Raw genomic sequence first — 57,671 nt, forward strand, 5'->3', positions numbered from 1 at the left:
AGTCAACAGATGAAACGATTAAAACTTCAATTCGAAAATTTGCCTCTGATCAGAAGAAAGTTATACAAGAGGTAAGTGTATTTGATTCGCACAGAAAGTTACTGGCTATTTCAGATGAATCAAAGCAGAATAAGGTGAATCGAACATCAACTGATATAGCTGTTCAGCGAGTGTTAGTACAAAAAAAGCCGGAAGTGAAAATTGAGAAGGATGGTAGTACAGGTCATCGTGTTCAAGTTATGCTTACTCCGATTCTAGATGATAACGGTAAGGATGCGCTTGGTGTTATTTACATTGTGGCATCTATGGAAGATGTATATAAACAAATGAAGGATATAAATCAAATTTTTGCTACGGGAACAGTAATTGCTTTATTAGTAACGGCCGTACTTGGGATTTTATTGGCTCAAACAATTACAAGACCAATTTCAGATATGCGGAGACAAGCAATCGAAATGGCAAAAGGAAATTATTCGAGAAAAGTAAAAGTGCATAGCCATGATGAAATTGGACAACTGGCATTATCCTTCAATAATTTATCAAAAAAATTACAACAAGCTCGTTCTTCTACAGAAAGTGAAAGGCGTAAATTATCATCTGTTTTATCACATATGACAGATGGAGTAATTGCTACTGACCGAAAAGGGGATATTATTTTACTAAATGATCCTGCGGAAAAGATGTTAAATGTTTCTCGTGAAACAGCACTCGATCAATCTGTTTTAGAGGTATTAGGGATACAGGAAGAATTTACGCTCGATCATTTATATGAAGAGCCAGATTCTGTTTTATTAGATTTTAGTACGAGAAACGAACCATATATTTTACGTGCTAGTTTCTCTGTTATTCAAAAAGAAACAGGGAAGGCAAACGGCTTAATTGCTGTACTATATGATGTAACAGAGCAGGAGCGTATAGAACGAGAACGCCGTGAGTTTGTGGCGAATGTCTCTCATGAATTAAGGACGCCATTAACGACGATGCGCAGCTATTTAGAGGCACTTACAGATGGAGCATGGCAGGATCCAAATATTGCACCACAATTTTTAACGGTTACACAAGAAGAAACAGAAAGAATGATTAGACTTGTAAATGCGTTGTTACAGCTATCTAAACTTGATAGTACAGAGCATCGTTTAATGAAAGAATGGGTCGACTTTACTGATTTCTTTAATAATATTATTGATCGCTTTGAAATGTCTAAAGAGCAAAATGTAAGTTTCAAACGATCTTTCTCTAAGAAATCTAGATTTATTGATATGGATACTGACAAAATTACTCAAGTGCTGTATAACATTATTTCTAACGCATTAAAGTATTCACCAGAAGGTGGAACAGTAACATATCGTTTACGTGATCGCGGTGATTTATTAGAAATTAGTGTAAGTGACCAAGGAATGGGTATTCCAAAAGAAAACGTTGATAAAATCTTTGAACGTTTTTATCGCGTAGATAAAGCTCGTTCAAGACAAATGGGTGGTACTGGGCTTGGATTAGCAATTGCAAAAGAAATGATTGAGGCACATGGTGGCTCTATTTGGGCGAAGAGTGAAGAAGGAAAAGGGACAACTATTTATTTCACGTTACCAATGGCAGCAGATGAAGAGGACGATTGGGAATGAGTATGGAAAACTTTAAAACAATAGTTTTAATTAACCTAGTTGTAATTAGCCTATTTCTTACTTTTAACCTATGGACGTATGTGCCAGATTCTACATCCATGCAAAACGCGAAATTTGTGCAGGGAAATGAAGGAATGAACCAAACTAAAATTTCCGATGTTGTCCGTCCTACTTCTATCATCGTGCATAAAGATAAAAATCATTATGGGAGCAGAAGAGAGGCAGATATAGAATCAATCTATAAGCCTCTGGAAGTAGGGGAACTACATGATTTTAAAGAGATATCAATCACTAAGGGTGATTTCCTTTCATATGTGCATGGTGAAGGGAAAGTTGAACTTGTTTTCCCTACCGATATCCCATTTGATGCAGTAAAATCCATGTTTAACATGAAAGAGAAGAGTACAGATAAGCCTAAACATTTTAATCGTATTCTCCTCGATCCTTCTCGAAGTAAGGATCAAGAAATTAAAATTAACTTTGTTTCTGATGGTGATAACTTTAAAATATACGAGGCAAAATTAAGTGGCGTGTATTTAAAAGATATTGTAAATGCCCAAAATCAATTTATAGTATCAGCAAAGCCTTATTTTGATTATCAACTTAATGATATGAAAAAGTTATTTTTACCAGATGGAACGACAGAGTTAAACAATATAACATATATTTCATCTAATTTAGCAGTTGATACGTTTAAGAATGCTCTGTTTAGTGATCCTCGTTATTTAAGTCCGATTACTGAGATGTCGAAAGAAACATTTACAGATGGTATTAGATCCATGGAAATTGAAAACGATCGTCACATGCTAAAGTATAAAAACTCTTCTGTCTTAACTGAGAAAACGATAGATAATTTAATGCTTTTACAAAAAAGCTTTGAATTCGTAAGTGGTCACAGTGGAAGTTTGGATTCATATCGTTTGGACTATATGAATAAAGGAGAGACAGTATTTCGTTTAAATGAAGATGGATATTCAGTATTCAATGAAGATGGATTAGCTGAATTGAGACAAATATGGGGATCAGAAGAAGTAATGGAATATGAAAGACCGTTGCTGTCTTTAAATACTAAAGGTATAGAACAGAAGGTTACTCTTCCGTCAGGGCATGTTGTAATAGCATCCCTAGAAAATAATCCAGAGATAAAGAAACAAGTAATTAAGGATATTGGTATTGGATACAAGTTATCACTAGATGGACAAGTAGTTCGATTACAACCAATTTGGTATGTAAAGCTTGTTGAAGATGAAACAGGTAAACAGAAAATCTATGAGTGGAGTGAGGGAGGACTAAATGGATTGGGATCGGATTAAAACCATATTTATTGTGACCTTTTTTGTTTTGGACCTCTTTCTCATTTTCCAATTCATTCAAAAGCAAGATAGTAATCAATTGGAGCTTATTGCAGAAACAAAGATAGATCAAGAATTAAAAGCAAACAAAATTACGATGGGAAATATCCCTAAAGAACCGAAAAAAGAGTCATTTATTAGAGCAGAAAATAAAGCTTTTAAAGAAGAAGATATACAGTCTTTGAAAAATCAAACGGTGCATATACAAAATATGTACAAGATAGAAAGTAAGCTAAAAGAGCCTTTTTTAAATACGAAATCATTATCAAAAGATAAGTATAATGAATTTTTGAAGAACTATGTATTGGATGGACAAAAGTATGAATTTGGAGCGGTGAAAGACTCTAAAATTTATTTCTTCCAAAAATATAAAGATAAGCCTATTTTCTATAATAATCAGGCGATGATTGTTGTGGAATTAAATGAAAAAAATGAACTTGTTTCATATACGCAGACAATGCTAACTGATTTAAAAGAAATGGGCGAAGGTGAAAAAACGAAAGAGCAAGAAATTATTACGGCTCAAACAGCTTTAGAAAATTTGTATTTAAAAAATAAAATTCATGGAAATACGCATGTTAAAGAAGCGCAAATTGGTTATGCCACTCTTACCGCATCTACTTCTAATAACCAAGTACTGGCTCCAACGTGGAATTTGAAAACGGAGCAGAAGCAGGACTTCTTTGTGAATGCAATTGAAGGACAAGTTATGGAATTAGGAGAAAAGGAAAATCAAGTGGTTGATGAACATACTGGAGTGAGAAAGAATGGGGTTGCATTTTAGCGTACTTGCAAGTGGAAGTACAGGAAATATGCTATACGTAGGAACCGATGAAAAAAAATTACTAGTCGACGCAGGTTTAAGTGGTAAAGCAACAGAGGCTTTATTTAAACAAGCAGAACTGAATATAAATGATGTATCAGGTATTCTTGTAACGCATGAGCATAGTGATCATATTAAAGGTTTAGGTGTACTGGCACGTAAATATGATTTACCTGTTTATGCGAATGAGAAAACATGGAATGCAATGGAACATTTAATAGGAAATATCCCAACTGAACAAAAGTTTATTTTCTCAGTTGGTGATGTGAAAACCTTTGGTGATATTGAAGTCGAGTCATTTGGAGTTTCTCATGATGCGGCAGAACCGATGTTTTATGCTTTCCATAACAATAATAGGAAGTTAGCGCTTATTACAGATACGGGATACGTAAGTGACCGTATGAAAGGCGTTATTAAGGGAGCTAATGCTTTCGTATTTGAAAGTAATCATGATGTAGAAATGCTTCGTATGGGACGTTATCCATGGAGCATTAAACGACGTATTTTAAGTGACGTTGGGCATGTTTGTAATGAGGATGCTGCATTAGCGATGGCAGATGTAATTACAGATGAGACAAAGCATATTTATTTAGCCCATTTAAGCTTAGATAATAACATGAAAGAACTAGCGCGTATGTCAGTATCACAAGTACTAGAGGAAAAAGGATTTGGAGTGGGTGAATCCTTTGAAATTCACGATACAGATCCAAAAATGCCTACAAAAATTCAATACGTATAATTCTTCATTTTAGTAAACAATAAAGGTGAATATAGTTGTTTTCAGGAAGATAGGTGAACAAATATGTCCTTTATTGATGAAGAAAATTATCGTATGAAACGTGCAGGAAAAAAGAAGCACAAAGGTATAGTTCTTTCTAGTATAGCGGGAACAATTGTAGGAGCTTCTTTATTCGCGTTTGGAGCGCCTTTATTTTCAAATTCTGCTGATACGCTTCCGCAAGCTGAAGCAAGCGGAAGTAATATGGCCGAAACTCAAGGGATTAAACAGATTAGCTTTGTAGATGCTGTTGATCGTGCATCTGAAGCTGTTGTGGGTGTTATTAACATTCAACGAGATAACTTTTCAGAGGCAGATTCAGAGGCCGGTACAGGATCAGGAGTAATTTATAAAAAGACAGATGGTCAAGCTTATATTGTAACGAATAATCATGTTGTAGCTGGAGCGAATCGTATTGAAGTAAGTCTAAGTGACGGTAAGAAGGTTCCTGGAAAAGTATTAGGAACCGATGTAGTCACAGACTTAGCTGTATTAGAAATAGATGCAAAGCATGTGAAAAAAATAATTGAAATTGGCGATTCTAATACTGTTCGCAGAGGAGAGCCAGTTATTGCGATTGGAAACCCGCTTGGACTGCAATTTTCTGGAACAGTTACACAAGGCATTATTTCAGCTAATGAACGTATTGTCCCTGTAGATTTAGATCAAGATGGACATTATGATTGGCAAGTAGAAGTGTTACAAACAGATGCAGCGATTAATCCGGGGAATAGTGGCGGTGCGCTTGTAAATGCAGCAGGACAATTAATTGGTATTAATTCAATGAAAATTGCTGCAAAAGAAGTAGAAGGAATCGGCCTTGCTATTCCGGTGACTAGAGCTGTTCCGATTATGAATGAACTTGAGAAGTATGGAAAAGTAAGAAGACCATATGTTGGGATTGAACTTAGGTCATTAAATGAAATTCCAAACTATTATTGGTCAAAAACATTACATTTACCAGGTACTGTAACAGAGGGAGTTTGTATTTTGGATGTGAAAAGTCCTTCGCCAGGTGCGGATGCTGGTTTAAGAGAACATGATGTTATTGTGGCGGTAGATGGAAAACCGATTCGCGATATTATTGGATTCCGTACGGCCTTATATGATAAGGAAATTAATGATAAAATGACTCTTACGTTTTATCGTGGCACAAAAAGAGTAACAACAACAGTGAAATTAGGCATTCAAAAGTATTAAAAACAGGAGGGCCTACCTCCTGTTTTCTATTGTAGAAAAGTGAGGTGAAGAAAATGAATTTACCTTGTTGTTTAGAGCATGTTGAATTAGCGTTAGATATTATTGTGGATGAGTGTGAAGTTGCGCCAGTTATCAACAATGTGGATAACTCGGAAAAAGAGAAAAAAACATGTGAATTTTGTCAAAATGAGGCGACATATGTTGTATCGAACACAGATTCTCACACAATATGTGGGTAGTATTTGTGGATATGTGGATAAGTTTTGTGGATAACATGTTTGTAAGGTGGAGGATACGTGTGAATATCTCGATTATTTCAATTGGGAAATTAAAAGAAAAATATTTGAAACAAGGTATAGCAGAATACTTAAAACGATTATCTGCATACGCAAAAGTAGAAGTAATTGAATTGCCTGATGAAAAGGCGCCAGAAAATTTAAGTGAAGCAGAAATGTTAATTGTAAAGGAAAAAGAAGGTATACGTATACTGGATAAAATTTCTGATGACACACATGTGATTGCATTAGCTATAGAAGGAAAGCAAAAGTCATCAGAAGAATTCGCGATAAGTCTAGATCGCCTTGCTACATACGGAAAGAGTAAAGTCGCATTTGTAATTGGTGGATCACTTGGACTAAGCTCAGAAGTGATGAAGCGTTCAAATGAATCACTTTCTTTTTCAAAGATGACATTACCACACCAATTAATGCGATTAGTGTTGCTTGAGCAAGTGTATAGAGCGTTTCGGATTAATCGTGGGGAACCGTATCATAAGTAATGTATTCTATATAAAACACTGATATTATCATATTTATTTTATTATGCCTATAACTGGAGGCTATGTGAATGGTAAGTGATCAGACGAGATATTCTAGGCTCGCGAATATAACAAAAATAATAAATACGAAATTAGAACTACGTGACGTATTGCAGCGTGTGACAATGGCGATATCAGAGGAGATTGTTAGGTGCGACGCTGTTGGAATTTATTTACCCCAGGAAGATGGAACATTTAGAGGGTTTGCAGGAAAACCAGAGACTATAAATGGTGTAACGCTCGATACTCAAGTAATTGATCCTGAAATAGACTTACTGGCAAAAGAAGTTATTGAAACGAAAAGAACCATCTATATTCCTGATACCTCAAAGGATCATCGACCAGATCCGAGACCGGTTAATGCATTCAAAATTAAGTCCTTATTAGCTCTGCCTATCTCATTTGGGCAAGAGTTATTTGGTCTGGTTTTTTTATTTGATTATGGAATTCCGATGAACTTAACAGATTCAGAAATTCAAAGTGTTGAAGCTTATGTAAATATGGCTGCGGTTGCAATTCAAAACGCAAATAATTTAAAACAAAAGGAAAACCTTATTGCTGAGAAACAACTGTTACTAAATGTTACACGTGATTTATCGATGTGTTCCTCGATACAGGAGAGTTTTGATAAATGCTTTTTTTACCTAGAACAGATTTTAGAGAGTAAAAATATGACTGCTCATCTTCTAGATCCGCTAGACAAAACAACAATTAAAACAACGAAATTAAGTAAGGACTGTCATTGGACAGAAGCGGATTGGACAGAGAAAAGCTATGAAGCCAAGATCCAAGAGGTTATTCAAACAAAAAATATAGATAGTAAGGGTCTATTGATGATTCCATTGGTTTCAATGGGAGAAGTATTAGGGGTAATCATCGTTGGCAAAGAAGGAAAAGCTCACAATTATGATGATTCCCAACTTCAACTAGCAAAATCTATCGTTGATGCCACAGCCCCTACGTTTTCGAATTTGTTGTATATGGATCAACTAGAGAGCATAGTGGAAGAGCGAACGAGAGAGCTAGCTGCTGCTAATGAAAAAGTTACAAGTGTGATTGAATGTATTACGGATGGATTTTTTATTTTAAATAATAAATGGGAATTTACGTACGTAAATAAGCACCAATATTTTCCGAAAAGAAAAACAGCAAAAGATGTATTAGGAAAGAATATATGGAATGTTTTCCCGAGTGAAATTGAAACAGTTATGTATAAGGAATTTCATCGTGCGATGTCAGAGCGAACTACAGTTCATTTCGAATTTCTTTCTACTGCAGATGAATATTGGCACGAAGTTATTGCATACCCATATGATGATGGTATTTGTTGTATTTTTAAAAACATAACGGAAAAAAAGAAATATGAACAGGAATTGAAAAGATTATCTAATATAGATTTAATAGGGCAAATGGCAGCAGGTATCAGCCATGAAATTAGAAATCCAATGACAACAGTACTGGGATTTTTACAGTTATTAAAAGAAGAGAATACCTATGAGAAACATAATAAGTACTTTCATTTAATGATTGAAGAACTTAACCGTGCCAATTCTATTATTACTGAATTTCTCTCAATGGGTAATACAAGGAAATTGGATTTGCAGATGTTAGATTTAAATTCAATTATCCGCGATATTATTCCTTTAATAAAGATTGATACGTACAATCAAAATAAATATATTCAAGTCGATACAAATGACATTCCAGAATTACTTTTAAATCGTAATGAGATACGGCAATTATTAATGAATCTATATCGTAATGGCTTAGAAGCGATGAATACAGGGAAAGTTCTAACCATTAGCACTTACAAGGAAGGTCAAAATTGTGTGGTGCTTGCAGTGCGGGATCAAGGAAAAGGTATCAGGCCTGAAGTATTAGAGAAACTGGGTACGCCGTTTTACACGACCAAAGATAATGGAACTGGATTGGGGTTAGGTGTATGTTATGCCATTGCTGCCCGCCATAATGCAAAAATAGAAATTCAAACAGGATCGGAAGGCACTACCTTTTTTGTTAAATTTAATTATGAAAATAATAAAAAATAACCTTATTTAGAATAGTTACGATGAGCCGTATCATAAATAAATTTATTCTTTGTATATAAAAGGATAAAAAGACCATTGGACAAAAATTACCGATGGTCTTTTAAATATTATTAGATGGTGTGTAGATTTCCTAAAATAAGTATGTTTCTATTTCCATAAAAATATGCTGTAATATGAAGAGGAAAAAGTATAAGTAGTTAGAGAAGTGAGGAATTAAAGGTGAAGAAGTTTAAGAAGTTTTACTTGGAGATTACGAGTGTATGTAATCTTGCGTGTAGCTTTTGTCCGCCGACGGAAAGGCAGAAGCAATTCATTTCTGTGGAGGATTTTGCTAAAAGATTAGACCAAATTAAACCTCACACAGACTACATTTATTTGCACGTGAAGGGTGAGCCGTTGCTCCATCCGAAAATAGATCAACTATTAGACTTAAGTCATGAAAAAGGATTTAAAGTTAATATTACAACGAACGGAACGTTAATTAATAAGAGAAGACATAGGCTGTTAAATAAGCCTGCGTTAAGACAAATGAATTTTTCACTGCATAGTTTTGATGGACATCCAGGTTCGCAAGATAAAGAGGGCTATGTAAGGAGTATACTTTCCTTCATTAGGGAAGCGACAAGTCAATCAGATTTAATTGTATCGTTAAGGTTATGGAATTTAACTCAGGATAATAAAACAAATGCTGAAATCCAGAAAAATAGAGAGTTATTATCTATAATTGAAAATGAATTTGATCTAGCTTATCAAATTGAAGAGAAGCTTACACCAGGAAAAGGTATAAAAATTGCAGAACGTGTCTTTATTAATCAAGACTATGAATTCCAGTGGCCAGCATTACATGAGGAAGAGGATGATGGGAAAGGATTCTGTCATGGACTTCGTAATCAAGCGGGTATTTTAGCGAATGGAACAGTTATTCCTTGTTGTTTAGATGGTGAAGGGATTATTAACCTTGGGAATATTAATAATGATTCATTTTCTAACATTATTGAAGGTGAAAGGGCAACAAACATTGTCGATGGATTTTCGAAAAGAGTTGCGGTTGAAGAACTTTGCAGGAAATGTGGATATCGCAAACGTTTTGGGAAGTAAATATGAAATAAGCCCTCATTAAAGCGAGGGCTTATTTTTTTATTCTTGATAAGAATGCTCTAATTCATCAATTAATGAACCAACGTAAGAAACAGCTTTACGGATTGCATCTGGTTTTGACATATCTACTCCGGCATGTTTCATTGTACCACCAGCGATCAATAGCAGGTTGTACTTCCTCTTTAATCATTTGAGCTACTGCAGTGGATGCAGTGTGTGCTGCCTTTTTTGTAGTATTTCTAGTAACGATTTACGGAAAGGTTCAAGTTTTGCTTCTTCAGTTAAATATTTTTCAATTGTTCCTTCGCCGAATATGAGGATTTCATTATGAATAAAGGATAGTGCAGTATGTACTTTCGTCCATAAAGCAGAAATTTTGGAAGAGTTCGCTTGAATACTTGGATTTGTACGATCAGTAGATTCTTTTAAATTTGCATATGAGTATAGTTTTGTTAACGTCATTAAAAGCTCTTCTTCTAAAAGTAGGCAATTTAATAAAGTGTGGGAGCTAGTATGTAAATGCCCTTTAAATGAATCAAGTTTCTGTATATCATTTTCCAATGCGTTTAATGCAGCATGCCATTCGGCATCAGAATTATACAAATCGGATAAATCCCATGTTAGTTCAGCAGGTACCTCTGCGCGATTAAGGCGATTTTCCATTACATTTTTCAAGTCGTATCTCCTCCTTATTAAGACTATCTAAACACATAATACTAGAAAATTTATTTAATTAAAATATTTTACATTTTTATATACAAAAAAGAAGGACAAGCATGAAAATGCTTGTCCTTCGAGTTAATTTAAGAATTAATATACTTTGTCACCATTGAAAATCGAGTTTTTCACGACAACATAATCTACAGTACGAATAGCGTCTAATTTTGTTCCGCCAGCGTAAGAGATAGAAGATTGAAGATCTTGTTCCATTTCGATTAACGTATCTTCTAAAGAACCTTTATGCTCAACGAACATTTTCTTACCTTCAACGTTTTTCTTCTCACCCTTTTGGAATTCAGAAGCAGAACCGAAGTATTCTTTATAAAGTTTGCCATCTCTTTCAATTGTTTCCCCTGGAGACTCTTCGTGACCAGCGAATAGAGAACCGATCATGACCATAGTTGCCCCAAATCGAATAGATTTAGCTACGTCGCCGTGTGTACGAATACCACCATCAGCGATAATTGGCTTACTTGCAGCTTTTGCACACCAGCGAAGTGCAGCTAGCTGCCAACCACCAGTTCCGAAGCCTGTTTTAATTTTAGTAATACAAACTTTACCAGGTCCAATACCAACTTTTGTTGCATCGGCACCAGCATTTTCTAATTCTCTTACCGCTTCTGGAGTTCCAACGTTTCCAGCGATAACGAAGCTCTCTGGTAAATGTTTTTTAATATGTTGAATCATGTTGATCACAGCATTAGAATGACCGTGTGCGATATCAATCGTGATATATTCAGGTGTAAGTTGCTCAGCAGCTAATTGTTGTACGAATTCATATTCGTCCTCTTTTACACCAACGCTGATAGAAGCGATTAATCCACGTGATTGCATATCTCTAATGAATGAGATTCGTTTCTCTGGTTGGAAACGATGCATGATATAAAAGTAGTTGTTCTCAGCTAAATAAGTTGCAATTCTTTCATCAATAATCGTTTGCATATTTGCAGGCACGACAGGTAATTTAAATTTATGTTTTCCTAAAGTGACAGTTGTATCACATTCAGAGCGGCTATTTACAATACATTTTGCAGGAATTAATTGAATATCTTCATAGTCGAATACGTTTTCCATCATTTACACCCCTAAAATACGAATATTTTATTTTTATTAATTAAAAATGTTCGTCCATAGGATAATTTACATTATTTTTATTAAGAAGTCAAAGGTTTAATTATTAATTTGGAATTTAAATTTTATTTAATGTTTTTTGTATTTAAATGTCTATAATGTATTTTAATGTTTATTGGTTTACTGTAGAATTATATTTGGAAAATAGTAGATAGATATATTAATTATGGGAGAGGTTTTATGGGACGTTTAGTTTATATGGATTGGCTACGCGTATTAGCAACAATTGCGGTCGTTACAATTCACGTTTCTGCTGGTTATGTTTCTATGTTAGATGCAAGTAACGTATCGCGTTGGATGGCTGGTAATTTTTATGATTCATTTTCACGTGCTAGTGTTCCGATATTTGTAATGATTAGCGGAGCTTTATTGTTAAGGGGAGCAAAAGATAGTTCTATTGGGGAATTTTTAAAGAAACGTGCAAGTAAAGTAATCATACCTTTTATAGGTTGGAGTGCTATATTTTACATCTATGGAGCTTGCGTAGGATATTTTCCGGCTTCTTTAAAACAGGGGGTAAAGTATTTTTTAACAAATAGTATTGGTTTACATCTATGGTTCTTATACATGATTGTAGGAATATACCTAATCGCCCCTTTACTGAAAGTATTCGTGAAAAATGCTAAAAAGAGAGAGATAGAATATTTTTAATTTTATGGTTATATGCATCTGTTATAGTCAAACTAGTAAATTATTATTATCCTATCAACTTTAATATCGAACTATTTTATGTGACAAACTATGTAGGATATTTTCTACTAGGTTATTACTTATCTAATTATGATATTGCAAAAAAATGGAGAAACCTATCTTATATTGGGGGAATTTTAGGGTTTATTGGTACGTTCTTTATTACATACTATTATACAGTCAAAGCTAATGGGCAATTGGACCAATATTGGTATGAATATTTTGCGCCAGGTGTTGTACTTATGGCAATTGGATTATTTGTCTTTTTTAAATACACTTTCCAAAATTCGGAAAGACAATTACCATTTTTATTACGTGGTATAAACCAAGCAAGTCTTGGAATTTATATTCTTCACTTTTTCTTATTAAATAACTATCTATACATAGTTATTCCAAAGGTAGATGCCCATGTACATGCAATACTGGCAATACCTATAAATGTAATGATTACACTTTTTCTGAGTATGATAATAACTTTAGTATTGCAACGAATACCATTTGTAAAAGGTTAGTTCCGTAAATATATTTTATCTAAAAAATATATTTTTCATTATGTAGGTAGGCAGGCTTATTATTAAGACTGCCCTTTTCTATGTTGTTTTAAAAATAATATAAAAAGAGTTATATTTAGGTTAAGATGATATTTCAACGAATTGCAAATATTAGTTTGATATATCATCTTAGTATAATTAAGTGTAGGAGAATAAAAAATATAATTATTAAATAAAGAATAAAATGAGGTTAGTACATGAGTAAAAGAAGCTTTGCTGAGTATACATTAAGTAAAGAAATTATAAGAGCACTTAATGGTTTAGGTTATAATCATCCAACAGAAGTACAAGGTGAGGTTATTCCAGTCGCATTACAAAAGAAGGATCTTGTTGTGAAGTCCCAGACTGGAAGTGGAAAAACAGCTTCATTTGGTATTCCACTTTGTGAAATGGTGGAGTGGGAAGAGAATAAACCACAAGCATTAGTTTTAACACCAACGAGAGAGCTTGCGGTACAGGTAAAAGAAGATATTACAAATATAGGTCGATTCAAAAGGATTAAGGCTGCGGCAGTTTATGGGAAATCTCCATTTGCACGTCAAAAATTAGAATTAAAGCAAAAGACACATATTGTAGTTGGGACTCCTGGTCGTGTGTTGGATCATATTGAGAAGGGTACCCTTTCTTTAGAGTGTTTGAAGTATTTAGTTATTGATGAAGCAGATGAGATGCTAAATATGGGCTTTATCGATCAAGTAGAGGCAATTATTGATGAATTACCTACAAAAAGAATGACGATGTTATTTTCAGCAACACTTCCAGAAGATGTTGAGAAATTGTCTCGTACATATATGAATTCACCAATTCATATTGAAATTAAAGCAGCTGGGATTACGACGGATAAAATTGAACATACTCTTTTTGAGGTGATAGAAGACGAGAAGCTTTCACTACTTAAAGATGTAACAACGATTGAGAATCCTGATAGCTGTATTATTTTCTGCCGTACACAAGAAAATGTAGATCATGTATATAGACAATTAAAACGAGCTAACTATCCTTGTGACAAAATACATGGTGGTATGGTACAAGAAGATCGTTTTGAAGTCATGGATGATTTTAGAAAAGGAAAATTCCGTTATTTAGTAGCAACAGATGTAGCTGCGAGAGGAATTGATATTGATAATATTACACATGTTATTAATTATGATATTCCACTTGAAAAAGAAAGCTACGTACATCGTACTGGAAGAACAGGACGAGCTGGAAATAGTGGAAAAGCTATTACATTTATAACACCATATGAAAATAGATTTTTAGAAGAGATTGAGGAGTATATTGGATTTGAAATTCCAAAGGCAATTGGACCTTCAAAAGAAGAAGTTATGAAAGAGAAAGCTGCATTTGAAGAAAAGATACATGCTAAACCAATTATAAAGAAAGATAAAAATGCAGACATCAACAAAGGCATTATGAAGCTGTACTTTAATGGCGGGAAGAAAAAGAAAATTAGGGCGGTAGATTTCGTCGGTACAATTGCTAAAATTAAAGGTGTTACAGCAGAAGATATAGGTATTATTACGATACAAGATAATGTTTCTTATGTTGAAATATTAAATGGAAAAGGCCCACTCGTCTTGAAAGTCATGAAGACTACAACGATTAAAGGGAAACAACTAAAAGTTCATGAAGCAATTAAGTAAATAAAAAACTATCCACTTTAATAGGTGGATAGTTTTTTATTTATGATTCTTTTAAATCATCCACTAGTTGCTCCGCTAAACGTCTATACATATTACTCATAGTCACGAAGGATGTTAGTAGTAGAAATTTTTCTAGCTTTGTATCTTCTAAGGAAGAAATCTCATTTACTTCTGTAACACGGTTATTTACGTCTTGTTTAAAGCTTTCGACATTGCTTTCAGTAAGAGCAAGATAATTTTTGTATAACGTATTTAATTCGAATGAATCATCATTTAATAAGGAGTCATTTATAGTTTCTAATGAACTTTTTATATCGTTAATGGAGAGAGCTCCTTTAATTGATAAATTAGGCTAATTAAAATCATATGCTCTTTTGAATACTTTTTATTTTTGATGGGGATAAATAGTTTTCCTTTGCGTAATTATTAATCATGGTTTTAGTTAATACTTTTTCATCATCAGTTCTCGTTGTATCTGCATAAGTATTCTCAAATAGTTGAACAACTTGATCTACATATAAGTCAACATTTGGAATATCCTCAAGTTTAATGTTTTTCTAAATGCAATGTCTCAAGTAATTCATTTATATTTTCCACGTAGAATCCTCACTTTTATAACTTAGTGGAACTTAATGTTTAATATATCTTTAAATATGGTATTACGAAACAAATGAATTGTAAATGTTGACCTTAAAAAGAAATGTGTATATAATTACATGTAGTTATCAAAACTACATGTAATTATGTGAGGGGTGTTATTATGAATACTTATGTAAGGGAACCGGTTAATGCATTTACTCACTTAGGTGGAGCAATATTATCATTTATTGCCTTATTAGCTATGCTTGTGAAAGTTTCTATCAAGATGCCATCATTTGCTGCAATTACAGCTGTTATTTTGTTTGGTATTGGAATGATGGTCCTTTATACGGCGTCAGCTGTGTATCATAGTGTTGTGGCCAATGAACGTGTTATTTACTTCTTTAGGAAGCTAGATCATTCTATGATTTTTATATTAATTGCAGGTACATATGCACCCTTTTGCTTAATTACATTAAATTCAGCAAGTGGTTTACTATTATTTTGTTTAGTCTATGCAACTGCGATTTGTGGCATTGTATTTAAAATGTTTTGGTTTAATTGTCCAAGATGGTTATCGACAGCAATTTATATTACGATGGGTTGGTTAATTGTGTTATTCTTTGCACCGTTAGCTGAGAATTTAAGTACAGGAGGCATTATTTTCTTAGTACTTGGGGGCATTTTTTATACAATTGGTGGATTTATTTATGGAACAAAGCCAAAATGGTTAGAGTTTAAATATATGGGGCATCATGAAATTTTTCATGTTTTTGTATTATTAGGTAGTCTTGCGCATTTTCTAAGTGTATATTGTTATGTAATTTAATAAAAACGCCACATAATAAAAATTATGTGGCGTTTTTTATTACCTGATTAGAATCGTATATGTTATAAATTTATTATGGGATAAAATGTAAGTTTCTGTGTTCGCATGTTAAACATAGGATAAGAAATATGTGATATACTTTGAGAAGTTTATAATGAATGAAATATGGAGGACTATAATTATGGCAATACTTGTAACAGGTGGAGCAGGATATATTGGTAGTCATACATGTGTAGAATTACTAAATAGCGGTTACGAAGTTATAGTAGTGGATAATCTTTCGAATAGCTCGGTAGAATCTATAAATCGAGTGAAAGAAATAACAGGAAAACAATTTAAGTTTTATAAAGAAGATGTTTTAAATCGCGAAGCGCTTGACGCAATTTTTGAAGAAAATGCAATTGAAGCAGTTATTCACTTTGCAGGATTTAAAGCTGTAGGGGAGTCAGTAGCGATTCCATTAACATATTATCATAACAACATTACAAGCACGTTAGTGCTATGTGAAGTAATGCAGAAACATAATGTAAAGAAGATAATCTTTAGTTCATCTGCAACTGTATATGGTATCCCGGAAACGTCACCGATTACGGAGGAGTTTCCATTAAGTGCAACAAATCCATATGGTCAAACGAAATTAATGATTGAGCAAATTATGCGTGATGTAGCATTTGCAGATGCAGAATGGAGTATCGCATTACTTCGCTATTTCAATCCATTTGGTGCACACGAGAGTGGGCGTATCGGAGAAGATCCAAATGGAATCCCAAATAACTTAATGCCATATGTAACGCAAGTAGCGGTAGGTAAGTTAAAAGAATTAAGCGTATTCGGAAATGACTATCCAACGAAAGATGGAACAGGAGTCCGTGATTACATCCATGTTGTGGACTTAGCAAATGGTCATGTAAAGGCGCTTGAGAAAGTATTGAGTACAACGGGAGTAGATGCTTATAACCTGGGCACAGGTATGGGCTATAGTGTACTAGAGATGGTTGAAGCGTTTGAAAAAGTTTCGGGCAAGAAAGTTCCTTATAAAATTACAGAGCGTCGCCCAGGTGATGTAGCAGTATGTTTTGCTGATGCATCGAAAGCAAAGCGTGAATTAGGCTGGGAGGCAACACGCGGATTAGAAGAAATGTGTGCAGATTCTTGGAAATGGCAATCAAATAATAAAAATGGCTATTTAGAAGTTTAATGATGTATATAAAAAAATGACCTTTGCATAAAAGCAAGAGGTCATTTTTTATTAATTTTATTAGCGAACCTAGAAAAGAACGTTCGCTGTTTTAAATGATGTGATTTTACAATATCTTATGCTAGAAGGTAGTAGAATGAGATAGAGGAATGTATTATTTTATTAATTTTTTATAGAAATTGAAAGCGTATTATTGAAAAGTATTCCAACACTTGTATCATTGATAGAGTCCGTTTATAATCAAGGAATCCTAGTTCATGTTTTGATAGGATTATTTATTATTGAAAGCGTTTTAAGTTCGCTCCTTTTTGAGGTAGGAGGTCTGACTTATTTGAATGAAAAATTATGTATGTAGTTTTAAATGGGAAGAAAAATAATATAAGTATCACTTTATAGTGTGGGGAGGTTAAAAGTGTGAAAGGTAAAGATTTTCACACGAATATATATGGGTTATGTAGGATTATTACTTTCAGGGGCAGCTTTATTTTTAAATAGTCTTGTTATATTAGGGAAAGCAGAGATGAAAAGTGCGGGTGTTTTTAATTTATTTGTGGGTGCACTACAAATTATTATTCCGTTTTATTTGATCATGATTTCTGACCAAAGCAATTGGACAGTGTATTCATATGCGGCTACTTTCTTATTTGGATTAACTTATTTATATGTAGGTGTTACTTTTATAAAAGGAATGGATAGTAGTGGTCTAGGATGGTTTTGTATTTGGGTAGCAATTATAGCCTTATTCTATATGGTTGTTTCATTTGTTCAATTCCATGATGTTGTTAATGCGTTAACGTGGTTTATGTGGGCATTACTTTGGTATTTATTCTTTGTATTAAATACACAAAAGAAGAACATTAATCAATATCTTGGAAGGATTGCCTTCGTACAATCATGGGTAACATTGACTTTACCTTCACTCTTTTATTTTATGGGAGTGTGGGGAGAGGGATTTGTATATGAACTATGGGTTTATGTATCAGTAATTTCTATTTTGTACTTCTGTTATTGTATTTATAAATATCGAGTACGTTAATATATTTTCTGTAGAAAAGCATGGAATCGTTAAACGAATTCCATGCTTTTTATATATTGGCACTTATAATAGAGAGGTAGTATTTTACAATTTGCTAAAATGGGGATGATGAAGTTGAAAAAAGTATTGGTGCTAGGGGGAACAAGATTTTTTGGTAAACATTTAGTAGAAGCACTTTTGCAAGAGGGGCACGATGTAACGATTGCGACGAGGGGAGTTACTGAAGATTCTTTTGGTAGCGCAGTAAAAAGAATAATTATTGATAGAGAAGATGGAAAGCTACTAGAAAAGTGTCTAGAAGGAAAAAGTTATGATATTGTATACGATAATTTATGCTATAGCTCGAATGCAGCGAAGATAACATGTGAAGTGTTACGAGGGAAAACGAAGAAATATGTTATGACATCTTCAATGGCCGTCTATGAACCTGCCCTAAGCTTATCAGAAGAAGACTTTAATCCGTACGATTATGCAATCGCGTATGGAGATAGGAATGACTTCAATTATGGTGAAGGAAAGAGATTAGCTGAAGCCGTTGTATTTCAACAAGCAACATTCCCAGTTGTTGCAGTTCGTTTTCCAGTTGTTATTGGAGAAAACGATTATACGAAAAGGTTACAATTTTACGTTGAATGTATTGTGAACCAAAAACCTATCGTTGTGGATCATGTAGATGGAACTTTGTCATTTATACATGAAAAAGAGGCAGGAGAGTTTCTAGCTTGGTGCGGAATGGAAAATGTGAAAGGGCCAATTAACGCCTGTAGTAACGGGGTAGTTTCTACGGAAGAAATTATTCATTTCATAGAAGAGAAGACAGGAATAAAAGCACTCATTCAGAAAGCTGGGGAAAATATAGCTCCTTATAATGAGGTAACTAACTGTACATTACATAATGGAAAGGCTCGTGAATTCGGATTTTTGTTCCGAGAGCTGAAACTAGAAATGAAAAATGTTTTAAAACATTATATAAATACAATGAAGTAATCATAAATCCCCCGGTGGCAATCCGGGGGATTCTGGAGGATTTCGACAATACTGATTTTACATTACCAAATTTACCTTATACGTACGACTAATGTTTTTGTGATTGAATTGCTTGTAAATACTTCTCGTTTACTTGGTCCCAGTTTACTGTATGCCACCAGTTGGTAACAAACTCTGGGCGCCTATTTTGATACTTTAAATAATAAGCATGTTCCCATACATCAATTACGAGTAAGGGGATTTTCCCTTCTTGCAAAGGCGTATCTTGATTTGGTGTACTCATAACAGAGAGTTCCTCACCGTCAAGAACAAGCCATCCATAGCCACTTCCAAAACGACTAATAGCTGCTTTGGAAAGTTGATCTTTTAAGTTGTCAAAGGTATTGAAATAATAATCAATTACTTTTGCAACGTCTCCATTAGGCTCACCGCCACCTCGTGGGCTCATCACTTCCCAAAAAAGACTATGACAATAGTGACCGCCACCGTTATTTCGTACAGCTGTAACAATTTCCTTCGGTAAAGTATCTAAATTACATAGCAATTCTTCTAAAGATTTATTATGTAATTCAGTATAATTTTCTAAAGTAGCATTTAAATTGTTTACGTATGTCGCATGGTGCTTTCCATGATGAATGGAAAGTGTATTGCTATCAATATGTGGCTCTAGTTCATCATAGTCATATGAAAGCTTTGGCAATTGAAATGAAGACATAACATTACCTCCTTTCTATTTAAAAAGTTGGTTTAGGTAAAAATACTTTACCTGAGTCAAAAATACACCCATTTTCCATATAAGTCAATAGTAAGTCCATTAATTTTCTGAAAAATATTACAATAAAAGTAACACTCTCACTTTCATTTGTGACTCCTATCCTTTTTGCTTATACTGTAAAGTAGCAGGGTTTTGTTGAAATAGAAGGAGATTGTTTATGAGTAAAACGAAACAATTAATAGAAGAAGCAAGTAATTTTATTACGATTTGTTATAAGGAGCTTCATAAAGAACAATTGATAGAAGAACGTATAAAAGAAATTCAAATTGAGATAGAGAAGACAGGGACATATGAGCATACATTTGAAGAACTTGTTCATGGTTCACGAATGGCATGGCGTAACAGTAATAGATGTATTGGAAGACTATTTTGGAGTAAGATGCACATATTAGATGCGCGCGAAGTAAATGATGAAGAGGGTGTATATAATGCATTAATTCATCATATTAAATATGCAACGAACGACGGGAAAGTTAAACCAACCATTACGATTTTTAAGCAATATCAAGGTGAAGAAAATAATATAAGAATTTATAATCACCAATTGATTCGATATGCAGGATATAAAACAGAAACGGGAGTGATTGGTGATTCTCATTCCGCTACATTTACGGACTTTTGTCAGGGGCTTGGTTGGCAAGGAGAAGGTACGAATTTCGATGTATTGCCACTTGTGTTCTCTATAAACGGGAAGGCACCTACATATAAAGAAATTCCGAGAGAAGAAGTAAAAGAAGTGCCAATTGAACACCCAGAATACCCTATTTCATCACTTGGAGTGAAATGGTATGGTGTTCCAATGATTTCAGATATGCGTTTAGAAATTGGCGGTATTTCTTATACAGCCGCTCCGTTCAATGGATGGTATATGGGAACAGAAATTGGGGCGCGCAACTTAGCAGATCATGATCGTTATAATTTACTTCCGGCTGTTGCGGAGATGATGGATTTAGATACATCGAGAAACGGTACCTTATGGAAAGATAAGGCGCTAATTGAGTTGAATATTGCCGTACTACACTCCTTTAAAAAACAAGGAGTTAGTATTGTTGATCACCATACTGCTGCACAACAATTTCAGCAATTTGAGAAGCAAGAAGCTGCTTGTGGTCGTGTTGTAACAGGTAATTGGGTATGGCTTATTCCGCCATTATCTCCAGCTACCACTCACATTTATCATAAACCGTATCCGAATGAAATTTTGAAGCCAAATTTCTTTCATAAATAATATTTAGTGCAGTTTTTTTCTGCAAAATATATTTTTTTTAATTACTGTTATGTAGCAAATGGAAGCCTTTACTCTCGGTTATTTTTGGAAGAGGCTTTTTGAACCAAGGAGTACCTTATGTTATAATCAAATTTCTGTTTCGAAGACCTTATAGAAATATAAGGTCTTTTGTTTTGCTTTTTTATGTAAGAGGAAGAGAATTTTTCTTTTTAATAAGGGATTTGGCATATTTTTAGGGACAACATAAGTATGTGGGAAGTCGATAAAATGTTATGCATATATAATTATTATGTTTTAGGTTTAAACAATAAAACATAATAAAGTTGTTTTTTTAGATTGCTGAGGAAGGAGGAAGTATAAATGAGGATGAAGAGTCGAAAAACTGATTGGCCTGTATTTATTATTAGTGGTGGTTCACTTTTATTATTTGTAATTGCAGTTTTTTTGAACAAGGATTATGTAGAGAGTGCGATTAATAAAAGTTTCGCTTTTTCAATTAAATATTTCGGTGCCTTCTGGCAAGTTTTATTATTAGGTACATTTATTGTTGCGATGTGTATGGCTTTCTCCAAATATGGGAGAGTTAAGCTTGGGGGATTAGAAAAACCTGAGATTAGTACGGCAAAATGGCTTGCTATTATTATGTCTACATTACTTGCTGGAGGTGGCGTTTTTTGGGCAGCAGCAGAGCCAATGTATCATTTGATGACGGTGCCACCAATACATGATGGTATATCTGCTGGAACGAAAGAAGCAGTCATGCCTGCTTTAGCACAAAGTTATATGCATTGGGGATTTTTAGCATGGACGATTTTAGGTACAATTAGTGCGGTAGTTATGATGTATGGACATTATCATAAAGATATGCCGCTAAAACCTCGAACACTTTTATATCCTATTTTTGGGGAAAAATTAAGAAAGAGCCTGCTTGGAACGATAATTGATGCAGCTGCAATTATTGCAGTAGCTGCAGGTACAATTGGCCCAATTGGATTTTTAGGTTTACAAGCAAGTTATGGATTACAAGAATTATTTGGAATTTCTGATGTGTTTACTACTCAATTAGCAATTATTGTTTGTGTGGTGGCCGTGTCTACCATATCGGCAGTAACAGGTATTGATAAAGGGATTCAAATTATAAGTAATTTAAATGTTAGATTAGCAATTGTGTTAATGGCATTCATATTACTATTTGGGCCAGGTGGATTTATTATTGATTCGTTTGTTTCTTCGTTTGGATTTTATGTAAATGAGTTTATACCGATGAGCACATACCGTGGTGATACAAGTTGGTTAGGATCTTGGACAATCTTTTTCTGGGGATGGTTTATTGGATACGGACCAATGATGGCAATTTTAGTGAGTCGAATTTCAAGAGGGAGAACGATTCGAGAAATCATCGTTGCAATTGGAATTATCGCACCTATTATTACAACATTTTGGTTTACTATATTAGGTGGATCAGGCGTGTTTTATGAGTTGATGAATCCTGGGTCTATCTCGGACGCATTAAGTGAATCTGGTATGCCGGCAGCTATGATTGCAATTACAGGGCAATTGCCACTTTCTAATATTATTGGACCAGCATTTCTTTTATTAACAATTTTATTTGTAGTGACAACAGGAGATTCAATGGCGTATTCCATTTCAATGGCAGTGACTGGAGACGGAGATCCTAGAATTAGTTTGCGAATTTTTTGGTCGCTTATTATGGGCGCAGTTGCAGCAATTCTTTTATATATGGGTGAAGGAAGTATTAATGCGCTACAATCGTTTATCGTGGTGACGGCAGTTCCGGTATCAATTTTGTTATTCCCAATGCTATGGTTAGCGCCTAAAGTTGCGGGAGAATTAGCATTAAAACAAGGTATTGTAAAAGAAGAAGATAAAACTGCATTCTTATTTCAGAAGGCTAGTAAATCAAAATAAATAAAAACGTAAAAGAGGAAGCATCTTAAATGAGATGCTTTCTCTTTTACGTTTAATCTAATACTTTTCCCTTTGTTTCTGGTACACATAGTAGCATTGTAATTAACCCGATTGGGTAGATGATAAAAATCAAGGACAATGCTCCAAGTAGGTTGCCACCTGTAGCAAGTAAGCCAATAATAACAGGCCCAAATCCAGCCAGTCCACGTCCTGTACCGAAAATAAAGTTTTCGGCGGTAGAGCGAGCTTCAGCAGGATAGTTTTCAGCTAAAATTGCTCCAAATCCTCCCATCATTCCATTTGCAAAGAATCCAAGCAATGCACTTCCCCATAATAATAATGTTGAATCTGTGAATAAGAAGAAGTAAATGAGACAGTATACTGTACCGCCAATATAATAGATTGCAAAAGTTTTACGTCGACCAATTTTATCAGCTAGAATACCAAAGATTGCAATTCCAATTAGCATACCGATGGTAGAAATGAACATCCAGCCACTTGCTTTTGCTAATGTATAGTTATATTTATTTGCTAAAATAGTGGGCATCCATGTGAAGATTCCGTAATATCCGAAGTTTTGGATGAACGACATAATAATAAGACCAATTGTTGTAATTGTTACTTTTTTATTGGCAAATAACTTTCGAAGTGGAAATTTTTTTATATGTTTTAGTTGTTCTGCTTCAGTAGTTGTTAATTTACCTGCAGCTTCTTTTTGCAATAGCTCCTTTTTGTAGCGTTGTTTTTGCTCCCATATTTTCGGTTCACTTAAACTTTTACGGACATAGACAGCTAGTAAAGCTGGAATTAATCCAAATAAGAAAACGGCTCTCCATCCAAAGTGTGGGACAATAAATGCTGGAAGGAGTGAAGCAATCAGTACACCAAATTGCCATCCAAGTGCAACAACAGATGTCGCTTTAGCGCGCATTTCTTTAGACCATGTTTCTGTTACGATGGCCATTCCGATTCCGAATTCACCACCAACTCCCATTCCAACTAAAAAGCGCAGAATTAATAATTGCCAGTAGTCTGTTGCGAAATAAATGAGTGCGGTTGCTAGTGAAAACAGTAAGATTGTGAAGGCCATTGTACGAATACGGCCAAATAAATCAGCAATAAATCCAAATAAATAAGAACCAATTAACATTCCTATTGTGGTAGCTAAAGTTAAGTTTCCGCCTTCAACAGGACTTAAGTGAAACTCTTTTAAAATATAGATAAGTACGAACGATAATAGCAACATATCTAAACCTTCTGCTGCATATCCTAGCGCAGAACCAAATAATGTTTTATATCTTTTCGCTTTTGTCTCCTCTGTTGTTTGTTGTACATCAGTAGTGACGTTCATTATTACTCCTCCTTATTTTCTACAGTCGCTATGGAAGAATAACAAAAGGCCTTCTCACCTGATATGATGAGAAGGCCAAAAAAGCATACGTATCCCCAAGAAAAGAACATACGTATATTGTATTCCGACTTCCTTCTCAACCTCACGGGGTTGGGTTAAAGGACTGTATTATATTACTTTATTTTTAGCACTCTTCTATATGTATTGTCAAATAAAGAGGAAGTTATTATGTGTAAAATATTTCAAAAAACATTTCGTTCTTCTTGACGCCGACTTCATTATTTTCCCATAATAAAACTAACTAAATAAAAAGGAATGAATCAAAGATGCTAAATTTAGTACTCATGATGATTGAACGAGTCGGACTTATAGTTATTTTAGGATTTTTACTCTCTCATATTAAAACTTTCAGACGCCTCCTTCATAAACAGGATGGCTATGTAGATAAGCTTAAGCTTATTTGTATTTTTTCGGTATTTACAATTGTAAGCAATTACACTGGGATTGAAATAGCAGGAAATACGATTATGAATGAAAATTGGTTACAAGGTGTTTCATCATCGAGTACCATTGCGAATACACGTATTATGGGTGTTGGAATTAGTGGATTGCTTGGTGGTCCTATCGTCGGAATTGGGGTAGGATCAATTGCTGGTATTCACCGTTATATGCTTGGAGGGACGACAGCTCTAAGTTGTGCAATCTCGTCAATTTTAGCAGGTGTTATAACGGGGTATATTGGATACATTTTCAAAAAGTATAATCGTACAATTACTCCTAAGTTTTCAGCGATTTTAAGTGTTTTTATCGTTTCTTTAGAAATGATTATGATCCTATTAATTGTAGAGGATGGAATGAGCATTGTGAAAACAATTGCGATACCAATGATCCTTGTAAATAGTTTTGGAAGTTTTATTTTACTTTCTATGATACAAGCTATTTTGCGTCAGGAAGAGAACGCAAAGGCACTTCAGACTCATAAGGTATTACGTATTGCAGATAAAACGTTACCATATTTTCGCCAAGGCTTAACAGAAGAATCATGTAAGCATGTGGCACAAATTATTCACCGTTTTACAGGAACAGATGCGGTATCCTTAACAGATACAGAGAAAATATTAGCTCATGTTGGATTAGCATCAGATCACCATATTCCTTCACATAGTTTAATAACTGGTTTGTCGAAAGAAGTTTTACATACAGGGCAAATAATGAAAGCAAAATCACGTGAGGTCATTAATTGTCAACATGAAGGATGCCCTTTGCAAGCGGCGATTGTTATTCCACTAACTTCGCATGGAAATACGATAGGGACATTAAAACTGTATTTTAAAAATCCTAACCAGTTAAGTCGCGTTGAAGAAGAATTAGCAGAAGGGTTAGCAAAAATATTCTCCACGCAGTTAGAGTTAGGAGAAGCTGAGTTGCAAAGTAAATTACTTCAAGATGCAGAGATAAAAGCATTACAAGCGCAAATTAACCCGCACTTTTTATTTAATGCGATTAATACAGTATCAGCTTTATGCCGAACAGATGTAGAAAAAGCAAGGAAGTTATTATTACAGCTTAGCGTATATTTCCGATGTAATTTGCAAGGGGCACGTCAGTTATTGATTCCACTAGAACAAGAATTAAACCATGTACAGGCATATCTATCCTTAGAACAAGCAAGGTTCCCAAATAAGTATGAGGTAAAGATGTATATTGAGGACGAGCTAAAGACAACTTTAGTACCACCATTTGTTCTTCAACTATTGGTTGAAAATGCATTGCGACACGCTTTTCCGAAGAAGCAACCAGTATGTGAAGTAGAAGTGCATGTTTTTGAAAAAGAGGGTATGGTTCATTTTGAAGTAAAAGATAATGGACAGGGAATTGAGGAAGAACGTTTAGAACAATTAGGAAAGATGGTAGTTTCGTCAAAGAAAGGGACTGGAACAGCTTTATATAATATTAATGAACGTCTTATTGGATTATTTGGAAAAGAAACGATGCTTCATATCGAAAGTGAATTAAATGAGGGGACAGAGATTACTTTTGTTATTCCAAAAAAAGTAGGGGAGGAAGAACAGAGTGTTAAAAGTATTAGTAGTTGACGATGAAATGTTAGCACGTGATGAACTAAAGTATTTATTAGAGAGAACGAAAGAAGTTGAGATAATTGGTGAGGCTGATTGTGTGGAAGACGCATTAGAAGAACTAATGCAAAGTAGACCAGATATTGTGTTTTTAGATATTCAATTATCCGATGATAACGGATTTGAAATCGCCAATATATTAAAGAAGATGAAAAATCCACCTGCAATTGTATTTGCTACTGCCTATGATCAATATGCACTGCAAGCATTTGAAGTAGATGCGTTAGACTACATTTTAAAACCATTTGATGAAGAGCGTATTGTGCAGACATTAAAGAAGTATAAAAAACAAAAACAATCGCAAATAGAAACGAAGCACGAAATAAAGGGGACAGATGTAACAGTAGAGATGCATAAATTAGCATTACCAATTGAAGAATCAATCGTACTTGTTAATATTGAAGATATTGTATATGTAGGACTTGTGGACGGAAAAGTGACAGTAAAAACAATGAGGGAAACATATGTAACACACGATACACTTGTGATTTTGGAAAAGAAGTTGCCGCAAGTAAGTTTCATGCGTGTTCATCGTAGCTTTATTGCAAATATTAATCATATTACTGAAATTCAGCCATGGTTTAACTCTACTTATAATTTAATTATGAAAGAAGGATCAAAAGTACCTGTTAGTCGTACATATGCAAAAGAACTCAAGAAGCTGCTTCGTATTTAAGGAGCAGCTTTTGTATTTCATCCTTTTATATTTGTAACTGATTCTGTATATTTGACGTTCCGTTATGTAAACGCTTACTTAGGCGGTTATATTCTATACAATAAAGGTACCAAATCGAAAGAGGTGGCCAAAATGAGTACGAAAAAAGTATATAGTTTCTTATCACAAGCATTCATATTTTCAGCTATTATGTTAATTTCTAATATTATTGCAACACATTTACCAATTCCAATGCCTTCATCGGTAATCGGGTTAGTTATTTTATTTAGTCTATTATGTTTAAAAGTTATTAAATTGGAGCAAGTTGAATCACTCGGAACAGCTTTAACAGGTATTATTGGATTCTTATTCGTCCCATCAGGTATTTCAGTTATTAATTCTCTTGGTGTAATGGGGCAATACTTTGTACAAATTTTAACTGTAATTGTTGTAGCGACAGTTATTTTACTCGCTGTAACAGGATTATTTGCACAATTTATTTTAGGAAAAGATGAAAAAGAAACAGAAGATACAAAAGAATTGAAAGTAGTAAATAAAGGACGCAAGCACGGAAAGGTTGCGTAACCATTGTATTTATATATTGTTGGGAGGTAATGAACATGGCAAGCACAATGACTCCATATTTCGGAATCGTTGTTTCATTAATCGCATACGGAATCGGAACATTATTATTCAAGCATTCAAAAGGGTTCTTCCTATTTACACCATTATTCGTAGCGATGGTATTAGGGATTGTATTTCTAAAGGTAGGTAACTTTACTTTTGAAGAATATAATACTGGCGGAAAAATGATTAGTTTCTTCTTAGAGCCAGCAACAATTGCATTCGCTATCCCACTATATAAACAAGTTGATAAGTTGAAAAAATATTGGTGGCAAATTTTATCAGCTATCGTGGTTGGATCTATTTGCTCAGTAATTGTCGTGTTCATTGTTGCAAAAGCAATCGGTTTAGATACAGCAGTAATGAATTCAATGCTACCACAAGCAGCAACAACAGCAATTGCGTTACCAATTTCAGAAAGTATTGGTGGTATTCCAGCAATTACATCGTTTGCAGTTATTTTCAACGCAGTTATCGTATACGCATTAGGAGCATTATTCTTAAAAACATTTAGAGTGAAACATCCGATTGCAAAAGGTTTAGCACTTGGAACAGCGGGTCATGCATTAGGAGTTGCAGTAGGAATTGAAATGGGTGAGGTAGAGGCAGCGATGGCAAGTATTGCTGTAACGGTAGTTGGGGTTGTAACAGTAGTTGTCATCCCAATGTTCATGCCATTCATTGGATAGTAAAACTTACTTAAAAAATAAGAAAAGCAAGCTATTTGTAGAACAGATTTCTACTGATAGCTTGCTTTTTATGTTACAGTAGTGGTAAGACCTATTAAAAAATGTAAGTTTCCTTAAATCTTCATTAATACTATGTAGAATACGTTTTGAATTAGGTCATTGTATTGTAAAATAAGAAGTAGGCTACTATATACCTGGTAAGGTAGGCATATAATGAGTTTATAAAAATCTTAATATGAATGAATAATTAAAAGTAGAAAAGAGAGAGAAATCTACTTATTAACGTTTTAGTTTATAGGACAGGAGAGAGTATTCGTCGATTATGCAAATAAAAAACCTGTTTCAAAGCAAAGGATTTCAGAGGTTACTCGTATTAGTAATACTTGCTCTCGTGTTATACGGGCTGCAAAGTATGTTGAATTTAATATTAATTACGTTTATTCTCACGTATTTAATGGATCGATTCCAAAAGTTTATTTCACGCAAATTAGATCATTTCATGCCTATTAATCGAAAAATTATTATAGCATTTCTATATGTAATGTTAATTGGTGGAATTGCTATTACGCTATTTAAATATTTACCAGTATTGACGATACAAATTTCACAACTGATTTACCAATTCAATGTATTTTTAAGAAACCCACCAGATAGTGAACTAATTAAGTATGCAGTTAATGCTGTCAATCATATGGAGCTTTCTAAATATGTAGGACAAGGCGTAGACATTTTGTATAAATCGATTACGAATGTTGGTAAATTTGGCCTTCAAGTTTTACTTTCTTTAATTTTGAGTTTATTTTTCTTATTAGAAAAATCTCGTATTGTCGGTTTTACTGCAAAGTTTAAAGAAAGCAGGCTTGCAATTTTCTATACTGAAATTGAGTACTTCGGAAAGAAATTTGCACGTTCATTTGGAAAGGTAATCGAAGCGCAATTTTTAATTGCTGTTGTTAACTGTGTTCTTTCAGTTATCGCATTATGGATATTAGGATTCCCACAATTACTAGGTTTAGCGTTAATGATTTTCTTGCTGGGCTTAATTCCAGTAGCGGGGGTTATCATTTCGTTATTCCCACTTTGTATGATTGCTTACAATATTGGCGGTATCATGTACGTTGTTTATATTTTGGTTATCGTAACAGTGATTCATGCGCTTGAAAGTTACGTATTAAACCCGAAGTTTATGTCGCAAAAAACAAATTTACCGATTTTCTATACATTTATGGTATTAATCTTCTCAGAACACTTCTTAGGTGTATGGGGATTAATTATCGGTATTCCAATCTTCATCTTCTTATTAGATGTTTTAGACGTGACAAGTGATGAAATGGAGAAGGATGTTGGAAAAAATAAAGTGAAGTAAAGAAAAAGCATCGATGTTCGGTGCTTTTTCTTTTATAATATGATGTTTCTTATGCCATACTGTAAGCAGAACATAGAATAGGGGTGAAGTAATGGCTGTAAATGAAAAGATAGAATTGGCTACATTTGCTGGAGGGTGCTTCTGGTGTATGGTTTCGCCATTTGAAGAGATGGAAGGGATTATAAAGGTTGTTTCTGGCTATACAGGTGGTCATAAAGAGAATCCAACGTATAAAGAAGTATGTTCAGAAACGACGGGACATTATGAGGCAGTACAAATTACATTTGATGCAAATAAAATGCCGTATGAGGAATTGTTAAATATATATTGGAGACAAATTGATCCGACCGATATTGGTGGACAATTCCACGACCGCGGACAGTCTTATGAAACGGTGATTTTTTATCATAATGAAGAACAACATAAAAAAGCAGAGGCCTCAAAAGAAGAGCTTGAGCAGAGTGGACGCTTTTCAAAACCAATTGCGACAAAAATACTACCAGCAGCTACATTCTATCCAGCTGAAGAATATCACCAAGGATATCATAAGAAAAACACATTCCGCTATGAGTTATATCGTAAAGGCTCAGGACGAGATGCTTTTATTAAGCAACATTGGCCAAAGGATAATGCTCATTTAAAAGAAAAACTCAATGAGATGCAGTTTTATGTAACGCAGGAAAATGGTACAGAACCACCATTTCGAAATGAGTATTGGAACCATAAAGAGGAAGGTCTTTATGTAGACATCGTTTCAGGTGAGCCGCTATTTACTTCTCTAGACAAATTTGATAGTGGATGTGGATGGCCTAGTTTTACAAAACCAGTTATGTCAGCAAGTGTGAAAGAAAAGATGGATGTGAGTCATAATATGACACGTACAGAAGTGAGAAGTAAAGAAGGAGACTCACATCTTGGGCACGTATTTCCAGACGGTCCAGGACCAAATGGCCTTCGTTACTGTATTAATTCCGCAGCTCTTCGATTTATTCCAAAAGAGGAATTAGAGAAAGAAGGCTATGGTGATTTCCTAATCTTGTTTGGAAATAAAAAATAACCTCGCAGTTAGCGAGGTTATTTTTTGTTATTTTGTTTTTTTCTTTTTAAATTTGCTTAATACTTCATAAACGATTGGAACAATAAGAAGTGTTAATAACGTTGAACTTGTTAATCCACCAATTACCGTTACACCAAGTCCTTTAGAAATTAAGCCACTACCTTCAAATCCTAGTGCAAGCGGGATAAGAGCACCGATTGTTGCAATTGCAGTCATTAAAATTGGACGAAGGCGTGTTGCACCAGCTTCTAATAAAGCTTCACGTGTTGATAGTCCTTCATTTTCTTTATGAATAACGCGGTCGATAAGCACGATTGCGTTTGTTACAACGATACCGATTAACATAAGCGCACCAATCATTGCAGACACACTTAATGTTTCACCGGAGATTAATAAGGCAACAAGAGCTCCGATAATTGTAAATGGTAGCGAGAATAAAATTGCGAATGGTGCAAGGGCACCACCAAATGTAACGACAAGAACGAAGTATACAATGGCAATCGCAGCTAACATCGCTAAGCCAAGTTGCTTAAATGATTCTTCAATATCTTTTGTAACGCCGCCCATAGAAACATCTACGCCAGAAGGAAGATCCATTTTATCTACTTCTTTTTGAACAGCGGCAGATGCTTTTGAAACGTCATCAGATGTTAGTTTTGCACTTACTTCTGCATAAACACGGCCATCGCGGTGTTTCACTGTATTCGAAGTTTCACCTTCTTTTACAGTCATAACATCTTTCACAGCCACTTCATTACCAAGTGGCGTTGTAATTTTACGATTTGTTAAGTCATCGATTGTTTCATAATTTTGTTTTTCAGCTTCTACATATACATTGATATCTTTACCGTCTTTTTTAATTGTTGTCAGAACAGGGCGATCATGTTGATTAGAAAGTCCCATTCCAATTTGAGCAGCCGTTAAGCCCATTTTACTCAGCTTTTCTTGATCTGCGACTAAAGTGTACTCTGCATACGTTTTTGCAATACTAGAATCTATATCTTTTAAGTCTTTATTTTTCTTCATGATATTTTGAATATCTTTTACAACAGGCTTAATGTCTTCTGAGCTATCTCCGTAAACGTATAGTTTAATTTCGTTACTACCGCCACTTGCTCCGAAGTCTTGGCTTTTCCATTCGCCTTTGCCAGACATCTTCTGTAAATCTTTAACGACTTGTTCTTTCTCTTTTTCAAAGTTTTTCGTGTCGTTATCATATTGCACGAAGAACATTGCTTGGTTTGATTGACCAGGACTCATTGGGTTTTCGCCACCTAATGAGAATTGAATTGTTTTGACGTCTTTATTATTTTGGAAGTGCTTCTCAGCTTTTGTTGCAATTTTTTCAACGTCTTCTAACGTTTGACCTGGTTCAGGGTTGTATGTTGCGATAATCATTTTTTCTTCTTCAGAAGGTAAGAAACTTACACCGATAACTGGTACAAGTGCAAGACTACCAACTAATAGAAGGACAGCGATACTTGATGTAATAATTTTGTGATTTAAAGCCCATGCAAGTATGCGTTTATACCCATTTGCTAATTTACTTGGTTTTTCTTCATGATGTACTTCTTTTTCCCTCATGCTCTCTTTCTTAAATAAGGAATGAGCTAGCATCGGTACGATTGTAACTGCTACTAGTAATGATGCTAATAAAGCGAAGACGATAGTTAAGGCAAATGGTAAGAACATTTCACCAATCATACCTTTTACTAGTCCAAGTGGTAAAAATACAGCAATTGTTACGATGGTAGAAGACATAATTGGGATAAACATTTCTTTCGTAGCTTCACGAATTAAATCTTTTCCGCGCAATTTCTCTTCTGATAACGACATACGTCGGTAAATATTTTCAATAACAACAATTGAGTCATCGACAACGCGGCCTATAGCAACGGTCATTGCTCCAAGTGTCATAATGTTAAGCGTAATATCCATTTGCTTTATGACTAAAACAGCAATTAATAAAGAAAGTGGTATTGAAACGACAGAGATTAACGTTGTTCGAATATTTCGTAGGAACAGCATGATAATAACGATCGCAAAGATAGCACCGAAAATTGCTTTGCTTAGCATTGTTTCAACTGATTTTTCAATAGGTGCACCTTGGTCGAATGTTGAAATGATCTCTAAATCTTTATATTTTTTCTCAAGATCTTTTACTTTATCTTTTACTGCATTTACAACATCAACTGTATTTGCATCAGAGGCCTTCACAATTTGAATTCCAATTGCTTCTTTTCCATTTGTTCGAGAAATAGATTCTGCTTTCCCAACTTCTTTAATGTCAGCAATTTCTTCTAATGTAACTGTTGGAATCCCGTTCATAGCAGCTGGATTCATTTGCGGCGTTTGTGCACCAGCGCCAGCATTTTGACTACCTTGACCGTTAGGTGAGGAAGGTATAGCTGGGATTTTAAGTTCTTTTAATGCTTTAATCGTTGTAATATTGCCATCTACAACAACTGATTTTTCCGTGTCTTTAAATGTGTATAAGCCAAGTGGTAAAGATACATCCGATCCCTTAATAACATTTTTTACAGTATCTTCACTTAGTCCTAGTTCTTTCATTTTATCTTTCTTGAAGACAAGCTGTACTTCATCTACTTGTTGGCCAGCAATTTGGACAGATGCAACACCATCAAGTCCTTTTAATCCTGGTACAACATTCTTTTCTACATTTTCAGTTAAGGTAGCTAAAGATTCATTCTTGCTTGCTACGCTTAACGAAATAACAGGAAAGGCATTGAAGTTTACTCGTGAAACTTTAGGATCTTTAACACCTTCTGGGAGCTTTACATTTGTGAGAGCTTCTTTAATTTCTGTTTCTGCTTTTTCCATATTTTTATCAAAATCGTATTCTACTTGAATAGAAGATGCGTTTTGAAAAGATGATGAGCTCACAACGTTAACACCACTTAAATTTTGTAGTTGTTCTTCCATCGGCTTTGAAACTTTATCAGCTACTTCTTCTGGTGTAGCACCAGGATAGACCGTAGTTACTGTCACAATCGGTGTTGTAATATCAGGAATTGTTTCCAGCTTCATATTGAGTCCAGAGTAGATCCCGGCAATAGTAACAATAATGGTTAGTAGCCAAACTGCGAACTTATTTTTTAACGAGAAATTGATGATTTTGTTCATGTTTGCGCTCCCTTTTTATTATATTGACCAACTGGTCAGTCTAATACATAATATAACTGACCGTTCGGTCAATCGTCAATAAAAAGAGATGGTATAATACATTTATAATAAGATGCGAGATTAAATTTAGGAGAGAAGATATGAAAGAAAAAGAGCGTTTGATTATAGAATCGGCTATGAAGTTATTTGCTACTAAGGGTGTAAATGCGACATCAGTGCAGGAAATTGTGACAGCTAGTGGTATATCTAAGGGAGCTTTTTACTTATATTTTAAATCGAAAGATGAGCTTTTATTAGCGACACTTCGATATTATTATGACAAAATCCAAAAGAAAATGCTGGATATTGAACAAGAGTCTTTATTACCACGTGAAAAATTTGCAAAACAATTACATTGTCAGTTTAATGATATACAAAAGCATAAAGAATTTATTATTATGCATGCGAGAGAAAATGCAATTCCGTTTAATAAAGAAGTAGAAGAATTTATGATGCGGATGAAGTTAGAGTCTCATGCATTTTATCGGAATAGTTTATTGTCCATTTATGGTGAAAAGGTTATGCCATATTTATTGGATTTAGTAATTATAGTAGAAGGCATATGCCGTGGTTATTTAGAATTAATTATTTTACAAGCACCAGAAATTGATTTATCGTATGTCGCTGCTTTTATTTTAAAAAGAGTAGATCATTTAGTAGATGGTTTGGTAGAATCTTCGGAAGAACCTATTTTACATGAAGAAAAGCTTGGAGAATTCCTTTGTAAATCAGAGCTTATTAAGGAACAAGTTAAAGAGCATTTTTTAAAAGAAATTATTGTATTTAAGCGTAGTTTAGCTGATCAATTAGAGGATGATGAGTTGTTAGTAACGTTAGATGTTTTAGAGGCGGAAATACGATTGCTTAATCCAAGAATTCCAGTAATTAGAGGTATGTTAGCAAATTTAGAGGCGTATCCGGAATTAAAAGAATTTCGATTACGACTTATAGGATACTACAATATAAAAAATTCTTAATAAAAATAAGTAAAAAACTCCTTGTCTACACAAGGAGTTTTTTCTTAAAGACTATTTACTATTTTGAGACCATTCTTCAACATCCCAAACTTTTGTAATCCAATCTTCATAGAAGTCCGGTTCGTGACATACAAGGAGGATTGTTCCTTTATATGCTTTCATAGCCTTCTTAAGTTCCGCTTTTGCTGTAACATCAAGATGGTTTGTCGGCTCATCAAATAGTAGCCAGTTACTTTCCTCACCCATTAGCTTACATAAACGAACTTTTGCTTGTTCTCCACCACTTAATTGACTTAATGGGCGAGAAATATGTTCATTTTTTAATCCGCATTTTGCTAACATCGCACGAATTTGATGCTGGTCTAAACCAGGGAATGTATTCCATACATCATCAATTGGTGTTATATTGTCAGCTTTAACTTCTTGCTCAAAGTATGCAGGCTCTAAGAAGTCACCAAGGCTTGTTTTACCGCTTAAAGGCTTAATTTTACCTAAGATTGTTTTTAGTAACGTTGATTTACCAACACCGTTACATCCAACAATAGCAATTTTTTCACCACGTTCGATCGTCATTGATAGCTTTGGTAGTAGCGGATGTGTATATCCGATTTCTACATTTTCACCTTCAAAGACGAAGCGACTACTTGCGCGACTTTCTTTAAATGAGAATTCAGGTTTAATTGCTGTTTCTGGGCGATCAATAAGTTCCATGCGATCAAGTTGCTTTTGACGACTCTTTGCACGACCTGTCGTTGAATAACGAGCCTTGTTTTTTGCAATGAAGTCTTCTTGCTTTTTGATAAATTCGCGCTGCTTTTCATAAGCGTTTATATGTTGATTTTTATTGATTTCTGCTAGTTCTAGGAATTTTTCATATGTCGCTGTATAGCGTGTCATTTTTGTGAATTCTAGATGGAAAATAACATCAACACATTTGTTCATAAATTCTGTATCATGAGAAATTAATAAGAATGCATGTGGGTATTCTTTCAAATAATTTGTTAACCAATGAATATGTTCAACGTCTAAATAGTTAGTAGGTTCATCAAGCAATAACACTTCTGGCTGTTCAAGTAATAGCTTTGCAAGCAATACCTTTGTACGTTGTCCACCACTTAGTGCTGAAACATCACGATCTAAACCAATAGCATCAATTCCAAGACCACGTGCAGCCTCTTCAATTTTCATATCTAGTAAATAGAAACCACCTGCTTCAAGTGCATCTTGTATTTCTGCCATTTGTTCAAGAAGTTCTTCTAGTTCTTCTGGTGTAGCAGTTCCCATTTTTTCTGTAACTTCATTTAAAGCTTTTTCCTTTTCGAATAACGGTAAAAATGCATCCGCTAGTACGTCACGGATTGTACGTCCAGGCGTTAAAACAGTATGCTGATCTAAGTAGCCGTAATGTGTGCCCGGTGTCCATTCTACACGACCTTGGTCATGAATAAGCTGACCAGTAATGATATTCATGAATGTTGATTTACCAACACCGTTTGCACCAACTAATCCAACGTGCTCACCTGCTAATAATCGCATAGATACATCTTTAAATAATGTACGATCACCAAATGTATGTCCTAATTTTTCAACTGTTAATAAGCTCATAGTATCCTCCGTCCAACTTGAAATAGTACCTTGAATCATGATACTAAATTCTTTCATATAATGCCATCATTTCAAAATGTATATATTTTGAAAACAAGCTAATGTACAAATGTTTATTGCTCATTTCCCAGACTTTTATGGTCCAAATGCAAAAAGCACACTTGTCCATCATACATTAAAGGCAATACTTACAAATAAAATGTCTAGCTTTGTTGGAGATAAAAAGATTGCCCGTGAATATATTTTCACAACAGATGGTGCAAAAGCAATGGTTAAATTAGCTTCACATGATGAGGCTTATGGACAAAATTGGAACATAACAGATTATGTTGTCATTACAGGTGAGGAAATGATTCAACACATACGGGAATTAGCGGGATATACCAAACGAATAATAACTGTAAAAAGAGGAATGATCCAGTTCATTGGTCTGTTTGATAAGCAGATGAAAGAATTTGTGGAAATGCCATATTTGACGGAAAAACCAGTTGTATTAAGTGGAGAGAAATACGAGAAATGTATTGGAGAGTTACCAAAAACTTCTTATTATGATGGGTTAAAAGAAGTAATTATGTATATGAAAAACAGATGTAAATAAAGAAGTTAAGTTCCTTTTCATGATTTTGAAAAGGAACTTAACTTTATACTACCTTTTCACCTGATTTTTGTTTTATAAACCCTAAAACGAATCCACGTATTTGAGGATCAATTACAATTCCGATTATACCGTATAGTATACCAGTAAGAGTTAAAGCAATTAGTGGTGGTAAGTTAATTAATGCAATTCGGTATAAACCGTAACTAATAATAAAGGCTAAGGAATTAAATATAATTCCTTTAACTAATAATTGCATGCCTTTACGAATAAAGAGGGTAAATCCGATTAATAGTGTAATTTCGGTAAGGATAGCTGCGACAGCTGCCCCCATCATTCCATATTTACTACCTAATACAATATAACCTATGATGGCAACAACTAATCCAATAGTCATTGTTGTTGCACGTTTCCATTGCTGGCCAATCGTTGTTAAATTATCGGCTAGTGGATAGTTAATTGATTGTAAAATAACCATAAACGCTAGAATAGCAAGAGCGTCACCGGCGGGAGCGTATTCTTCTCCTAATAAACTAACAATCCAGAAACTTGGATCAGCAATAAAGGGGATAGAAATTCCCATTCCTAAAAAAGACATAAGTTTTAATTCAAAACTTGATAATTTTCTATGTTCTTCAATATTTTTCTCATTACCAAAAGCAAACAGCCTTGGATAAAAGGCAGCTGCAATTACCCCAGGTATTTGATATAGTACAGCAGGTATTTTAGATGCAGCCCCAAAGAATCCAACTTGATTATACGTTGAAACCTTTTCTAATATAATAGGGCCCAATTGTGGTAAGAGCATAATGATGATTCCATTGATTGTGAAAATAAGTAGTTGATCTAAAATGCCTTTATCCCAACCCTTATGGACTTTCGTGTAACGTATTGTCATTATAAAGGCGATAACACCTGTTACAAGACTAGATACCCCATACATGGCAGCAACCATCATAAGTGACCATTGGAAAGACATCCCTAGTAATAGGGCAGCAGCAGCTGTTACACCTTGTAGTACAGAAATAATAGCTGTAAATTGCATGCGTTCTGTTACTTGGAAGTAAGCCATTCCAACACCTTGTAAAGTTGCTCCAAACATTGTTGGCAGAACAACCCAATATACCATCGCACGTAAGTAAGCATCGGGATAGAAGAACTGGGCACAAATAGCGAAAAGTACAGAAATTACGATAGCTAATATTAAACGAATACGTAAATAACTACTTATTAGCACGCTAATATTAGCATCGCTTCTCGTTCCTTCACGCATAAACGTATGTGTCAAACCTGCATCTGTAAAGTAACAAATAACAGCTGAAACTGCTAACGCAGTTGTAAACATACCGTAATCACTTGGAGAAACATATCTTGCAAAGAAAATTGTTGCAATAGCCAGTACAAAACGGACAGTAATGTTTCCTACAAAGAGGTAGGATGCGTTTTTTAGAATTTTATTTGTTTTCATGGGAAAAGACCTTTCTATTCTTTAGGACCCGGTTAGCTTGTCCTATTTGTAAATTTGATTTGTTCACAGAAAGAGAGAGTATCGTTATATTTTCAGTTTAAGAAAACAGAAATTTAATTCGTACAAACCAAAGCATTGCATATAGTTTTTTACTACGTTTTCCATTCTTTGAATAGATTTTACGGCAATATTTCTTTATATCTTTTTTGATTAATTGAACTTGTGATTTATCTAATTGAGAGTTTCCCTTAATATATATACAAGCGTTATTGATGACTGTATAAGGGAATAAATAAGTCTCAAGAATCTCAATAAGTGACTGAGGGTCTTTTGTAATGAAATCTTGAGATTTATTATGTACCCAATCTTTCATACGATTGAATACTTCCAACTCTTTTGTCGTTTTTAATTCATAATCTTTATACTTAGAAGAAAGATTCCCTTCTGATAAGATTCTATAGTAAGTTAAGTATTCATCGACATAACATACATTTGTCACACTCATAAGTTTAAATAAAAACTCCAAATCCTCTCCCCAACTACATCCTGGTGTAAAACGAATGTTATGATTCATTACGATGGATCGCTTGAAAATCCAAGTACTTGTTTGAGCAACAACTTGATGTGTTAGGAATGCTTTTGCCATATCACCTTTAATAAAGTTTGTTGTATGTTCAACCTTTTCGCCTGTTTCTTCGTAGAAATTCATATAACCACAATAGCACGCATCCATGTTGTTTTTATGTATACTGTCGACTTGCTTCTCAATTTTAGTTGGATGCCATAAGTCATCACTATCAAGGAAAGCAATATATTCTCCACTAGCGTTTTCAATTCCTGTATTACGAGCTACCGAAACGCCTTGGTTTTTTTGATGAACGTATTTTACTTGCCCTGGGTATTTTTCAGCAAGATTTTTTACGATAGAAGGTGACCGATCTTTACTTCCATCATCTACAATTACAATTTCGATATTTTTATATGTTTGATCCAGTATTGACTGCATTGTCTCTTCAATATATTTCTCTGCATTGTATAGAGGAATAACAACTGAGACAAGCTGGTTTTGTTCCATCATAGAATTTTAACTCCTCAAATTTTTATGTTTTTAAATTAACTCCTTTTATAAGTAATAAAATGAAAAGAATATCTGTATAAGTTTACCGCATATAAACTTTGTAAATCAACTTAATGTATATAATAATAATTATTAAAGGTATAGAAGTTAGATATGAAAGATGGTTATAATAGAAAAATGTATTGTAATAAAAGGGAGGAAACTTTAGAATGTTACAAAAGTATATGCGAAGACCTGAATTAATAATATTAGGTATCATTCTAGTTATTGGCCTAATCTTTCGGTTAATGACTTTAAAAACATATGGTAGTGATTTGACGCTTGGTAGCGATGACTTAATGTATCAAAAAAATGCTGTCAATTTTTTAGAAACAGGTATGTTGACTTATCATGATCCGACAAAACCAACTATTCATATTATGCCTGGACAAGTATTTTTATTAGCAGGCATATTCGCCATATTTGGGCATGGAAGCCTTGGTGTTTTATGTGCAAAATTAGTTATGATAACTTTTGGTGTCTTAAGTATTTATATGACTTATAAGATTGGTACATATATCTTAAATCCAGCAGTAGGATTAATTGCCGCATTGTTATTAGCGTTATACCCTCCTGAAGTAGTAGTAGAGAACTTGACGTTGACAGAAAGTCCGTATCTATTTCTATCATTAGGGCTATTATATTGGAGCTTGAAATTAGCAGATACGCATTCAATGAAAGATTTTTATATTATTTTATTATTCTACTTTGTAGCACTATATTTTAGGGTACAAATCGCTTTATATCCAATTTTATTATTTATATATCTTGTATTAAAACGTTATCCAGTACGTCTAATGGTAAAGCAAGCCCTTATTAGTGTATTGGTATTATTTGTTGTGCTTGGTCCTTGGTGGGCACGTAATTACGTTCAATTTCACAAGTTTATCCCGCTTACAGCAGGTTCAGGTAATCCGTTATTACTAGGCACATATCAGGGTGAAGGTTATCCCCCTGGAAAAAGTGTGGAAGAAATTGATGCGGAACTTCTTGCGAAATATCCGGGTATAGAAGCGCATGAATTAATGGCGAAGCAACAAGAAATAGCGATGGACCGTATTAAGGAATGGTGGCATACAGATAAAAAATCAATGTTGAAAAGTTATTTAATTTTAAAACCACAAATTTTCTGGGAAAAAGCATATTATTATCCAGGCACTCCAATTAGTATTTTTGATATATCTGGGGAAGATATGAAGAAAATTTATGATCCAATTAAAACAGGTTTCATAATTTGCTCGATCCTAGCATTTGTATTCTGTTGGAGAAGGTGGAGAGAGTATTCATTTTTATGGATAAACATTTTATTCCAAACCTTTTTCAATAGTTTATACCTTGCGTATGATCGCTATGCGCTCCCATTGATGCCAATGCTTTTTATAATGATAGGTGTAGGTATTGTCGCAACTGTTATGAGGGTTAGCAGACCATTTTTAAAATAGGTAAATGATTTCATTAAGCCTATCAAAAAAATTACATTTAAATGGTATATAAAAATGACCTACTTTCTAAAATAGAAAGTAGGTCATTTTTAATTATGCATCGTGTAAAGAATCATTTTGCTCTTTATTATTTAATTTTTGTTTTAGCAACGCATAATCTTGTGTCAATGTTACAAGTTGGTGATGCTGTTTAGAAACCTTACGAGTTAAATCAAAAATTAAAATAAAACAGAATAAAAGTCCGAACAGGAATAAAACAGATGGTGGGTATTCTACGTGTAATAGCTTCCCAATCCAATTTATAATCTTATCTGTAGAGCTTAAAATCGCCATTGCGATACAAACAAAAATCCAAAGAATGGAATATTTTGTTTCCAAAGCTCCTTTACGTATCGAGTTAATAATCAGGAAAAATAATAATAGAATAAAGATAAATGAAAAGGTAATTATAGGCATGGATTATCAACCTTTCACAATTTTTTGCATTAATATAGCTAAACTTACTTTAATCATGTAGTATGCAGATTTCAATGGTGTAATAGAAGATTGACCACCTTGTCTTTCTTGCATATTAACTGATATTTCATTAATGCGAAGATTTTTCTTTTTTAAGTGAATAAGTACTTCTGGTTCTGGATAATCTTTTGGATAATTGTGTGCGAAAATCTGAATTACTTCGCGATTAATAGCACGGTATCCAGATGTTGGATCCATAAATGTTTGTTTCGTTAGTAACTTTAATAAGGCAGTGAAGTAAAATATTCCAATTCGCCTTGAAAGACTTCCCTTATATGCAGTTTTTTCCGTAAATCGAGACCCTAGCACCATATCGCATTGATTTTCAGCAATAGGTTGGATGATTTTATATAAATCCTCTGGGTTATGTTGTCCATCGGCATCAAATTGAATAGCGATATCATAGTCATTCTCATAAGCATACTTATATCCAGTTTGTACAGCTGACCCAATTCCTAAATTATAAGGTAGATTTACAAGATGGACTGGGAATGTTGTAACAATCTCAGGTGTTTTATCCATTGAACCATCGTTAATTACACAAATATCTAATCCTACAAAATGTTCTTTTAGTTCTAAAAGTCTTGTTAATGTATCTGCAATCGCTTCTTCTTCGTTGTAAGCAGGAATAATAATCAAAGTTTTAGGTATTACAATTGGTACCTCAACAGACATATTGCACCATCCTTCATATAATCGGCATCATTACTTTTATTAAACATCATATACTATACCATTAATAGTATAACAAAATAAAGGACAAGTTAGTGGGCTGTTTTGTAAACTAGGAAGCATATTTAGGTAGTGATAGGTGTTTATAATTAAAATTGAAATAAAAAAGCAGGTAAACATAAAGGAATGTTTACCTGTGTTACATAGTGTTATATGCTCCATGGCTTACTTAAGGTTAATACTTCAGCCATTTCCTTACTTTTCAAACGCCCTTTTTTTCGGTTTTCTGCGCGTTCTGATCCAGTTTGGTGTAGCCAGTGCTCTTCTTCTGTTTCAGGTAGTACTTGTGGTACGGACGAAGGTTTTCCATCTTTTATTGCTACAAATGTAATGAAGCAAGTAGCAGCAATTCTACGCTCGCCTGCTAATAAATTTTCTGCAATTACTTTTACGAAAACTTCCATTGAAGATTTCCCTGTATAACATACGAATGCTTCATAACAAACAGAATCAGCTTGGTGAATTGGAGTTAAAAAATCAACTGAATCAATAGATGCTGTTACGCAATGTTTACGACTATGTCTTGCAGCCGCAATTGAAGCAATACTATCAATTTCTGCTAATAATTTCCCCCCAAAAAGTGTTTGGTGATTATTTAAATCGTTAGGAAAGACACGTGTTGTCTTAATTGCTTTAGATTCTCGCATGAATTTCTTTTCCATATATTCAGCCCCTATAGTCTGTTTTCAATCAGAATAATATGTGTAAGCTTAGTACTCATATTAGATATTTAATGAAGTAAAGTGTAGTCCAAAAGAGTATTATTTAAACTTCTGTATTTGTATTCATGTAACTGAAAGAAAATTTATTTTATCTAAAATGTAGTGTAAAAGAGGATTCGCTTACATTGCAAGTAAAAAGTAATGACTATGTATTTGTCATAGAAATTCTCTATCAGCCGTGTACCCATTCATGATAGAATCGTTTTGTTATGAATGGAAATAGAGGTGCAATGGACATATGAATCATATACAAACAAATTTTTCATCTTTCTTCAATAAAATTACGATCGGTGCGATGTTCGCATTTTTTGTTTATAGTTGTTGGGCAGCATTTGAGACAAGTAAGCAATTCTTTGGAGGAAGTACAACAAGTGTAACAATCATATTGGCAATTTTCGTCATACTTATTTTGTTAGTGGCATCAATTCTACAATATCGTTTTACAGATAAACAATTTCTTATTTTTCTTATAAGTATATCTATAGTTGTGAGGCTTAGTATGCTGTTATTTGTAGATGCTCCAATAATTGGTGATATGAAAGTGATGTATGAGTCTGCAAAGCAGATTGCAATTGGTAATAATATAGAGACTGTAACTCATTTGCCTTTTATTATATATGAGTCAGTAATTATTCGTATATTTGGTGATACATTATTCGCTTTACAACTATTTAATGTGTTATTTTGCGCAGGAACCGCATTTTTTATTTATCGTATTGCAGCAATGGTTTTTGGAGAAGAATGCGGTCGTATTGCTTCTATCTTTTATGCTCTGTATATTCCAAATATATTCATGAGTTCCGTATTAACTCCTGAGTCACTTGCAATATTTTTATTTTATTTTGCTTGTTACATACTTTTATATAAAGGATTAGATCATCCTTATATGTGGGTGTTTTCAGCGATTTTATTTGCATTTAGTAATATGATTTTCCCAATGGGATTATTTCTTCCTATTTTTATCACGGTATATGTATTATTAATCGAAGTATTTCAATCAGCAACGAAACAAAAGGTGTTACTAAAGATGATAGGGATACTTATTCTATTTTATAGTGCCCATTTTGGTGTGAATTATGGAATTAAGACAATGGGAATGTCACAATATACGATTGCGAATGAGACGTATGTTCAATCTGTTTTAATTGGAAAAACGCAACATGAAGAAAAAATATCGAAAAATCAAAGTGTAACAGAGCATATTGATCAAAAGTTAAAAGAGATTGAGGGAGAAAGATTTAAACTTTTAGAACCGATGATAAATCAGTTTTCAGATGAGGGGATAAATTCTATTCTTTTCAAATATGAAAAACTGATATATATAGCCGTAACATTGTTTATGACTATAGCTCTATTACACTTCCTTATTAAGAAACAACAAAATGAGGATATATGTTGTTCTTATTTTTAATTAGTGGATACGTATTGTTAAAGCTCTTCCAAGTAGATATGGCATATTACAATGTAATTATGCCAGCATTGTTTATTTTGCAGAGCTTTGGTGTTTATATGAGTTATGTGTATTGTCAAAAAATATTTTTCAGAAAATAAAAAGAATCCATTCTGGATTCTTTTTTTTGATGGAAGATGAAATTTAGTAGTTAGTACAGATGAAAAGTATGCTTGACTACTAAATTTCATCTTATCGATTTAGTTCTAGTTGCAAATTATCGGCTGTTAGAGCCATTTGTGAGGAATTATCTTGAATTCCTTTCATTACTTGTGAAATAGCTTGTAGTTCGTGTTCAATTTTCTTATTCTGTTCTTTTGAGTTAGACATATCTTTTACGATTTCTTGGAAGTATCGATCTGTTGCCGACATACTATCTGTTCCTTCCGATACGAGAGAGCTAATTTGTTTCACAGAAGACGAGACACGAGTAATTTGTTCATTTGTTTTTTCGACGAGCTTTGTAACGTTAAATATAGATTCTTTCGTTTGCTCTGATAATTTTCGGATTTCGCCAGCAACAACAGAAAACCCTTTCCCAAATTCTCCAGCACGTGCCGACTCAATAGCAGCATTTAGTGCGAGTAAATTTGTTTGCTCCGCAATCGATTTAACAATATCTATGATTTCATTAATTTTGTTAGAAATATTGAGAAGTTCATGAGTATCTGTAATAATCGTTTCCATATTCATTTGAATAGATCCCATTCGTTTGTTTTGCTGGTTTAATTGTTCTTTCCCTTTATTCGCTTTTTCTTCAGATGTTGTAGCTAATGATGTACCTGTTTTAGCAATCTCTACAATAGTTTCAGATTTGGCGGTTAGTTTTTGAATAGAAGAGCTTGTTTTTTCAGATACAGCAGCTAGTTCTGTTGCGATATGCGTAATTGTCATAGCAGTTAATTCTTTTTCTTTCTCATGCTCTTTTTGCATTCTTTCATATTCAGATTCATAAGCTGCAAGAACAAGTTCTTGTTCAAGAGTGAATAATTTATTTATGACATTTATAGAATAGGAAAAATCATCGATTGTTGTTATTTTTGTTTGCAAAATCTTCATGATAGAGCGGAATAATTCTTGATAAGCAGCAGTATACCATCTTCGATGTAAACCAATTTGTACATGCCTTTTGGCAATCCTAACACGCTGTTCAATAAAATCTTCATGCATATTGCCGCTGAATAATTCTTTAATATGTGTTTTTAAAGTTTGTTTTAGTTTTGGAATAGAGCTGTAACGTTCAATAATAGTAATTAAATTAGGTTGTTTTGTAATGTTGGCATAGAATTTTTCAGTAATCCAATCAATTTCTGCATAAATAAAAGGCTGTAGTATTTTTACAACTTGTAAATCTTCTTTTGAAATATGTAGCATATCCATTTGAATTTTCAATTCAGAATTAGTAGGTACATTAAAAGTTATTTGTTGCTCTTTACTTAATTCGATTATACTGGCGTTTGTTTTATTAATATTTTTTGAAAACCCCAAGCATCATTCTTCCCCTGTATATAAAACGTTTTCAATTTTAAAACTAATATAGAGTAATTATATATGCTTATATATAATTACTCTATATTAGTTTGTTGAATAGTACATAAATTAAGAGAATTCTATCTAGAATTCTCTTAATGGCCTTTATTAATTTTAGCATGTGTTTTAAAGAAAACAGGGAAATGCACATTATATATTACAGTGACGACACGAATAACGAATGTTACTAATAAACAAACATAGAAAGCTAATACGTGCGCCCCCATAGCGTGTGTGATTAGGAAGCTAATTGCTCCTAAGATAGAAGCGATTGCGTAAATTTCTTTTCGGAATACGTAAGGGATATCTTGAGCACAAATGTCACGCAAAATACCGCCTCCAATACCTGTAATGACTCCCATTGAAACAACTAGAAATGAGGCGTCAACATGATGTGACATTGCCGCATTTGCACCAATAGCTGTAAAAACGCCTAAGCCAACAGCATCAGAAAGCATAATAACGACTTGAAGTTTATTGATGCGTTCAAAAAACATACAAGTAAATAATGCTGATAATACACTTACGAAAAAGTAAATGGGTTTTACAAATGCGACAGGGGGCAGGTTACCGATCATAATATCACGAATAATACCGCCGCCGAGCGCAGTAGCTACAGCTAAACAAAGGACACCAAATAAATCTAAATCTTTTTTTAAACCAACTAATGTACCAGAAATGGCAGCGGCGATAATGCCAAGAAACGTAAATATATCGATTAATAACATGGCCTTAATCCCTTCCTCTTAAAGATGTTCCAGAGAAAAAATATACACTAAAGTATTGGAAATAACAATTACTTTTCGCTACATGTAGAAAAACGGATAAAATACATAAAGAAAGCGTTTGAAAATGTTTAGGGAAAAATGAAGCAAGGTTAACCTTTAGTTGTGGGATAGCTGAGTAGATGTCATTTTATAATTATCAGATTATATATATTAATATAATAATTAATGAATGTTACTATAATGCTGATAATAAGTAGAAGAGTGTTAGATAGTTTTTATAGAGATAGGGAAGGATAGCTAAAGGATAATATTTTCTAGTACTACTTAAGGTAGAGTGGCTAGTTTCGGTATAAAAATAGTTCTCAATTTAAATATGAGTTATGTTATAATTGCTAGGTGTGTTTTAACGATAATAAATTATGATTAAAAGATAATGTTAAGATTTTGTATGGAGGTCTTGGAATGTTAGCAAATCAAGCTAGGGTTAGATTTGAGCGTTTTTTGCTCTTTTTTATTATTTTACAGCCTGTTTTAGATTTATTAACGTCTCTTAGCATCACTTTATTAAAGTCAAATGCTACCGTTGGAATTTTAGTAAGATTCCTTATTATGGCTGTTGGTGGCATTTACATTTTAATTCAGGCAAAAGAGAAGGAAAATAGAAAGTTTTTAATTTATCTTATATTATTAGCCGGAGTTTTAGGAATAGGATTTATTAATAACAAACTAGTTAAGGATCCTATTGTACTTAGTGAAGAAGTTAAATTCGTTGCGAAAGCATTATATATATATATCATGCTGGGATCATACATTTTAGCTTTAAAATCATTGAAAAAGACAGTTAATATTAGTGATAAGGTTCGAAATAGTATTGTATATTCTACATTAATCATTAACGCAATTATGGTTATTTCTATTTCAACATCTACTGACTTTGGTAGTTATGAATGGATGAAGGTTGGTTCTCGAGGTTGGTTCTATGCAGGGAATGAACTAGGTTCAATCTTAGCTATTATTTTCCCTATTGTGGTACTATATTCTATTCAAAAAACAAAGAGCTGGAAACACATTTTATATTGGATTCCATCACTTTTAATGATTTATTCGCTAATTCAAGTTGGTACAAAAGTAGGGATGGGCTCAATTGGTGCTACGTTAGCAGCAGCAATCGGAATCATTGTACTACAATTATTATTTGATAGAAAAAATCCGAACAAAAAATCCCTTGCGCTTAATGCAGTAATTGCTATTGTCCTATTAGCTGGTGTAGTTGGAACGTTTAAACAAACGCCATTAGCACAAAATATGGGTATTCACAATAATTATTTATCAGAGCAAAATGTGGCGCAGCAAGGTCAAAAAGAAAAAGAAATTAAAGAGAAGCTGAAAAAAGAGCAAGAACTTAAAGAAAAAGAAGAAAATCACCATAAAGTTGAAAAGCCAGAAGAAAAGGCGAAGATAGAAGAGGAAGTTAAGAAAGAGCTTGAGAAAGAGCAAAAGAAAGAAAATCAAGAAAATCTTATTTTCAGTGGACGTCAAGTATATGAAGAAAGACATAAGCAGTTCTTTAAAGAAGCGCCAATGTCACAAAAGTTATTAGGAATGGGTTATGCAGGTAACTTTAAATACAATGAACAAAAGCAGCCAGATCCAAAACTAATTGAAATGGACTTCCATGATTGGTTTTATGATTTCGGGATTATTGGCTTTGTATTACTAATGATTCCATTTATTTATTACGGGCTAAGAATTCTACTAGCATTTGCTACGAGATTTAAGGACATATTTAATATAAAATATGGAATGATTTCAGCAAGCTTATTGTTAGCGTTAGGCATTGCTTATATTGCAGGACATATTTTAACAGCACCAGGAGTTGGTATTTACTTTGTAGTGGTGTTAGCTTATCTAATAGTAGACCTAGAAATTGAATGATAAAAATAAAAGCTAACTTTTGTTAGCTTTTATTTTTTAGTACAGTAAAATAAAAATAGATGGAAACGTAGCGAGGATTTAAAGGAGGAAAAAATATGAGAATATTGCATATGAATGCAGGAGCAGAAGATGGGGGAGGGAAAACACATATTATTTCACTTCTCGATCAGTTTCCAGCTGGTGAAGTAGAATTAGCAGTATTTGAAGATGGAATTGTTGCGAAGGAAGCAAGGGAGTTAGGGATAAAAGTCCATGTGTTTTCACAAAAATCGCGCTATGATTTATCCATTTTAAAGAATATAAGTGAATTTATTAATAAAGAAAAATTTGATGTAGTTCATACACATGGCCCTAGGGCTAATTTCTATGTTTCTTTAATGAAAAAGAGAATAAAGGCAAAATGGGTAACGACTATTCATAGTGATCCATTTCAAGACTTTACTAAACAGGGCTTAAAAGGTTGGATTTTTACGAAATTAAATTTGAAAGCCTTAAAAAATATAGACTTATTTTTCGTTGTAACAAATAGATTGAAAAAAAGCCTGGCAGCATTAGGTATTTCAAATGAAAAGATGCATGTTATTTATAATGGAATTGAATATGATAAGGAAAAAGCAGAAGGCTATAATAAAAAAGAAATGTTCAATATTGATGAAGATGTATTTACGGCAATTCAAGTAGCACGATTACATCCTGTCAAAGGACATGAAGTTTTATTCGATGCGTTACAACAAACAAAATTAGAGAAAATTAAAGTATTATTAGTTGGCGATGGCCCATTAGAAGAAAATCTGAAGTCATTAGCTACTGAAAAAGGGATTAACGATAAAGTAGAGTTTTTAGGACATCGTCAAGATGTAAAACAATTATTTGCGTCGTCACATGTAAATTTATTAACTTCCCATAGTGAAGGGTTCCCACTAGTTTTATTAGAAGCGGCAAATCAGCGCGTACCATCAATTGTGACTAGGGCTGGAGAAATTGAACCATTAATCGTAGATGAAACTTACGGATGGATTGTGCCGACAGGTGATGGAAAGGCATTAGCATTAGCTTTAGAAGAAGCGTATGATAAGTGGAAAACTGGAGAGTTAGCAGCAATGGGTAAACATATTTATGAGCATGCTACTATGAACTTCTCACTTCAAAAACTATATGAAGATACAAAGGAAACATATAAGCAATTAATAGCGAAAAACTTGTAATGATAGAGAGGATAGTTAACTATGGCAGTACAAACAGTTGATATTCTAGGCGTTCCTTTTTCTACAATGACAATGGATGAAACGGTCCAATATTTAAAAGAACAACTAGAAGCGGAGCGAACTCATACGTTTCAGGTAGTAACAGCAAACCCTGAAATTGTTATGTGCGCAAAAAAGGATGAAAAGTTCTATCAAATATTATTGAATACAGATTTAATTACACCTGATGGTATTGGGGTTGTAAAGGCAAGCGGGATGCTTGGTACACCTTTAAAAGAACGTGTAGCAGGTTTTGATTTAATGTGTAATTTACTTGCGAAGTTATCAGAAGATAGTAAGCCGGTATCTGTTTTCTTATTAGGTGCAAAGCCGCATGTTGTACAAGCTGCAGCAGATCATTTAACAAAGACATATTCAGCTGTATCCATCGCCGGTATACAAGATGGTTATTTTAAACAAGAAGATGAAGAGAATATTATTTCTCGCATTCAAGAAGCAAAACCAGATTTATTACTTGTTGCACTTGGTTTCCCGAGACAAGAGAACTTTATCCAAAACAATAAGCATCGTTTAGAAACGAAAATGGCTGTTGGAGTGGGTGGAAGTTTAGACGTATGGGCTGGAGAGGTAAAACGTGCACCAAAATGGATTCAAGCGATTCATTTAGAGTGGTTTTATAGATTATGCAGTAATCCAACACGCTGGCGTCGTCAGTTAGTATTAGCGGAATTTTTAAAAGAAGTAATGCGTTCGAAAAAGTAGCGAAATATCGCTGCTTTTTTTATTTGTTCATTTTTAATAAATTGAAACTTTAATTAGTGAGGCATCCCCACTGATTATTAGCTCTCACCAATCGGGATAGACGTTTTACTTTTTGGGAATGATGAAGGAGAATTTTTTACACAAAAGTATTTTACTTATACAATTCACACATGTAAAATGATGTGTAAAGACACCTGTGTGAGGAGGACTTCTAGTGGGCAAGGTAAAAGAAATTTCGAAGCGCAAACTACTTGGTATAGCTGGGCTTGGATGGCTATTTGATGCAATGGATGTTGGAATGCTTTCATTTGTAATGGTAGCCTTGCAAAAGGATTGGGGATTAAGTACGCAAGAAATGGGCTGGATAGGCAGTATTAACTCAATCGGTATGGCAGTAGGAGCGCTTATTTTTGGGATACTATCAGATAAAATAGGGCGGAAATCAGTTTTTATTATTACATTATTGTTATTTTCTATCGGTAGTGGTTTAACTGCATTAACAACAACACTTGCAATGTTTCTCGTTTTACGCTTTTTAATTGGTATGGGGCTTGGCGGAGAGCTTCCAGTTGCCTCTACACTAGTATCAGAGAGTGTTGAAGCGCATGAGCGTGGGAAAATTGTTGTGTTATTAGAAAGTTTTTGGGCAGGTGGATGGCTAATTGCAGCTCTTATCTCGTATTTTGTTATTCCGAAATATGGTTGGGAAGTTGCGATGGTATTGAGTGCAATTCCAGCACTATATGCTTTATATTTAAGATGGAATTTACCGGATTCCCCAAGGTTCCAAAAAGTTGAAAAAAGGCCATCTGTTATTGAAAATATAAAATCAGTTTGGTCTGGGGAATATCGTAAAGCAACAATTATGCTATGGATTCTATGGTTTTGTGTTGTCTTTTCCTATTATGGAATGTTCCTTTGGTTACCGAGTGTAATGGTGCTAAAAGGATTTAGTTTAATAAAAAGTTTCCAATACGTACTTATTATGACATTAGCTCAACTTCCAGGATATTTCACCGCTGCTTGGTTTATTGAACGTCTCGGTCGTAAATTTGTTTTGGTTACGTATTTAATTGGGACAGCTTGCAGTGCTTATTTGTTTGGGGTTGCGGATTCATTAACAGTATTAATTGTGGCAGGTATGCTACTATCCTTCTTTAACTTAGGTGCTTGGGGAGCATTATACGCCTATACACCTGAGCAGTATCCAACGGTTATTCGTGGTACAGGTGCAGGGATGGCAGCAGCATTTGGTCGTATCGGTGGTATCCTTGGGCCACTATTAGTGGGATATTTAGTTGCCTCAGAAGCTTCACTATCATTAATATTTACGATTTTCTGTGGATCAATTTTAATTGGTGTATTCGCTGTAATAATACTTGGACAGGAAACGAAGCAACGAGAATTAGTATAAAGTGAAAATTTAAACGTATCCTGGATCGTTTATCATCCTACACTACTTGTCTCTTTATAGGCAGTTAGTACGGGATAAAGGGGGAGAGGAAACCGAAGTGGTTTCCTTTTTTCTGTTTTTTTAGATAAATAATGGTATAGTAAGAAAAAGGGATTATTTCTTATAAAAGCGAATGTATACAACAGGACATATGGACAAAGAATTAGGTGGTTGAAGAAATGAAAATTTTACTGATTATGGAAGAGGCAGAAGAGAGAAGAGAGTTAGCTGAAAATTTCACTGAAAATATGAGAAATGTAGAATGTTTTGAAGCAAAGACAGGAACAGAATCTTTATTTATGATGAAAAAACATATACCAGACTTTGTTTTTTTAAGTTCCAAATTACTAGATGGTACTGGTTTTGAATATGCAAGTTTATTACGAGAAATAAATTGCTATACAAAATTTATTTTTGTAGGTGAAAACATAGAAGAATCTATTACAGCTTTTCGTTTTCAAGCATTTTATTATTTATTGCGACCATTTCGTGAAGAAGATTTACAATTTCTTTTATATAAAATAGGTAAAGAACAAGGTGAGAAAGCAAAGAGTTATTTGCGAAAACTACCGATAGAAAGTCAAGAGGGCATACGATATATTCTTCCAGAAGATATCGTATATGTAAGTAAAAATAAAGAAAATAAAACTGTTTCAATTTACACAACGAATAATCAGTATATTTCAACATATACACTTCAGGAATTAGAAAATAAGCTAAATGCATATGATTTTTACGTGTACATAAAAGCTATTTAATTAATATGTCATATGTAAAAGAACTGAAACCTTATTATAATGGCACGTATAATTTGTATTTAGATAGGTATGATGAGCAACCGATTCCAGTCAGTCGTAATTATGTAAAACGCCTTCGAAATAACATTGAATTATAGTAGATAATGAGAGTATTTTAACATGATAAACTGAAAATCCTTCATGATAGGGAGGATTCAAGTTAAATATTCAGAAAATTTAGTACAATCTCCACTAAGAAATAGTATTGGGGGAATTGTATGTGAAGACATTGAAATCGATCTTACTTTGGGGCGTTATTACAGCAGTAGGAGCAGGTGCTTTTGGGGTAATAGCTTTATCACAAGGTGAAACCATTAATGCTGTATGGCTCTTAGTAGCTGCCGTATGTGTATATGCAGTTGCTTATCGCTTTTATAGTAGATTTATAGCGAGAAAGGTTTTTAATTTAGATGATAATCGGCAAACACCAGCCCATACATTAAATGATGGGAAAGACTATGTTCCAACAAATAAGTGGGTATTGTTTGGACATCACTTTGCAGCGATTGCTGGAGCGGGACCTTTAGTAGGACCGATTTTAGCGGCACAAATGGGGTATTTACCAGGGACCATTTGGATTATTGTTGGGGTAGTTGTTGCGGGGGCTGTCCAAGATTTTGTTATTTTATTTGCTTCAATGAGACGTAATGGTAAATCGTTAGGAGAAATGATTAAAGATGAGATTGGACCTGTTACAGGACTAATTGCAATGATAGGTATTTTAGGAATTATGATTATTTTATTAGCAGTATTAGCGTTGGTCGTAGTAAAGGCACTAATCGGAAGTCCTTGGGGAATGTTTACGATAGCAGCAACGATTCCTATCGCTATTTTAATGGGAGTTTATATGCGCTATATTAGGCCTGGTCGTGTTGGAGAAGGATCAGTAATTGGTATTATCCTACTTATTTTATCTCTTGTTGGAGGACAGTATGTAGCAGAAAATCCAACACTTGCAAGTATGTTCACATTTAGTGGTGAAACAATTGCTATTATGCTTATTGTATATGGATTTATTGCATCTGCATTACCAGTTTGGATGCTTTTAGCACCACGTGATTATTTAAGTACATTTTTAAAAGTCGGAACAATTGTAGGGTTAGCAATCGGTATCTTAATTGTAGCACCAGATTTACAAATGCCAGCAGTTTCGAAATTTATTGATGGAACTGGTCCTGTGTTCTCTGGAAACCTATTCCCTTTCTTATTTATTACTATTGCTTGTGGTGCAGTGTCTGGATTCCATGCTCTTGTTTCATCAGGTACGACGCCGAAGATGATTGAGCAAGAGGGACACGCACAGCCAATCGGTTATGGAGCAATGTTAATGGAGTCGTTTGTAGCAGCGATGGCGATGATTGCAGCTTGTGTATTAACACCGGGAACGTATTTTGCAATTAATAGTCCCGCAGCACTTATCGGTACAGATGTCTCGCAGGCAGCTCAAGTTATTTCCTCATGGGGATTTGCTATTACACCAAATGAACTAAAAGATCTCGCTGTAAATGTTGGAGAGCAAACGATTTTATCACGTACAGGTGGTGCGCCAACATTAGCGATAGGTATGGCATATATTTTCTCACAAGTAATAGGTGGAACGGCCATGATGGCATTTTGGTATCATTTTGCGATTCTCTTTGAAGCCCTATTTATTTTAACAACGATTGATGCCGGAACGCGTGTCGGCCGATTTATGATTCAAGATATTTTAGGGCATGTATATAAGCCATTTGGGAAAACGGATTCTACATTAGCAAATGTAATCGCTACAACATTATGTGTATTAGGGTGGGGATATTTCTTATACCAAGGGGTAATAGATCCGCTCGGTGGAATTAATACATTATGGCCACTTTTCGGTATTGCAAATCAAATGCTAGCAGGTATTGCATTATTACTTGGAACGACAATTTTGTTCAAAATGGGAAAAAAGGCGTACGTTTGGGTAACACTTATTCCAACTGTCGGGTTGCTGATTGTAACAATGACGGCGGGGTATCAAAAGCTATTTCATGAAAATCCTAAAATTGGATTTCTATCGCATGCAAAGGTATTTCAGAGAGCATTAGATGAGGGAAAAGTGTTAGCGCCAGCTAAAAATGTCGCTCAAATGAAGCAAATTATTTTCAATGATTATATTGATGCAGCGCTTTGTGGGATTTTTATGATAGTTGTAATCGCTGTGTTAGTTTCAGCACTTCGAATTTGGATACAAGTATTAAGAAATAAGCCAATGCCGTTAAAAGAGGCACCATATATTCCTAGAGATGAAAGTGAGTCGAGGAACTATGCTTAAAAAGCTGTGGCAAGTATGGGGGGAAAGGAAGCGCTTTATTAGTTTGCTCGTTGGGGTACCAAGTTATGAAGTATATGTGGAGCATATGAAAAAGCATCATCCTGAAGAAGAGGTTTTATGTCAAAAGCAATTTTTTGCTGAGGCACAAGAAGCAAGATTTAACGCAAAGGGCGGAAAAATATCACGCTGTTGTTAATGAAAAAGGGCGAGTTTTCGCCCTTTTTATTTTTTGCTGTTTCACGTGGAACAGCAAAAAATAAATAAAAACTTTGGGAATTATAGGGATTTCGTATACAATAAAGTAAGGAAAGGGATAGATAGAAAAGTAAGGAGATCATTTTATGTTAAGGGACTTATTTGTAAATACAACAATTATTCTTTCCTTTATTTTTGTTGGAGGTCAGCTTTTAAGAGATAAGCCGTTAAAAGAAGGATTCTCTTTTGGGCAGAAATGTGTAGTAGGCATTTTTACTGGGATACTAGGTATATTACTAATGTATTTCGGTGTTCGTGTTGGTACCATCCTATTGGATTTACGCTACTTAGCTGTTATTCTAGCTGTTATTATTGGAGGGCCGATAGCGAGTACCATAACAATTATTATGATTTTAGTAACTAGACTGTTGTTTATGGATTATTCATTAGCTTCTCAAGTGGCCTTTTATACAATCATTGCGATAGGAATAGGGAGTATCTTTATTTCGCGTATGAAGCTTTCTTTAGGGGAAAAGTGGGTATGGTTACACGCATATATTTTATCTATTCTAATCCCAGCGTTATATATATGGTTAATTAAAGAGATCCACATAGTGGGATTATATTTAATTTCTAGTATTATTACAGGTTACATAACATTCATAAGTGCAAATTATGTTTTACAATCCAATGAGCTATTTCAAACGATGAAGCAATACGCAACGATAGATGCATTGACAGGTCTAGGAAACGTAAGGCAGTTTGATTTAGAGATGAATCGTCATATTAGTAATAAACACTTGAAAAACGATTCACTTTGTTTACTACTTATAGATATTGACCATTTTAAGCATGTAAATGATACGTATGGGCACCCAGCGGGAGACGAAGTGTTAAAACAAGTAGGGCATATTTTGCGAGAAATGTCAGCATTTCCGGATTTGGTTTTTCGAAAGGGTGGAGAGGAGTTTGCGCTTTTGATACCAAGGAAAGGAATGGTTTATGGAATTCATGTTGGGGAACAAACTCGTATAGCTGTTGAAAAACATTCATTTGAATTGTTAGATGGAACAAAAATAAAAATTACAGTTTCGGTAGGGGTTTCAGAGTATGAAGGGGCATCAGAGCAATTTATTCAAGCGGCGGATGATGCGTTATACTACTCGAAACGAAATGGTAGAAATAAGGTCAGCTCTGCATCTTAAAGATAAGATGACCGGAAGACATAAAGCTTATAAAAAACACTCACAGAGGCAATGTATGAACCTTGTGAGTGTTTTTATTTATATATTAGACAAGTTCTTTTGATACAACGAATTTACGATATGCACCATGGTGAGTTGGACCTACGTATTCGTTAATTTTGAATGAGTAACGAATAGCAGCTGTGATGAATTCTTTAGCAGTTTTTACTGCTTCTTTCACAGGTTTTCCTTTTGCAAGTTCTGCTGTAATTGCAGCAGAATATGTGCAACCTGCGCCGTGTGTATTTGTAGTATCAATTTTTTCTGATTCTAAAAGATCGAATGTTTCTCCATCATATAGGACGTCGATTGCAGTTTCCGTACCAAGTTTGCTTCCGCCTTTAATTAGTACGTATTTGGCACCTAAAGCGTGGATTTTCTTCGCTGCTTCTTTCATGTCCTCAAGAGAATTAATTTTCACACCGCTTAATTGGTAAGCTTCAAATAAGTTTGGCGTTACAACTAATGCCTTTGGCACAAGAACGTCACGTAAGCAATCGTTCGTTTCAGGGTGTAATGCTTCATCTGCACCTTTACATACCATAACAGGGTCAACTACTACATTTTTGAAATTGTGCTTTTCGATTGTTTCTGCAACCATTTCAATAATTTCTACTGATCCAAGCATACCTGTTTTTAAAGCGTCTACGCCAACACCTTCAATTGTTGTTTCTAATTGTGGTTTTAATGTAGAAGCTGGGATTGGAAATACGTTATGTGCCCAACCGTTATGTGGATCCATCGTTACGATTGTTGTAAGAGATGTCATTCCGTATACGCCCAGTTCTTGGAATGTTTTTAAATC

46 protein-coding genes and 6 pseudogenes (2 of these 52 cut by a window edge) are annotated in these 57,671 nt (G+C 34.2%); 35 read left to right on the forward strand and 17 right to left on the reverse strand.

Translation table 11 applies throughout. The features are described from left to right. From walK to IQ781_RS15805, 9 genes are all read left to right on the forward strand, one after another. Positions 1-1,622, forward strand: the 3' portion of a protein-coding gene (walK, locus tag IQ781_RS15765; protein ID WP_000755367.1) for a cell wall metabolism sensor histidine kinase WalK. It extends 220 nt beyond the left edge of the window; only the last 1,622 of its 1,842 coding nucleotides appear in the window; its start codon lies beyond the left edge, outside the window; it ends in the stop codon at positions 1,620-1,622. Continuing rightward, the gene (locus IQ781_RS15770) at positions 1,619-2,935 is read left to right on the forward strand and encodes a YycH family regulatory protein (protein ID WP_000061560.1); all 1,317 of its coding nucleotides are present in this window, start codon (positions 1,619-1,621) and stop codon (positions 2,933-2,935) included. Before walK ends, IQ781_RS15770 begins: the two co-directional genes overlap by 4 nt. Continuing rightward, the gene (locus tag IQ781_RS15775) at positions 2,916-3,758 is read left to right on the forward strand and encodes a two-component system regulatory protein YycI (RefSeq protein ID WP_000383740.1); all 843 of its coding nucleotides are present in this window, start codon (positions 2,916-2,918) and stop codon (positions 3,756-3,758) included. The genes IQ781_RS15770 and IQ781_RS15775 overlap by 20 nt, the downstream gene beginning before the upstream one ends. Next, a complete protein-coding gene (locus IQ781_RS15780) occupies positions 3,742-4,536 on the forward strand; it encodes an MBL fold metallo-hydrolase (protein ID WP_000522837.1) in 795 nt (264 codons plus the stop codon). Before IQ781_RS15775 ends, IQ781_RS15780 begins: the two co-directional genes overlap by 17 nt. A 63-nt stretch (positions 4,537-4,599) precedes the next feature. Continuing rightward, positions 4,600-5,775, forward strand: coding sequence for a S1C family serine protease (locus tag IQ781_RS15785; RefSeq protein ID WP_000008033.1), 1,176 nt, complete (start codon positions 4,600-4,602; stop codon positions 5,773-5,775). Positions 5,776-5,828: 53 nt separating this feature from the next. After that, on the forward strand, positions 5,829-6,014 hold the full coding sequence (locus IQ781_RS15790) for a CxxH/CxxC protein (RefSeq protein ID WP_001052827.1): 186 nt from the start codon (positions 5,829-5,831) through the stop codon (positions 6,012-6,014). Positions 6,015-6,073: 59 nt separating this feature from the next. Beyond that, positions 6,074-6,553 carry a 23S rRNA (pseudouridine(1915)-N(3))-methyltransferase RlmH gene (gene rlmH / locus IQ781_RS15795; RefSeq protein ID WP_001027000.1) on the forward strand — a complete coding sequence of 160 codons (480 nt, stop codon included), beginning with the start codon at positions 6,074-6,076 and terminating at the stop codon, positions 6,551-6,553. A gap of 68 nt (positions 6,554-6,621) precedes the next feature. Then, on the forward strand, positions 6,622-8,640 hold the full coding sequence (locus tag IQ781_RS15800; protein WP_047792071.1) for a GAF domain-containing sensor histidine kinase: 2,019 nt from the start codon (positions 6,622-6,624) through the stop codon (positions 8,638-8,640). 219 nt (positions 8,641-8,859) lie between these two features. After that, complete coding sequence (locus tag IQ781_RS15805) at positions 8,860-9,738, forward strand: radical SAM/SPASM domain-containing protein (RefSeq protein ID WP_000713630.1); 879 nt, start codon at positions 8,860-8,862, stop codon at positions 9,736-9,738. Positions 9,739-9,777: 39 nt separating this feature from the next. Here the strand turns inward: IQ781_RS15805 and IQ781_RS15810 are convergent, their stop codons facing one another. The 3 genes and pseudogenes from IQ781_RS15810 to guaC all read right to left on the reverse strand — a co-directional run bounded on the left by IQ781_RS15810 (position 9,778) and on the right by guaC (position 11,532). Beyond that, on the reverse strand, positions 9,778-9,882 hold the full coding sequence (locus IQ781_RS15810; protein ID WP_050252267.1) for an oligoendopeptidase F: 105 nt from the start codon (positions 9,880-9,882) through the stop codon (positions 9,778-9,780). 60 nt (positions 9,883-9,942) lie between these two features. Further along, positions 9,943-10,413 (reverse strand): annotated as a pseudogene (locus IQ781_RS15815) (oligoendopeptidase F); the annotation flags it as partial. Positions 10,414-10,548: 135 nt separating this feature from the next. Next, entirely contained in the window at positions 10,549-11,532 is a 984-nt protein-coding gene (guaC, locus tag IQ781_RS15820; protein WP_000432447.1) for a GMP reductase, read from the reverse strand. A 237-nt stretch (positions 11,533-11,769) separates the two neighbouring features. On the opposite strand from guaC, the pseudogene IQ781_RS15825 reads away from it, so the two are divergent. Both IQ781_RS15825 and IQ781_RS15830 read left to right on the forward strand, forming a co-directional pair. Beyond that, positions 11,770-12,791 (forward strand): annotated as a pseudogene (locus tag IQ781_RS15825) (acyltransferase). A 236-nt stretch (positions 12,792-13,027) separates the two neighbouring features. Beyond that, positions 13,028-14,473 (forward strand): DEAD/DEAH box helicase, encoded by a 1,446-nt coding sequence (locus IQ781_RS15830; RefSeq protein ID WP_000044733.1) that lies wholly within the window; start codon positions 13,028-13,030, stop codon positions 14,471-14,473. Positions 14,474-14,835: 362 nt separating this feature from the next. On the opposite strand, the gene IQ781_RS28455 is transcribed toward IQ781_RS15830, so the two are convergent. Beyond that, positions 14,836-15,024 (reverse strand): DUF1836 domain-containing protein, encoded by a 189-nt coding sequence (locus tag IQ781_RS28455; RefSeq protein ID WP_481748669.1) that lies wholly within the window; start codon positions 15,022-15,024, stop codon positions 14,836-14,838. 209 nt (positions 15,025-15,233) lie between these two features. Here IQ781_RS28455 and trhA point away from each other — a divergent pair, with 209 nt between their 5' ends. From trhA to IQ781_RS15855, 4 genes are all read left to right on the forward strand, one after another. Beyond that, positions 15,234-15,881, forward strand: coding sequence for a PAQR family membrane homeostasis protein TrhA (gene trhA / locus IQ781_RS15840; protein WP_001099728.1), 648 nt, complete (start codon positions 15,234-15,236; stop codon positions 15,879-15,881). A gap of 181 nt (positions 15,882-16,062) precedes the next feature. Next, positions 16,063-17,079 carry a UDP-glucose 4-epimerase GalE gene (gene galE, locus IQ781_RS15845; RefSeq protein ID WP_000996540.1) on the forward strand — a complete coding sequence of 339 codons (1,017 nt, stop codon included), beginning with the start codon at positions 16,063-16,065 and terminating at the stop codon, positions 17,077-17,079. A gap of 445 nt (positions 17,080-17,524) precedes the next feature. Further along, positions 17,525-18,115: an AmiS/UreI family transporter gene (locus IQ781_RS15850; protein ID WP_000542569.1), complete on the forward strand. Its 591-nt coding sequence runs from the start codon at positions 17,525-17,527 to the stop codon at positions 18,113-18,115. A gap of 99 nt (positions 18,116-18,214) precedes the next feature. Then, positions 18,215-19,102, forward strand: a complete 888-nt coding sequence (locus tag IQ781_RS15855) for an NAD-dependent epimerase/dehydratase family protein (protein ID WP_002195968.1) — start codon at positions 18,215-18,217, stop codon at positions 19,100-19,102. A gap of 88 nt (positions 19,103-19,190) precedes the next feature. Here the strand turns inward: IQ781_RS15855 and sodA are convergent, their stop codons facing one another. After that, positions 19,191-19,817: a superoxide dismutase [Mn] gene (gene sodA / locus IQ781_RS15860; RefSeq protein WP_000094042.1), complete on the reverse strand. Its 627-nt coding sequence runs from the start codon at positions 19,815-19,817 to the stop codon at positions 19,191-19,193. Positions 19,818-20,034: 217 nt separating this feature from the next. Here sodA and IQ781_RS15865 point away from each other — a divergent pair, with 217 nt between their 5' ends. After that, the gene (locus IQ781_RS15865; protein ID WP_000047627.1) at positions 20,035-21,105 is read left to right on the forward strand and encodes a nitric oxide synthase oxygenase; all 1,071 of its coding nucleotides are present in this window, start codon (positions 20,035-20,037) and stop codon (positions 21,103-21,105) included. Positions 21,106-21,465: 360 nt separating this feature from the next. After that, a complete protein-coding gene (locus tag IQ781_RS15870) occupies positions 21,466-23,034 on the forward strand; it encodes a BCCT family transporter (protein WP_001242442.1) in 1,569 nt (522 codons plus the stop codon). A 52-nt stretch (positions 23,035-23,086) separates the two neighbouring features. Here IQ781_RS15870 and IQ781_RS15875 read toward each other — a convergent pair whose 3' ends face one another. Continuing rightward, positions 23,087-24,385 carry an MFS transporter gene (locus IQ781_RS15875; protein ID WP_242808134.1) on the reverse strand — a complete coding sequence of 433 codons (1,299 nt, stop codon included), beginning with the start codon at positions 24,383-24,385 and terminating at the stop codon, positions 23,087-23,089. Positions 24,386-24,711: 326 nt separating this feature from the next. Here IQ781_RS15875 and lytS point away from each other — a divergent pair, with 326 nt between their 5' ends. The 6 genes from lytS (at position 24,712) to msrB (ending at position 30,914) form a co-directional block, all read left to right on the forward strand. Next, positions 24,712-26,481, forward strand: a complete 1,770-nt coding sequence (lytS, locus tag IQ781_RS15880; RefSeq protein WP_139847011.1) for a two-component system sensor histidine kinase LytS — start codon at positions 24,712-24,714, stop codon at positions 26,479-26,481. Then, positions 26,459-27,199, forward strand: a complete 741-nt coding sequence (locus IQ781_RS15885; RefSeq protein ID WP_000921843.1) for a LytR/AlgR family response regulator transcription factor — start codon at positions 26,459-26,461, stop codon at positions 27,197-27,199. Before lytS ends, IQ781_RS15885 begins: the two co-directional genes overlap by 23 nt. Positions 27,200-27,331: 132 nt before the next feature. Then, positions 27,332-27,763 carry an antiholin-like murein hydrolase modulator LrgA gene (gene lrgA, locus IQ781_RS15890; RefSeq protein ID WP_000104901.1) on the forward strand — a complete coding sequence of 144 codons (432 nt, stop codon included), beginning with the start codon at positions 27,332-27,334 and terminating at the stop codon, positions 27,761-27,763. A 35-nt stretch (positions 27,764-27,798) separates the two neighbouring features. Continuing rightward, positions 27,799-28,491 carry an antiholin-like protein LrgB gene (gene lrgB / locus IQ781_RS15895; protein ID WP_000168869.1) on the forward strand — a complete coding sequence of 231 codons (693 nt, stop codon included), beginning with the start codon at positions 27,799-27,801 and terminating at the stop codon, positions 28,489-28,491. A 322-nt stretch (positions 28,492-28,813) separates the two neighbouring features. After that, positions 28,814-29,857 carry an AI-2E family transporter gene (locus IQ781_RS15900; protein WP_001166010.1) on the forward strand — a complete coding sequence of 348 codons (1,044 nt, stop codon included), beginning with the start codon at positions 28,814-28,816 and terminating at the stop codon, positions 29,855-29,857. A gap of 91 nt (positions 29,858-29,948) precedes the next feature. Continuing rightward, positions 29,949-30,914, forward strand: coding sequence for a peptide-methionine (R)-S-oxide reductase MsrB (gene msrB, locus IQ781_RS15905; RefSeq protein WP_000290145.1), 966 nt, complete (start codon positions 29,949-29,951; stop codon positions 30,912-30,914). A gap of 27 nt (positions 30,915-30,941) precedes the next feature. Here msrB and IQ781_RS15910 read toward each other — a convergent pair whose 3' ends face one another. Continuing rightward, positions 30,942-34,058, reverse strand: coding sequence for an efflux RND transporter permease subunit (locus IQ781_RS15910; protein ID WP_139847012.1), 3,117 nt, complete (start codon positions 34,056-34,058; stop codon positions 30,942-30,944). A 140-nt stretch (positions 34,059-34,198) separates the two neighbouring features. On the opposite strand from IQ781_RS15910, the gene IQ781_RS15915 reads away from it, so the two are divergent. Beyond that, complete coding sequence (locus IQ781_RS15915; RefSeq protein ID WP_000659645.1) at positions 34,199-35,074, forward strand: TetR/AcrR family transcriptional regulator; 876 nt, start codon at positions 34,199-34,201, stop codon at positions 35,072-35,074. A 51-nt stretch (positions 35,075-35,125) separates the two neighbouring features. Here the strand turns inward: IQ781_RS15915 and IQ781_RS15920 are convergent, their stop codons facing one another. Beyond that, a complete protein-coding gene (locus IQ781_RS15920; protein ID WP_000055410.1) occupies positions 35,126-36,679 on the reverse strand; it encodes an ABC-F family ATP-binding cassette domain-containing protein in 1,554 nt (517 codons plus the stop codon). A 91-nt stretch (positions 36,680-36,770) separates the two neighbouring features. On the opposite strand from IQ781_RS15920, the pseudogene IQ781_RS15925 reads away from it, so the two are divergent. Then, positions 36,771-37,277, forward strand: a pseudogene (locus tag IQ781_RS15925) (NAD-dependent epimerase/dehydratase family protein); the annotation flags it as partial. Between the two features lie 43 nt (positions 37,278-37,320). On the opposite strand, the gene IQ781_RS15930 reads toward IQ781_RS15925, so the two are convergent. Then, complete coding sequence (locus IQ781_RS15930; RefSeq protein ID WP_000856127.1) at positions 37,321-38,742, reverse strand: oligosaccharide flippase family protein; 1,422 nt, start codon at positions 38,740-38,742, stop codon at positions 37,321-37,323. Between the two features lie 97 nt (positions 38,743-38,839). Beyond that, the gene (locus IQ781_RS15935) at positions 38,840-39,820 is read right to left on the reverse strand and encodes a glycosyltransferase family 2 protein (protein ID WP_000970540.1); all 981 of its coding nucleotides are present in this window, start codon (positions 39,818-39,820) and stop codon (positions 38,840-38,842) included. Between the two features lie 209 nt (positions 39,821-40,029). Between IQ781_RS15935 and IQ781_RS15940 the strand changes: the two genes are divergently transcribed. Beyond that, positions 40,030-41,301, forward strand: a complete 1,272-nt coding sequence (locus IQ781_RS15940; protein ID WP_000939653.1) for a glycosyltransferase family 39 protein — start codon at positions 40,030-40,032, stop codon at positions 41,299-41,301. Positions 41,302-41,394: 93 nt separating this feature from the next. Here IQ781_RS15940 and IQ781_RS15945 read toward each other — a convergent pair whose 3' ends face one another. The 3 genes from IQ781_RS15945 to IQ781_RS15955 form a co-directional block, all read right to left on the reverse strand. Beyond that, a complete protein-coding gene (locus tag IQ781_RS15945; protein ID WP_001121765.1) occupies positions 41,395-41,757 on the reverse strand; it encodes a DUF2304 domain-containing protein in 363 nt (120 codons plus the stop codon). A 6-nt stretch (positions 41,758-41,763) separates the two neighbouring features. Continuing rightward, complete coding sequence (locus tag IQ781_RS15950; RefSeq protein ID WP_000110207.1) at positions 41,764-42,492, reverse strand: glycosyltransferase family 2 protein; 729 nt, start codon at positions 42,490-42,492, stop codon at positions 41,764-41,766. 206 nt (positions 42,493-42,698) lie between these two features. Beyond that, positions 42,699-43,211, reverse strand: a complete 513-nt coding sequence (locus IQ781_RS15955) for an acyl-CoA thioesterase (protein WP_000412119.1) — start codon at positions 43,209-43,211, stop codon at positions 42,699-42,701. Positions 43,212-43,509: 298 nt separating this feature from the next. Here IQ781_RS15955 and IQ781_RS15960 point away from each other — a divergent pair. After that, a pseudogene (locus IQ781_RS15960) lies at positions 43,510-44,822 on the forward strand (ArnT family glycosyltransferase). A 91-nt stretch (positions 44,823-44,913) separates the two neighbouring features. On the opposite strand, the gene IQ781_RS28460 reads toward IQ781_RS15960, so the two are convergent. From IQ781_RS28460 to IQ781_RS15970, 3 genes and pseudogenes are all read right to left on the reverse strand, one after another. After that, entirely contained in the window at positions 44,914-45,654 is a 741-nt protein-coding gene (locus IQ781_RS28460) for a methyl-accepting chemotaxis protein (protein WP_371862107.1), read from the reverse strand. 60 nt (positions 45,655-45,714) lie between these two features. After that, positions 45,715-46,101: pseudogene (locus tag IQ781_RS28465) on the reverse strand (protoglobin family protein); the annotation flags it as partial. A gap of 245 nt (positions 46,102-46,346) precedes the next feature. Then, positions 46,347-46,979: a trimeric intracellular cation channel family protein gene (locus IQ781_RS15970; RefSeq protein WP_000924371.1), complete on the reverse strand. Its 633-nt coding sequence runs from the start codon at positions 46,977-46,979 to the stop codon at positions 46,347-46,349. A gap of 462 nt (positions 46,980-47,441) precedes the next feature. On the opposite strand from IQ781_RS15970, the gene IQ781_RS15975 reads away from it, so the two are divergent. The 8 genes and pseudogenes from IQ781_RS15975 to IQ781_RS16010 all read left to right on the forward strand — a co-directional run bounded on the left by IQ781_RS15975 (position 47,442) and on the right by IQ781_RS16010 (position 56,827). Further along, the gene (locus tag IQ781_RS15975) at positions 47,442-48,914 is read left to right on the forward strand and encodes an O-antigen ligase family protein (RefSeq protein ID WP_000880764.1); all 1,473 of its coding nucleotides are present in this window, start codon (positions 47,442-47,444) and stop codon (positions 48,912-48,914) included. 95 nt (positions 48,915-49,009) lie between these two features. Beyond that, positions 49,010-50,119, forward strand: coding sequence for a glycosyltransferase family 4 protein (locus IQ781_RS15980; protein WP_001221215.1), 1,110 nt, complete (start codon positions 49,010-49,012; stop codon positions 50,117-50,119). A gap of 21 nt (positions 50,120-50,140) precedes the next feature. Further along, positions 50,141-50,881, forward strand: a complete 741-nt coding sequence (locus IQ781_RS15985; protein WP_139847015.1) for a WecB/TagA/CpsF family glycosyltransferase — start codon at positions 50,141-50,143, stop codon at positions 50,879-50,881. A 214-nt stretch (positions 50,882-51,095) separates the two neighbouring features. Further along, positions 51,096-52,295 carry an MFS transporter gene (locus tag IQ781_RS15990; RefSeq protein WP_000521075.1) on the forward strand — a complete coding sequence of 400 codons (1,200 nt, stop codon included), beginning with the start codon at positions 51,096-51,098 and terminating at the stop codon, positions 52,293-52,295. 218 nt (positions 52,296-52,513) lie between these two features. Further along, a pseudogene (locus tag IQ781_RS15995) lies at positions 52,514-53,229 on the forward strand (LytR/AlgR family response regulator transcription factor). A 122-nt stretch (positions 53,230-53,351) separates the two neighbouring features. Continuing rightward, the gene (gene cstA / locus IQ781_RS16000) at positions 53,352-55,427 is read left to right on the forward strand and encodes a carbon starvation protein CstA (protein ID WP_047792095.1); all 2,076 of its coding nucleotides are present in this window, start codon (positions 53,352-53,354) and stop codon (positions 55,425-55,427) included. Next, positions 55,420-55,623: a YbdD/YjiX family protein gene (locus tag IQ781_RS16005; RefSeq protein WP_000914503.1), complete on the forward strand. Its 204-nt coding sequence runs from the start codon at positions 55,420-55,422 to the stop codon at positions 55,621-55,623. The genes cstA and IQ781_RS16005 overlap by 8 nt, the downstream gene beginning before the upstream one ends. A 145-nt stretch (positions 55,624-55,768) precedes the next feature. Next, complete coding sequence (locus IQ781_RS16010; RefSeq protein ID WP_017657620.1) at positions 55,769-56,827, forward strand: GGDEF domain-containing protein; 1,059 nt, start codon at positions 55,769-55,771, stop codon at positions 56,825-56,827. 85 nt (positions 56,828-56,912) lie between these two features. Here the strand turns inward: IQ781_RS16010 and pdxK are convergent, their stop codons facing one another. Then, positions 56,913-57,671: the 3' portion of a pyridoxine/pyridoxal/pyridoxamine kinase gene (gene pdxK, locus IQ781_RS16015; RefSeq protein WP_000174252.1), read on the reverse strand. The gene runs 66 nt beyond the window's last position; only the last 759 of its 825 coding nucleotides appear in the window; its start codon lies off the right edge, out of view; the stop codon is at positions 56,913-56,915.

The sequence above is a fragment of the Bacillus sp. N447-1 genome (assembly GCF_022701035.1).
Classification (GTDB): domain Bacteria; phylum Bacillota; class Bacilli; order Bacillales; family Bacillaceae_G; genus Bacillus_A; species Bacillus_A cereus.

What these genes read in the sequence shown, in the direction of transcription:
- IQ781_RS15790 (WP_001052827.1), top strand. Translation starts at nt 5,829, where the DNA reads ATGAATTTACCTTGTTGTTTAGAGCATGTTGAATTAGCGTTAGATATT.
- IQ781_RS15785 (WP_000008033.1), top strand. Translation starts at nt 4,600, where the DNA reads ATGTCCTTTATTGATGAAGAAAATTATCGTATGAAACGTGCAGGAAAA.
- IQ781_RS15810 (WP_050252267.1), bottom strand. Translation starts at nt 9,882, where the DNA reads ATGAAACATGCCGGAGTAGATATGTCAAAACCAGATGCAATCCGTAAA.
- IQ781_RS15950 (WP_000110207.1), bottom strand. Translation starts at nt 42,492, where the DNA reads ATGTCTGTTGAGGTACCAATTGTAATACCTAAAACTTTGATTATTATT.
- IQ781_RS15865 (WP_000047627.1), top strand. Translation starts at nt 20,035, where the DNA reads ATGAGTAAAACGAAACAATTAATAGAAGAAGCAAGTAATTTTATTACG.
- IQ781_RS15870 (WP_001242442.1), top strand. Translation starts at nt 21,466, where the DNA reads ATGAGGATGAAGAGTCGAAAAACTGATTGGCCTGTATTTATTATTAGT.
- IQ781_RS15875 (WP_242808134.1), bottom strand. Translation starts at nt 24,385, where the DNA reads ATGAACGTCACTACTGATGTACAACAAACAACAGAGGAGACAAAAGCG.
- IQ781_RS15955 (WP_000412119.1), bottom strand. Translation starts at nt 43,211, where the DNA reads ATGGAAAAGAAATTCATGCGAGAATCTAAAGCAATTAAGACAACACGT.
- IQ781_RS15850 (WP_000542569.1), top strand. Translation starts at nt 17,525, where the DNA reads ATGGGTTATGTAGGATTATTACTTTCAGGGGCAGCTTTATTTTTAAAT.
- IQ781_RS15980 (WP_001221215.1), top strand. Translation starts at nt 49,010, where the DNA reads ATGAGAATATTGCATATGAATGCAGGAGCAGAAGATGGGGGAGGGAAA.
- IQ781_RS15940 (WP_000939653.1), top strand. Translation starts at nt 40,030, where the DNA reads ATGTTACAAAAGTATATGCGAAGACCTGAATTAATAATATTAGGTATC.
- IQ781_RS15920 (WP_000055410.1), bottom strand. Translation starts at nt 36,679, where the DNA reads ATGAGCTTATTAACAGTTGAAAAATTAGGACATACATTTGGTGATCGT.
- trhA (WP_001099728.1), top strand. Translation starts at nt 15,234, where the DNA reads ATGAATACTTATGTAAGGGAACCGGTTAATGCATTTACTCACTTAGGT.
- msrB (WP_000290145.1), top strand. Translation starts at nt 29,949, where the DNA reads ATGGCTGTAAATGAAAAGATAGAATTGGCTACATTTGCTGGAGGGTGC.
- IQ781_RS15780 (WP_000522837.1), top strand. Translation starts at nt 3,742, where the DNA reads ATGGGGTTGCATTTTAGCGTACTTGCAAGTGGAAGTACAGGAAATATG.
- IQ781_RS15975 (WP_000880764.1), top strand. Translation starts at nt 47,442, where the DNA reads ATGTTAGCAAATCAAGCTAGGGTTAGATTTGAGCGTTTTTTGCTCTTT.
- IQ781_RS15910 (WP_139847012.1), bottom strand. Translation starts at nt 34,058, where the DNA reads ATGAACAAAATCATCAATTTCTCGTTAAAAAATAAGTTCGCAGTTTGG.
- IQ781_RS15830 (WP_000044733.1), top strand. Translation starts at nt 13,028, where the DNA reads ATGAGTAAAAGAAGCTTTGCTGAGTATACATTAAGTAAAGAAATTATA.
- guaC (WP_000432447.1), bottom strand. Translation starts at nt 11,532, where the DNA reads ATGGAAAACGTATTCGACTATGAAGATATTCAATTAATTCCTGCAAAA.
- IQ781_RS15775 (WP_000383740.1), top strand. Translation starts at nt 2,916, where the DNA reads ATGGATTGGGATCGGATTAAAACCATATTTATTGTGACCTTTTTTGTT.
- IQ781_RS15985 (WP_139847015.1), top strand. Translation starts at nt 50,141, where the DNA reads ATGGCAGTACAAACAGTTGATATTCTAGGCGTTCCTTTTTCTACAATG.
- IQ781_RS28460 (WP_371862107.1), bottom strand. Translation starts at nt 45,654, where the DNA reads ATGCAAAAAGAGCATGAGAAAGAAAAAGAATTAACTGCTATGACAATT.
- IQ781_RS15770 (WP_000061560.1), top strand. Translation starts at nt 1,619, where the DNA reads ATGAGTATGGAAAACTTTAAAACAATAGTTTTAATTAACCTAGTTGTA.
- IQ781_RS16010 (WP_017657620.1), top strand. Translation starts at nt 55,769, where the DNA reads ATGTTAAGGGACTTATTTGTAAATACAACAATTATTCTTTCCTTTATT.
- IQ781_RS16005 (WP_000914503.1), top strand. Translation starts at nt 55,420, where the DNA reads ATGCTTAAAAAGCTGTGGCAAGTATGGGGGGAAAGGAAGCGCTTTATT.
- IQ781_RS15900 (WP_001166010.1), top strand. Translation starts at nt 28,814, where the DNA reads ATGCAAATAAAAAACCTGTTTCAAAGCAAAGGATTTCAGAGGTTACTC.
- IQ781_RS15935 (WP_000970540.1), bottom strand. Translation starts at nt 39,820, where the DNA reads ATGATGGAACAAAACCAGCTTGTCTCAGTTGTTATTCCTCTATACAAT.
- IQ781_RS15970 (WP_000924371.1), bottom strand. Translation starts at nt 46,979, where the DNA reads ATGTTATTAATCGATATATTTACGTTTCTTGGCATTATCGCCGCTGCC.
- IQ781_RS15930 (WP_000856127.1), bottom strand. Translation starts at nt 38,742, where the DNA reads ATGAAAACAAATAAAATTCTAAAAAACGCATCCTACCTCTTTGTAGGA.
- IQ781_RS15855 (WP_002195968.1), top strand. Translation starts at nt 18,215, where the DNA reads ATGGGGATGATGAAGTTGAAAAAAGTATTGGTGCTAGGGGGAACAAGA.
- lrgA (WP_000104901.1), top strand. Translation starts at nt 27,332, where the DNA reads ATGAGTACGAAAAAAGTATATAGTTTCTTATCACAAGCATTCATATTT.
- IQ781_RS15800 (WP_047792071.1), top strand. Translation starts at nt 6,622, where the DNA reads ATGGTAAGTGATCAGACGAGATATTCTAGGCTCGCGAATATAACAAAA.
- galE (WP_000996540.1), top strand. Translation starts at nt 16,063, where the DNA reads ATGGCAATACTTGTAACAGGTGGAGCAGGATATATTGGTAGTCATACA.
- lrgB (WP_000168869.1), top strand. Translation starts at nt 27,799, where the DNA reads ATGGCAAGCACAATGACTCCATATTTCGGAATCGTTGTTTCATTAATC.
- lytS (WP_139847011.1), top strand. Translation starts at nt 24,712, where the DNA reads ATGCTAAATTTAGTACTCATGATGATTGAACGAGTCGGACTTATAGTT.
- IQ781_RS15945 (WP_001121765.1), bottom strand. Translation starts at nt 41,757, where the DNA reads ATGCCTATAATTACCTTTTCATTTATCTTTATTCTATTATTATTTTTC.
- IQ781_RS15915 (WP_000659645.1), top strand. Translation starts at nt 34,199, where the DNA reads ATGAAAGAAAAAGAGCGTTTGATTATAGAATCGGCTATGAAGTTATTT.
- sodA (WP_000094042.1), bottom strand. Translation starts at nt 19,817, where the DNA reads ATGTCTTCATTTCAATTGCCAAAGCTTTCATATGACTATGATGAACTA.